Source organism: Paenarthrobacter sp. R1 (assembly GCF_030264015.1).
Classification (GTDB): Bacteria; Actinomycetota; Actinomycetes; order Actinomycetales; family Micrococcaceae; genus Arthrobacter; species Arthrobacter ureafaciens.
Genome location: NZ_CP127115.1, coordinates 3,765,426 through 3,823,096, shown reverse-complemented (window position 1 = coordinate 3,823,096; position 57,671 = coordinate 3,765,426). Strand labels below are relative to the sequence as shown.

General features: G+C 65.8%; 45 protein-coding genes (2 of these 45 cut by a window edge). 30 read left to right on the top strand and 15 right to left on the bottom strand.

The window, feature by feature from the left end; all coding sequences use genetic code 11:
- Window positions 1–1,159, top strand: the 3' portion of a protein-coding gene (locus QN084_RS18325) for an acetyl/propionyl/methylcrotonyl-CoA carboxylase subunit alpha (protein WP_062095806.1). 659 nt of this gene lie to the left of the window's left edge; only the last 1,159 of its 1,818 coding nucleotides appear in the window; its start codon lies beyond the left edge, outside the window; the stop codon is at window positions 1,157–1,159.
- A 69-nt stretch (window positions 1,160–1,228) separates the two neighbouring features.
- On the opposite strand, the gene QN084_RS18320 is transcribed toward QN084_RS18325, so the two are convergent.
- The gene (locus tag QN084_RS18320; RefSeq protein ID WP_021471410.1) at window positions 1,229–2,638 is read right to left on the bottom strand and encodes an MFS transporter; all 1,410 of its coding nucleotides are present in this window, start codon (window positions 2,636–2,638) and stop codon (window positions 1,229–1,231) included.
- A gap of 292 nt (window positions 2,639–2,930) precedes the next feature.
- On the opposite strand from QN084_RS18320, the gene QN084_RS18315 reads away from it, so the two are divergent.
- The 3 genes from QN084_RS18315 to QN084_RS18305 are packed head-to-tail and all read left to right on the top strand — an operon-like array spanning window position 2,931 to window position 8,104.
- Window positions 2,931–4,340 carry an MFS transporter gene (locus QN084_RS18315; protein WP_021471411.1) on the top strand — a complete coding sequence of 470 codons (1,410 nt, stop codon included), beginning with the start codon at window positions 2,931–2,933 and terminating at the stop codon, window positions 4,338–4,340.
- Window positions 4,341–6,542 carry a molybdopterin oxidoreductase family protein gene (locus QN084_RS18310; protein ID WP_021471412.1) on the top strand — a complete coding sequence of 734 codons (2,202 nt, stop codon included), beginning with the start codon at window positions 4,341–4,343 and terminating at the stop codon, window positions 6,540–6,542.
- Window positions 6,539–8,104 (top strand): FAD-dependent oxidoreductase, encoded by a 1,566-nt coding sequence (locus QN084_RS18305; RefSeq protein WP_069694763.1) that lies wholly within the window; start codon window positions 6,539–6,541, stop codon window positions 8,102–8,104. The genes QN084_RS18310 and QN084_RS18305 overlap by 4 nt, the downstream gene beginning before the upstream one ends.
- 17 nt (window positions 8,105–8,121) lie before the next feature.
- Here the strand turns inward: QN084_RS18305 and QN084_RS18300 are convergent, their stop codons facing one another.
- On the bottom strand, window positions 8,122–9,525 hold the full coding sequence (locus QN084_RS18300; RefSeq protein WP_031216200.1) for an NAD(P)H-quinone dehydrogenase: 1,404 nt from the start codon (window positions 9,523–9,525) through the stop codon (window positions 8,122–8,124).
- A 144-nt stretch (window positions 9,526–9,669) separates the two neighbouring features.
- Between QN084_RS18300 and QN084_RS18295 the strand changes: the two genes are divergently transcribed.
- The 5 genes from QN084_RS18295 (at window position 9,670) to QN084_RS18275 (ending at window position 16,145) form a co-directional block, all read left to right on the top strand.
- Window positions 9,670–10,470, top strand: coding sequence for a purine-nucleoside phosphorylase (locus QN084_RS18295; RefSeq protein ID WP_021471415.1), 801 nt, complete (start codon window positions 9,670–9,672; stop codon window positions 10,468–10,470).
- Between the two features lie 270 nt (window positions 10,471–10,740).
- Complete coding sequence (locus tag QN084_RS18290; protein WP_139126740.1) at window positions 10,741–10,935, top strand: hypothetical protein; 195 nt, start codon at window positions 10,741–10,743, stop codon at window positions 10,933–10,935.
- Window positions 10,932–12,533 carry a glycoside hydrolase family 68 protein gene (locus tag QN084_RS18285; RefSeq protein ID WP_062095802.1) on the top strand — a complete coding sequence of 534 codons (1,602 nt, stop codon included), beginning with the start codon at window positions 10,932–10,934 and terminating at the stop codon, window positions 12,531–12,533. The genes QN084_RS18290 and QN084_RS18285 overlap by 4 nt, the downstream gene beginning before the upstream one ends.
- 102 nt (window positions 12,534–12,635) lie before the next feature.
- Window positions 12,636–14,261, top strand: a complete 1,626-nt coding sequence (locus QN084_RS18280; RefSeq protein ID WP_083261814.1) for a glycoside hydrolase family 32 protein — start codon at window positions 12,636–12,638, stop codon at window positions 14,259–14,261.
- A gap of 102 nt (window positions 14,262–14,363) precedes the next feature.
- Window positions 14,364–16,145, top strand: a complete 1,782-nt coding sequence (locus QN084_RS18275) for a phospho-sugar mutase (RefSeq protein ID WP_069694761.1) — start codon at window positions 14,364–14,366, stop codon at window positions 16,143–16,145.
- Here QN084_RS18275 and nirD read toward each other — a convergent pair.
- Window positions 16,142–16,504: a nitrite reductase small subunit NirD gene (gene nirD, locus QN084_RS18270; RefSeq protein ID WP_069694760.1), complete on the bottom strand. Its 363-nt coding sequence runs from the start codon at window positions 16,502–16,504 to the stop codon at window positions 16,142–16,144. The genes QN084_RS18275 and nirD overlap by 4 nt on opposite strands.
- Window positions 16,505–16,786: 282 nt before the next feature.
- On the opposite strand from nirD, the gene nirB reads away from it, so the two are divergent.
- The 6 genes from nirB to QN084_RS18240 all read left to right on the top strand — a co-directional run bounded on the left by nirB (window position 16,787) and on the right by QN084_RS18240 (window position 24,137).
- Window positions 16,787–19,411 (top strand): nitrite reductase large subunit NirB, encoded by a 2,625-nt coding sequence (nirB, locus tag QN084_RS18265; protein WP_069694759.1) that lies wholly within the window; start codon window positions 16,787–16,789, stop codon window positions 19,409–19,411.
- Between the two features lie 9 nt (window positions 19,412–19,420).
- Window positions 19,421–20,455 carry a uroporphyrinogen-III C-methyltransferase gene (cobA, locus tag QN084_RS18260; protein WP_021471422.1) on the top strand — a complete coding sequence of 345 codons (1,035 nt, stop codon included), beginning with the start codon at window positions 19,421–19,423 and terminating at the stop codon, window positions 20,453–20,455.
- 10 nt (window positions 20,456–20,465) lie between these two features.
- Complete coding sequence (locus QN084_RS18255; protein ID WP_021471423.1) at window positions 20,466–21,617, top strand: uroporphyrinogen-III synthase; 1,152 nt, start codon at window positions 20,466–20,468, stop codon at window positions 21,615–21,617.
- Between the two features lie 89 nt (window positions 21,618–21,706).
- Complete coding sequence (locus QN084_RS18250) at window positions 21,707–22,084, top strand: ArsR/SmtB family transcription factor (protein ID WP_021471424.1); 378 nt, start codon at window positions 21,707–21,709, stop codon at window positions 22,082–22,084.
- Window positions 22,081–23,787, top strand: a complete 1,707-nt coding sequence (locus QN084_RS18245; protein ID WP_021471425.1) for a SulP family inorganic anion transporter — start codon at window positions 22,081–22,083, stop codon at window positions 23,785–23,787. Before QN084_RS18250 ends, QN084_RS18245 begins: the two co-directional genes overlap by 4 nt.
- Window positions 23,784–24,137 carry a zinc ribbon domain-containing protein YjdM gene (locus QN084_RS18240; protein WP_062095788.1) on the top strand — a complete coding sequence of 118 codons (354 nt, stop codon included), beginning with the start codon at window positions 23,784–23,786 and terminating at the stop codon, window positions 24,135–24,137. The genes QN084_RS18245 and QN084_RS18240 overlap by 4 nt, the downstream gene beginning before the upstream one ends.
- Before the next feature lie 4 nt (window positions 24,138–24,141).
- Here QN084_RS18240 and QN084_RS18235 read toward each other — a convergent pair whose 3' ends face one another.
- Window positions 24,142–25,590: a sugar porter family MFS transporter gene (locus QN084_RS18235; protein ID WP_069694758.1), complete on the bottom strand. Its 1,449-nt coding sequence runs from the start codon at window positions 25,588–25,590 to the stop codon at window positions 24,142–24,144.
- A gap of 138 nt (window positions 25,591–25,728) precedes the next feature.
- Between QN084_RS18235 and QN084_RS18230 the strand changes: the two genes are divergently transcribed.
- Window positions 25,729–26,736 carry a LacI family DNA-binding transcriptional regulator gene (locus tag QN084_RS18230; RefSeq protein WP_069694757.1) on the top strand — a complete coding sequence of 336 codons (1,008 nt, stop codon included), beginning with the start codon at window positions 25,729–25,731 and terminating at the stop codon, window positions 26,734–26,736.
- 93 nt (window positions 26,737–26,829) lie between these two features.
- Here QN084_RS18230 and QN084_RS18225 read toward each other — a convergent pair whose 3' ends face one another.
- Complete coding sequence (locus QN084_RS18225; protein WP_069694756.1) at window positions 26,830–27,606, bottom strand: SDR family oxidoreductase; 777 nt, start codon at window positions 27,604–27,606, stop codon at window positions 26,830–26,832.
- 190 nt (window positions 27,607–27,796) lie between these two features.
- Here QN084_RS18225 and QN084_RS18220 point away from each other — a divergent pair, with 190 nt between their 5' ends.
- From QN084_RS18220 to QN084_RS18175, 10 genes are all read left to right on the top strand, one after another.
- The gene (locus QN084_RS18220; RefSeq protein ID WP_069694755.1) at window positions 27,797–30,418 is read left to right on the top strand and encodes a GMC oxidoreductase; all 2,622 of its coding nucleotides are present in this window, start codon (window positions 27,797–27,799) and stop codon (window positions 30,416–30,418) included.
- Between the two features lie 7 nt (window positions 30,419–30,425).
- Entirely contained in the window at window positions 30,426–32,429 is a 2,004-nt protein-coding gene (locus tag QN084_RS18215) for a hypothetical protein (protein WP_069694754.1), read from the top strand.
- Window positions 32,426–33,481, top strand: coding sequence for an alpha/beta hydrolase (locus tag QN084_RS18210; RefSeq protein WP_069694753.1), 1,056 nt, complete (start codon window positions 32,426–32,428; stop codon window positions 33,479–33,481). Before QN084_RS18215 ends, QN084_RS18210 begins: the two co-directional genes overlap by 4 nt.
- Window positions 33,478–34,443 (top strand): acetoacetate decarboxylase family protein, encoded by a 966-nt coding sequence (locus QN084_RS18205; RefSeq protein WP_083261815.1) that lies wholly within the window; start codon window positions 33,478–33,480, stop codon window positions 34,441–34,443. Before QN084_RS18210 ends, QN084_RS18205 begins: the two co-directional genes overlap by 4 nt.
- Window positions 34,440–34,922: a DUF1772 domain-containing protein gene (locus QN084_RS18200; RefSeq protein ID WP_062095778.1), complete on the top strand. Its 483-nt coding sequence runs from the start codon at window positions 34,440–34,442 to the stop codon at window positions 34,920–34,922. The genes QN084_RS18205 and QN084_RS18200 overlap by 4 nt, the downstream gene beginning before the upstream one ends.
- A complete protein-coding gene (locus QN084_RS18195; RefSeq protein ID WP_021471435.1) occupies window positions 34,919–35,374 on the top strand; it encodes a hypothetical protein in 456 nt (151 codons plus the stop codon). Before QN084_RS18200 ends, QN084_RS18195 begins: the two co-directional genes overlap by 4 nt.
- Window positions 35,371–36,717: a patatin-like phospholipase family protein gene (locus QN084_RS18190; RefSeq protein ID WP_069694752.1), complete on the top strand. Its 1,347-nt coding sequence runs from the start codon at window positions 35,371–35,373 to the stop codon at window positions 36,715–36,717. The genes QN084_RS18195 and QN084_RS18190 overlap by 4 nt, the downstream gene beginning before the upstream one ends.
- A 179-nt stretch (window positions 36,718–36,896) precedes the next feature.
- Window positions 36,897–37,772: an FAD-dependent oxidoreductase gene (locus tag QN084_RS18185; RefSeq protein ID WP_021471438.1), complete on the top strand. Its 876-nt coding sequence runs from the start codon at window positions 36,897–36,899 to the stop codon at window positions 37,770–37,772.
- A gap of 125 nt (window positions 37,773–37,897) precedes the next feature.
- Window positions 37,898–38,578, top strand: coding sequence for a deoxyribose-phosphate aldolase (gene deoC, locus QN084_RS18180; RefSeq protein WP_021471439.1), 681 nt, complete (start codon window positions 37,898–37,900; stop codon window positions 38,576–38,578).
- Window positions 38,579–38,631: 53 nt separating this feature from the next.
- Window positions 38,632–38,853 carry a hypothetical protein gene (locus QN084_RS18175; protein ID WP_021471440.1) on the top strand — a complete coding sequence of 74 codons (222 nt, stop codon included), beginning with the start codon at window positions 38,632–38,634 and terminating at the stop codon, window positions 38,851–38,853.
- A gap of 98 nt (window positions 38,854–38,951) precedes the next feature.
- On the opposite strand, the gene QN084_RS18170 is transcribed toward QN084_RS18175, so the two are convergent.
- The 7 genes from QN084_RS18170 to mfd form a co-directional block, all read right to left on the bottom strand.
- Window positions 38,952–39,767, bottom strand: coding sequence for a PIG-L deacetylase family protein (locus tag QN084_RS18170; RefSeq protein ID WP_241650943.1), 816 nt, complete (start codon window positions 39,765–39,767; stop codon window positions 38,952–38,954).
- On the bottom strand, window positions 39,768–40,907 hold the full coding sequence (locus QN084_RS18165) for a glycosyltransferase family 4 protein (protein WP_062095774.1): 1,140 nt from the start codon (window positions 40,905–40,907) through the stop codon (window positions 39,768–39,770). It lies immediately after the preceding gene.
- A 2-nt stretch (window positions 40,908–40,909) separates the two neighbouring features.
- The gene (locus QN084_RS18160) at window positions 40,910–43,993 is read right to left on the bottom strand and encodes an oligosaccharide flippase family protein (protein WP_069694751.1); all 3,084 of its coding nucleotides are present in this window, start codon (window positions 43,991–43,993) and stop codon (window positions 40,910–40,912) included.
- Entirely contained in the window at window positions 43,983–45,428 is a 1,446-nt protein-coding gene (locus tag QN084_RS18155) for a glycosyltransferase family 4 protein (protein WP_062095766.1), read from the bottom strand. The genes QN084_RS18160 and QN084_RS18155 overlap by 11 nt, the downstream gene beginning before the upstream one ends.
- On the bottom strand, window positions 45,425–46,219 hold the full coding sequence (locus QN084_RS18150; protein ID WP_021471445.1) for a glycosyltransferase: 795 nt from the start codon (window positions 46,217–46,219) through the stop codon (window positions 45,425–45,427). The genes QN084_RS18155 and QN084_RS18150 overlap by 4 nt, the downstream gene beginning before the upstream one ends.
- Window positions 46,220–46,344: 125 nt before the next feature.
- Window positions 46,345–47,154: a metal-dependent hydrolase gene (locus QN084_RS18145; RefSeq protein WP_082694444.1), complete on the bottom strand. Its 810-nt coding sequence runs from the start codon at window positions 47,152–47,154 to the stop codon at window positions 46,345–46,347.
- A gap of 5 nt (window positions 47,155–47,159) precedes the next feature.
- Window positions 47,160–50,783: a transcription-repair coupling factor gene (gene mfd / locus QN084_RS18140; protein ID WP_069694750.1), complete on the bottom strand. Its 3,624-nt coding sequence runs from the start codon at window positions 50,781–50,783 to the stop codon at window positions 47,160–47,162.
- 41 nt (window positions 50,784–50,824) lie between these two features.
- On the opposite strand from mfd, the gene QN084_RS18135 reads away from it, so the two are divergent.
- The 4 genes from QN084_RS18135 to nhaA all read left to right on the top strand — a co-directional run bounded on the left by QN084_RS18135 (window position 50,825) and on the right by nhaA (window position 54,682).
- Window positions 50,825–52,462: an SDR family oxidoreductase gene (locus QN084_RS18135; RefSeq protein WP_031216215.1), complete on the top strand. Its 1,638-nt coding sequence runs from the start codon at window positions 50,825–50,827 to the stop codon at window positions 52,460–52,462.
- Between the two features lie 50 nt (window positions 52,463–52,512).
- Window positions 52,513–53,010: a DUF2505 domain-containing protein gene (locus QN084_RS18130; RefSeq protein WP_021471449.1), complete on the top strand. Its 498-nt coding sequence runs from the start codon at window positions 52,513–52,515 to the stop codon at window positions 53,008–53,010.
- A 1-nt stretch (window position 53,011) separates the two neighbouring features.
- On the top strand, window positions 53,012–53,233 hold the full coding sequence (locus QN084_RS18125) for an SCO4848 family membrane protein (RefSeq protein WP_021471450.1): 222 nt from the start codon (window positions 53,012–53,014) through the stop codon (window positions 53,231–53,233).
- 156 nt (window positions 53,234–53,389) lie between these two features.
- Window positions 53,390–54,682 (top strand): Na+/H+ antiporter NhaA, encoded by a 1,293-nt coding sequence (gene nhaA / locus QN084_RS18120; RefSeq protein ID WP_259362907.1) that lies wholly within the window; start codon window positions 53,390–53,392, stop codon window positions 54,680–54,682.
- Here the strand turns inward: nhaA and sufU are convergent.
- The 3 genes from sufU to QN084_RS18105 form a co-directional block, all read right to left on the bottom strand.
- Window positions 54,679–55,134 (bottom strand): Fe-S cluster assembly sulfur transfer protein SufU, encoded by a 456-nt coding sequence (gene sufU / locus QN084_RS18115; RefSeq protein WP_062095758.1) that lies wholly within the window; start codon window positions 55,132–55,134, stop codon window positions 54,679–54,681. The genes nhaA and sufU overlap by 4 nt on opposite strands.
- A gap of 37 nt (window positions 55,135–55,171) precedes the next feature.
- Window positions 55,172–56,497 carry a cysteine desulfurase gene (locus QN084_RS18110; protein ID WP_069694749.1) on the bottom strand — a complete coding sequence of 442 codons (1,326 nt, stop codon included), beginning with the start codon at window positions 56,495–56,497 and terminating at the stop codon, window positions 55,172–55,174.
- Window positions 56,498–56,576: 79 nt separating this feature from the next.
- Window positions 56,577–57,671: the end of an ATP-binding protein gene (locus QN084_RS18105; protein WP_069694748.1), read on the bottom strand. It continues 1,329 nt past the right edge of the window; only the last 1,095 of its 2,424 coding nucleotides appear in the window; the start codon falls outside the window, past its right edge; its stop codon occupies window positions 56,577–56,579.

Here is a 57,671-nt window from a genome sequence, read left to right as displayed (position 1 = left end):
CGAAACCCAGTGCCTGGCCGATGCCTACGGCAACGTTGTTGTGGTCTCCACCCGCGACTGCTCCCTGCAGCGCCGCAACCAGAAGCTCGTGGAAGAGGCCCCGGCTCCGTATCTCACCGAAGAGCAGAACAAGCGCCTTTACGAATCCTCCAAGGCCATCCTGAAGGAAGCCCATTACCTGGGCGCCGGCACCTGCGAGTTCCTGGTGGGCCAGGACGGCACCATCTCCTTCCTCGAGGTGAACACCCGCCTCCAGGTTGAGCACTGCGTCTCCGAGGAAGTCACGGGCATCGACCTGGTCCGTGAGCAGTTCCGCATCGCCCGCGGCGAAGCCCTCGGTTACGAGGACCCCGAAGTCCGCGGCCACTCCTTCGAGTTCCGCATCACCGGCGAGGACCCGGGCCGCAACTTCATGCCCGCGCCCGGCACCATCAGCACGTTGAAGAACCCCACCGGCCCCGGCATCCGCGTGGATTCGGGCGTGGAAGAGGGTGATGTCATCAGCGGCAACTTCGACTCGATGCTGTCCAAGCTCATCGTCACCGGTTCCAGCCGCGAACAGGCACTCCAGCGCTCCCGCCGCGCCCTGGAGGAGATGGTGGTGGACGGCATTCCCACCGTCATTCCTTTCGACCTCGCGGTTGTGACCGACCCCGACTTCGCCCCGGCAGAAGGACCCTTCAAGGTCCACACCCGCTGGATCGAGACCGAGTTCGTCAACAACATTCCGGCGTGGCAGCCCACCGGCACGGATGCGGAAACCTCCGACGCCGGTGATCGCCAGCGCGTCGTCGTCGAGGTCGGCGGCAAGCGCCTTGAGGTCGTCCTGCCTTCGGGCCTCGGCGCCGGTATGGCCGCTGCTTCCGGAGCCGGAACCAAAACCAAGGCCGGCAAGTCGAAAAAGCGTTCACGCTCCGCCGGCGCTTCCGCCGCGGTAGCCGGCGGCACCGCGCTGACCTCCCCCATGCAGGGAACGATCGTCAAGATCGCCGCTGCCGAGGGCGACGTCGTGGCCGAGGGAGACCTGATCGTGGTCCTCGAAGCCATGAAGATGGAACAGCCCCTCACCGCCCACAAGGCCGGAACTGTCCGCGGCCTGACGGCTTCGGCGGGCGAGACCGTTTCAGCGGGTGCCGTCATCGCCACCATCGAGGACTAACGGCACGTACCCCATCACGACGCCGGCCCCGCACCAAACGGTGCGGGGCCGGCGTCGTTATTGGGCTGCTTAGGCGACGTTGTTTTCGTAGTCCGTGTCCCGCGTTTCCTTAGACAGGAAGAGCGCGATGAGGGTGAGGACGGACATGATGCTCAGGTAGACACCTACCCAGAACGTGCTGCCATCGCCGAGTTCCCAGAGCCACACGGCAATGAACGGGGCCACGGCCGCACCCAGGATGCTGGAGACGTTGTAGCTGACTGCCGAGCCCGTGTAACGGACGTTGGTGGGGAACAGTTCCGGCAGGAGCGCACCCATAGGTCCGAAGGTCAGGCCCATCAGGGTGAAGCCAATGATCAACAGTCCCATGGTTCCCACGAACCCTCCGCTGAAGAGCGGAACGAAGAGCAGGCCGAAGAGGAGGATGCCGGCCGTCACGGCCATGAGCATCTTGCGGCGGCCGAACTTTTCGGCGAGCGGTCCTGCCACGAGGGTGAAGATGCCGAAGAACACGACGCCGGCAATCAGCATCCACAGGAAGTCGTTGCGGGTGTAGCCGAGGCCCGGAATGAATGCCGCGGCTGCGGCTTCGGTCATGGGCTTGCCGGCCTTCTCCGCAGCCGCCTGGGCGCCTTCGAGGGTGGGCTTGGTGCCATAGGTAAGCGTGAACGTGGTCATCAGGTAGAAGAGCACGTAGGTGGCCAACATGATGAACGTGCCAAGGATCAGTTCGCGCCAGCTGCTCTTGAAAACGCGGCCGATGGGCAGCTTGGCCACCTCGTTGGACTCCACCACCTTGGTGAAAGCGGGAGTTTCAATGAGCTTGAGCCGGACGTAGAGTCCGATGATCACCATGACGGCGCTGAGCAGGAACGGCACGCGCCAGCCCCATGCCGCAAAGGCCTCCGGGGACAGGGTGTAGCTGAACACCAGGAAGATGACGTTGGCCAGGATGAAGCCGATGGGGGCTCCCAGCTGGGGGAAGGTGCCGTAGATGGCGCGCTTGTTGGCGGGTGCGTTCTCGGTGGCCAGCAGGGCGGCGCCGCTCCACTCTCCGCCCAGCGCAAGGCCTTGCGCGAAGCGCATGACCACCAGCAGCGCCGGAGCCAGGATGGTCCACCCGGGGACTTCGGCGGTGGGGAGGCAACCGATCAGGAACGTGGCGATGCCCATGGTGAGCAGGGACGCCACGAGTGTTCCCTTGCGGCCGAACTTGTCACCGAAGTGGCCGAACACGATGGAGCCGAGGGGACGCGCTACGAAGGCCACGCCAAAGACGGCAAAGGAGCTCAGGAGCTGAGTGGTGGCATTCAGGTTCGGGAAGAACAGGCTGGGGAAGACCAGCACTGCGGCTGTGGCGTAGACGTAGAAGTCGTAGAACTCGATGGTCGTGCCGATGAGGCTGGCAACGATCACCCGTCCCCGCGAGTTCACCGGTGCAGTGGACCCGCTTCCCTGGGATGTAGCGGTGGAAGACATGTAAATGCAGCTTTCGTTCACGCCGGCCACGCACCAGGCGGGCTGCCGGCGAAGGCGTATTTGAGGGTTCAATAATAGTTCCCGCAGTCCATCGACTGGACAATCACGTCCGCCATTCGGACAGGCTGGAAAATCTCACCCTGTGGGCCGCGCCACAACCTCACCATCGTCTCACGCATCCGTGATGCCGCAGATAGGGAAATGTCACAGCACGTTTACAAAGGGCGACGGTCCGCGAAATGCGCGAAACCTACCTTGGAAGCACAACGTCCCCCACCAAGGAGGCACTCCCGTGACTGTTGACCGCACCGCAGAACTGGCACCCCACCAGTCCACTGCGACCACCACCCCCGCCCTTGAACACCGCCCCGGCCGCTGGATCGCCAACTGGGATGCCGAGAACAAGGAGCAGTGGGAGGCCGCAGGCCGGTCCATCGCCAAGCGCAACCTGTACTGGTCCATCTTCGCCGAATTCCTCGGCTTTGTTGTCTGGCAGCTCTGGTCGATCGTGGTCGTCCAGCTTCCCGCCGCCGGCTTCGCTTTCGACACCAACCAGATCTTCTGGCTCATCTCCATCCCCAGCCTGGTAGGAGCCACCCTCCGCATCCCCTACACGTTCATGGTTCCCAAGTTCGGCGGACGGAACTGGACCATCGTTTCAGCCCTGCTCCTCCTCATCCCCGCCTCGGGCCTGGCCATGTGCGTCTCCAACCCGGAAACGCCGTTCGGAGTCATGCTCCTCGTGGCAGCCCTCGCAGGCTTCGGTGGCGGCAACTTCGCCAGCTCGATGGCGAACATCACCTTCTTCTACCCCGCCCGCGAGAAGGGCTGGGCGCTGGGCCTGAACGCCGCCGGCGGAAACCTGGGTGCCGCCGTCGCGCAGTTGGTTGTTCCCATCGCCGTCACGGTACTGGCCGCCGGAACCGTCAACCTCCCCATGGCCGGCCTCATCTGGATCCCGCTGATCCTGGTCGCGGCGTTCGGTGCATGGAAGTACATGGACAACCTCACCAGCGCCAAGGGGGACATCGCCGGATCCGTTGCGGCGCTGAAGGAACCGCATCTGTGGATCATGGCGTTCCTCTACATCGGCACCTTCGGTTCGTTCATCGGCTTCGCAGGCGTCTTCCCCAAGCTCATCAAGGACTACTTCCCGGAGTTTTCCTCCATCCACGTCGGAGCGGTGGCGCTCTCCCTGGCGTTCCTCGGCCCGCTGGTCGGTTCCCTGGCCCGTCCCTACGGCGGCCGGATGGCCGACCGGATGGGTGGAGCCCGGATGAGCATCACGGCCTTCGCATCCATGGCCGTCATCACGCTCACCATGATCTGGACGCTGCCGCTGAAGAACTTCTGGCTCTTCCTGGGCCTGTTCCTCCTGCTCTTCGTCTCCAGCGGTTTCGGAAACGGTGCCACCTACCGGATGATCCCGGTCATCTTCGCGACCTCCAGCCGGGCCGCCCGCTCCGGCGCCGGCAGCGCTGAAACCGCCCGGCTCGCGGCCTCGTCCCTGGGCCTGATCTCCGCGATCGGCGCCTACGGCGGATTCGTGATCCCCCAGGTGCTCAATGCCTCCAACACCGCCTCCGGTTCCTACACCCCGGCTTTCTACGGATTCGTCGCAGCGTACGTCCTGATGCTCACCGTGTGCTGGGCCTGCTACATCCGTCCCGCCCGGAAGCGCAACATGATCGGACACATCTAGATGCCCAACGGCGCCGATACCCACTGCCCCTACTGCGCGCTCCAGTGCGCCATGACGCTGACTCCTGCCCCGGACCACGGGGCGGGGGCAGCGCCCGCACCCGCCGCAGAGCCTGCCAAGCCCACCGCGCCCCTTGACGTTTCCGGACGCGACTTTCCCACCAACCGTGGGGGGCTGTGCCGCAAAGGCTGGACGTCGGCGTCGTTGTTGAACCACAACGGCAGGGTCACGGAACCGCTGCTGAAAGGGTCCGACGGCGTCCACCAGCCCATCTCCTGGGAGCAGGCCCTGGCGCTGATCGTGGCTGCCGTGAAGGATACGCAGCGGCAGTACGGGAACGACGCCGTAGGAGTCTTCGGCGGGGGCGGCCTCACCAACGAGAAGGCCTACATGCTGGGCAAGTTCGCCCGGCTGGCCCTCCGCACCTCACGGATCGACTACAACGGCCGGTTCTGCATGTCCTCCGCAGCGGCTGCCGGGAACCGCGCCTTCGGCGTAGACCGGGGGCTGCCGTTCCCGGTGGCCGACCTTGATTCCGCGTCGGTCATCCTGATGCTCGGCTCCAACGTCGCCGAAACCATGCCTCCGTTCGTCCAGCACCTCCAGGGCGCACGCGACGCGGGCGGCCTGATTGTGGTGGACCCCCGCCGCTCGGCGACTGCCGCGTTCACGTCCGACGGCGGCGGCCTCCATTTGCAGCCGACGCCCGGTACCGATTTGGCCCTCCTTTTGGGCATCAGCCACGTGGTGGTCCATGAAGGCCTGGTGGATTCGGCCTTTGTGGAGGAGAAGACCTCCGGCTACGCCTCCGTGGTGCGCAGCTTGAACGCTTTCTGGCCGGAGCGCGTCCAAACGATCACCGGAGTTCCGGCCAACCTCATCCGCGAAACCGCCCGGCGGCTGGCACAGGGCGCACGTGCCGGGGGCAGCTACATCCTCAGCGGCCGGGGCGTGGAACAGCACGTCGACGGTACTGACACCGCCACGGCCGCCATCAACCTCAGCCTGCTGTTGGGCCTGCCCGGCTCGGCCCGCAGCGGCTACGGCACCCTCACCGGGCAGGGCAACGGCCAGGGGGGCCGGGAACACGGCCAGAAGGCAGACCAGCTCCCCGGCTACCGCAAAATCACCGACCCCGCCGCCCGCGCCCACGTCGCCCGGGTGTGGGGCATCGATGAGTCGCTGATCCCCGGACCCGGCCTGCCCGCCGTCGAACTTCTTAAATCGCTGGGAAAGCCCGACGGCGTCCGGTGCCTTTTTGTGCATGGCGCCAACGTGGTGGTTTCGGCGCCGGACACCAATGCCGTCACTGCCGGGCTGCGTGCCCTCGACTTCCTGGTAGTGTGCGATTTCTTCATGTCGGAGACGGCTTTGGAAGCCGATCTGGTGCTTCCCGTGACCCAGTGGGCGGAAGAAGAAGGCACCCTGACCAACCTCGAGGGGCGGGTCATCCGGCGCCGGCGCGCGCTGACCCCTCCCCCGGGCGTCCGCAGCGAGCTGTGGCTCATGGCAAGGCTCGCGGAATTGCTTCAGGCTCCTTCAACGTTCAGCGACGACCCCGGGACGGTGTTTAGCGAACTCCGCCAGGCCTCTGCCGGCGGGCTGGCCGACTACTCCGGGATCGACTACGCCATGCTGGACCGCGGCGAGGCTGCGTACTGGCCCTACCCCGTGGGCAGCAATGGCACGCCCCGGCTGTTCACCGACGGTTTTGCCCATGCGGATGGCCGGGCCGTGATGGTCCCGGTAACTCCGTCCAAACGGGCCGTTCGCTCGTTTGCTGATGACTCGCTGGCCCTGGCAACCGGCCGCCTCCTGGAGCACTACCAGTCCGGCGCCCAGACCCGCCGCGTTGCGGAGCTGTTGGCCGCCCAACCCCAGGTCCGGCTGCTGATCCATCCTGCTACGGCTGCTTCACGCGGGATCACCGACGGCGACTACGCCACCGTGACCAACGAGCGCGGCGAAGTGCTGTGCCGCGCCGAACTGAGCAACGCCGTGCGGCCCGACACCGTGTTCCTGCCGTTCCACTTCCCCGGCCAGGAGAACGCCAACCGGCTCACGGAGGCCGCGACCGACCCCATCTCCGGCATGCCGGAATTCAAGACCAGCCGGGTATGGGTCCGGCGGGCAGCGTCCACCCCGGTTCCCGCGGTCCTTGCGGATGCGGGACTGCCCTTGCACTCCAAGGAGGCTTCATGAGCGAGCGCATTGTTGTTGTTGGATTCGGCCCCGTGGCCGCGAGGTTGGTGGAAGAACTGGTTCCTGCCGTCCGCTCCGGCCTGGTGCAACTGCTGGTTGTTGGGCAGGAGGCCGAAGCTGCCTACAACCGCGTGATGGTGGCTGAACTGGGCGTGGGGCGTACTTCGGTGGAGGCACTGGCAATGGCCGACGCCGCGGAGCTGGAGGCTGCCGGGGTTCAGGTCCGCCTGGGCACCAAGGTCCGCCGGATCGACCGGGCCCGGCAGCACGTCGTGCTGTCGGACGGCTCCGCCGAACACTATGACCGGTTGATCTTCGCGACAGGATCACGGCCCGTCATCCCCAACCTGACGGGCTTGAACCCGGATCCTGCCGGGCCGGTGCTGCCCCCGGGCGTGATCACCCTCCGGGACCTCAATGACGCCGCCGTCCTGCGCGAAGCTGTAGCCGGACGCAAGCGGGTGGTAGTCCTCGGCGGCGGCGTGCTCGGCCTGGAGACGGCCCTCGCTGCCTCGGAAGAAGGGGCGCAGGCCACGGTGGTGCACAACGGCCCCTTCCCCCTGGGCCGCAGCATCGACCGCGGCAGCGGATCGGTCCTGACCAACAGCCTGCGGGCCAGCGGCGTCCGCATGGCCGGCAATGCCCGCTCCACCGCAGTGGAAACGTCTGGTCCTGACGGTTCGTTCTCAGCCTTGCTCCTGGACGACGGCTCCGCGATCGACGGCGACCTCCTGGTTTTGTCCTGCGGCGTCCGTCCGCGCATCGGGCTGGCCGAGGGCTGCGGCCTTCCGGTCGGCACGGGAATCCTGGTTGACCACCACCTGCGCACGTATCACGAACCCCACATGTTCGCCATCGGCGACTGCGCGGAAGTGCGCTGCCCTGATGCTTCCTGCGTTGAGTGCCGGACAGCCGGCGGTCCTTCCGGCCTGGTGGGACCGGGGTGGCGCCAGGCCGAGTGGTTGGCCGACTACCTGCTGGTCCTGGCACGCGACGGCCAGGAGGCAGCCGATGCCCTTGAACCGCTCGCCATCGAGAAGCCGGGTGTTATTGTCCTGAAAGCCCGGGGCATCAACCTGGCCCTGGCCGGAGACAACCAGGCCGATCCCTGGGATGACGAACTCCTCGAAGCCGGGGCCGTGGCGGGACGCGCCCGCCGGCAAGTTTCCCAGTGGGCGGATCCCGAACACGGACGCTACGTCAAGATGACCACCCGCGGCGGAGTGCTGGAAGGGCTCGTCGCCGTCGGAATGCCCCGGACCGCGGCCGAGCTGGTGGTGCTTTTCGAGCGTGCCTCGGAACTCCCGGCGGACCGCTCGCTGCTGCTGCGCCTGGATGGACCTGACCAGCTGGACGCCGGGGCCACCACCAGCAACGACCCCCAACGCACGGTGTGCCGGTGTGCAGGAGTAAGCGCAGCCAGCATCGGGGATTCCGTGGAGGACGGGTGCTCCACCGTGGCCGAGGTTTCCAAGGCCACCCGTGCCGGAACCGGATGCGGCGGCTGCCACGATGACATCAAGGGACTCATCGAGAAGCACTTCCAGGCGGCGGCTGCCTGAGCCTGGCCCGCCGCCGGCTACATGTGTACGTGCAGGCGCCGGGCGGCTTCCGAGATGGATCCGGTCAGCGACGGGTACACCGTGAAAGTGCTGGCGACGTCGTCCACGTGGAGCTTCTGCGCCACGGCCACGGAGATCGGGAAAATCAGCTCGGAGGCGTTCGGCCCCACCACGACGCCGCCAATGACAGTGCCGGAACCCTTGCGGGCGATGATCTTGACGAAGCCATCCTTGGTGTTGCGCATCTTGGCACGTGCATTGCTCAGCAGGGACAACATCACAACATCGCCCTGGTACTTGCCGGACGCAAGATCCGCCTCGGACACACCCACGGAGGCGATCTCCGGGGACGTGAAGATGTTGGAAGCCACCTGGTTGAGTTTGAGGGGCTTCACGCCGTCACCCATGAAGTGGGCAATGGCGATCCTGCCCTGCATTGCGGCGACGGAAGCCAAAGCGAAAACACCCGTGCAGTCGCCGGCAGCGTAGATATTGGGGGCGGTGGTGCGGGAAACACCGTCAACCTTGATATGCCCGGACTCCGTCACGGCCACGCCGGCTTCTTCCAGACCGATCCCTGCGGTGTTTGGAATGGAACCAACACACACCAGGCAGTGGGAGCCTGTCACTTCCGATCCGTCACCCAAGGTGACCTTCACGCCGTCGTCCGTCCGCTCAACCGCGTTGGCGCGGGAACGGGACAGAACGCGCACGCCGCGACGTTCAAAAACACCTTCAAGGAGCTTGGCGGCATCGGTGTCCTCGCCCGGGAGGACCTGGTCGCGGCTGGAGATCAGCGTGACTTTGGAACCCAGGCCGTTGTAGGCAGACGCGAACTCGGCGCCCGTGACACCGGAACCCACCACGATCAGTTCCTCGGGGAGTTCGTCCAGGTTGTAGATCTGCGCCCAGTTCAGGATGCGCTCGCCGTCGGGCTTTGCCGTTGGAAGTTCGCGGGGGTGGGCGCCGACGGCCAGGAGGATGGCGTCTGCGTCGATAGTGCGCGTGCCCTCAAGGGTGAGGACCTCAATGGTGTTGTTGTCCAGCAGCTTTCCGGATCCGATGACGATGTCAACGCCCAGGCGCTCGAGGCCTGCGCGGATGTCGTTGGACTGGCCCCGCGCAAGGTTGAGGACGCGGTCATTGATGTGTTTGAGGTCTGCATGGGGCTTGGACGCGGAATCGTCAAACTTGACGCCCAGCTCATCGGCTTCGCTGACGCGCGTCATCAGGTCTGCGGTGGCGATGAGGGTCTTGGAGGGCACGACGTCGGTCAGCACCGCGGAGCCGCCGAGGCCGGCCCGCTCGATGATGGTGACTTTCGCACCGAGGGAGGCAGCCACCATGGCAGCTTCGTATCCGCCGGGACCACCTCCCAGGATCGCGATTCGGGGGGAACTGAAATCAACTTGGGTGGTCACAATTCCCAATTCTCGCGTATCCATGCCCATGCTGCCAGTCAGCCCTGCCTCACCCTCCATGGCAGCCCCGGATGAGGCCGGACGCGTCCCTACCGGTTTGGCGCGCGCGCAAGGTAGCTTGTACCAGTGAGTAACACTGAGCTGATGAACACAGACCCCTTCGAAGCCGCCAAAGCCGCCGCCGACTACATCGCGTCCGAGACCGGCGTCGAGTCCCACGACGTCGCCCTGGTTTTGGGCTCCGGTTGGGCTGAGGCCGCCAACCTGATCGGCGAGACCACCGCCACGTTGAATGCCTCGGAGGTTCCGGGCTTCCACAAGCCCGCTGTGGTTGGCCATGTGGGCACCATCCGTTCGGTCCTCACCACCGAGGGCAAGCGCGCACTGGTCCTGGGCGCGCGGACGCACTATTACGAGGGCCGGGGCGTCCGTTCCGTCGTCCACGGCGTTCGGACAGCAGCAGCCGCGGGGTGCAAGACACTGGTCCTCACCAATGGTTGCGGGGGACTCAATGAGGACTGGAAGCCCGGCACACCCGTATTGATCAGCGACCACATCAACCTCACCGCCACATCTCCCCTGGAGGGCGCCACCTTCGTGGACCTCACTGACCTCTACTCCGCACGGCTCCGCGACCTGGCCCGTGAAGTGGACCCCTCCCTGCAGGAAGGCGTCTACGCACAGTTCACCGGACCGCACTACGAGACACCGGCCGAGGTCCAGTACGCCAAGCGAATCGGCGCCGACCTCGTGGGCATGTCCACGGCCTTGGAAGCCATCGCGGGACGGCACGCCGGCATGGAGGTCTTCGGCATCTCACTGGTGACCAACCTCGCCGCGGGCATCAGCCCCGTGCCCCTGAGCCACGCCGAAGTCCTGGAAGCGGGCGAAGCGGCAGGCAAGCGGATCTCGACCTTGCTGGCGGGAATCATCGCGAAGCTGTAGCGGACGACCAACAAATCTGCAGTACGCACCCAACTAGGTCGCAATAGTGCGCGTTTAGAACGTTCAAAACCCGCACTACTGCGACCTAGTTGGGTGATGGGGGTCAGGAGAGTCCCGGAATAAATCTGCTTTAAGACGCAACATTTGATTCCCCGCCTTCATCCGTGGCACGCGCGCGTGTTGGCAATGTAAGCGCTTGCACTACCAAGGCCACCGCCGCCTTTGGGAGGGAGAAACAGGCTTTGCACTCGCGCCTCACACGTGTTTAGCGTGGAGACAGTTCCGGTAAGTCGACGTGCCGGGACAACTCCGGCGGTCACCGAATCCGGCCCGCCGCACCTCGAAACGATGGCGTCCCTCGATGACGCCACCAGCGGATCGACGGACGCCTCGGCTGAGGACTCCCTCATCAAGGGAATCCTTGCCTCCACGAAGTCCAACACTCCGCGAGAAGAGCAAGCATGAACACGCACCCAAGCCCGTTACGGCCGCGCCGCCGTTTGCGAAAGGCAGCCGCCGTCGCAGCGGCGGCAAGCGTTGCCGCCAGCATCCTGCTGGTAACGCCTGCCGCACAGGCCAACCTCCCTGCCGATCCGCCGTCGAGCACCATGCCGGCATCCACCCCCGGCTTCCCGCTGCCGACCGTCCACACGCAGCAGGCCTACGATCCGGCAGCCGACTTTACGTCCAAGTGGACCCGCGCCGACGCCAAGCAGATCATGGCGCAGAGCAACCCCAACGTTGCTCCGGGACAGAATTCCATGAGCCCCAACGTCACCATGCCGGAAATCCCCAAGGACTTCCCCGCCATGAACGACGACGTGTGGGTCTGGGACACCTGGTCCCTGACTGACGAGAATGCCAACCAGATCAGCTACAAGGGCTGGGACGTCATCTTCTCTCTGGTCGCTGACCGCCACGCCGGTTACGGTTTCGACCAGCGCCACTGGAACGCACGGATCGGTTACTTCTTCCGCAAGACCAACGCCGACCCCGCCAAGGACAAGTGGAACTACGGCGGACACCTGTTCCTGGACAACACGTCCATCGGCAACACGGAATGGTCGGGCTCCACGCGCCTGATGCAGGGCAACAAGATCAACGTCTTCTACACGGCCACCACCTTCTACGATGTGGCTGAGCGGAACGCCGGCGGCGGCGGAATTGCTCCCGACGCCGTCATCGCCAAGGCCCTGGGGAACATCCACGCCACCAAGGACGGCGTGACGTTCGACGGTTTCCAGCACACAAAGCTGCTTGAGCCGGATGGAAAGCTATACCAGAACAAAGCCCAGAACCCGGGGTTCGCCTTCCGTGATCCGTACACCTTCGCCGACCCGGCACACCCCGGCAAGACCTTCATGGTGTTCGAAGGCAACACCGGCGGAAACCGCGGCGCGTACAAGTGCAAGCAGGAAGACCTCGGCTACCGCCCGGGCGATCCCCACGCAGAAACCGTGGACCAGGTGAACAGCACCACCGGCGCCTGGTACCAGACCGCGAACGTGGGACTGGCTGTGGCGGACAACAAGGACCTCACCAAGTGGAGCTTCCTGCCGCCGATCCTGTCCGCCAACTGCGTCAACGACCAGACTGAGCGCCCGCAGATCTACATCCAGAACGAGAACGGCAAGAACAAGTACTACCTGTTCACCATCAGCCACCAGTTCACCTACGCGGACGGCATGCGGGGCCCCGATGGCGTCTACGGCTTCGTCGGCGACGGCGTCCGCTCCGACTACCAGCCGGTCAACAACAGCGGTTTGGCTTTGGGTTCCCCCACGGACCTGAACATGCCCGCGAACGCGCCCGAGGGTCCGGACCCGCGCCAGAACGGCCGGCAGTTCCAGGCGTACTCGCACTACGTCCAGCCCGGCGGCCTGGTGCAGTCGTTCATCGACAACGTGGACGGCGTCCGCGGCGGCTCCCTGTCCCCCACCGTGAAGATGAACTTCAAGGCCGGCGTGACACAGGTGGACCGCAGCTTCGGCAAGAACGGCCTCGGCCCGTTCGGCTACCTGCCCACCAACAAGCGCGTGGGCGGCGAAGGCCTCTACAAGTAACACCGGCCACCGGCCGGCAAGACCGGCCCTGAGCCACGGCTAGTGTGCCCGGACCATCACCTCCGGGCACACCAGCCACCCCCCAACCCCAGGATCTTCCCCATGACTTCTCCCAGCCATCACCTGTCCCGCCGCGACCTGCTGGCGGCAAGCGCCGCCGTCGTGGTGTCCTTCGCGGCCGCCTCCTGCACGCCTCCGCGCGGCAGTGAAAGCCCGACGCCGGCCCCGGCCTCCCGAGGTCCCAGGCCGTCCGCTTCGGATCCGTGGCGCCCGGCGGTCCACCTGACAGCCGAAAAGAATTGGCTTAACGACCCCAACGGCCTGGTGTACCACGACGGCACCTACCACGCCTTCTACCAGTACAACCCGCGCGGAAACTCGTGGGGCAACATGTCCTGGGGCCACTCCACCAGCAAGGACCTGGTGCACTGGGAACAGCAGCCCGTGGCCATGGAGGCCAGCGTGGACGAGGAAATCTTCTCCGGCTGCATCGTGGTGGATACCAACAACGCCTCCGGCCTTGGCTCCGCACAGAACCCGCCCCTGGTGGCCCTCTACACCAGCGCCTACGGCAAGAACGGGGCGCTTCCCCAAGGAGCGCAGGCGCAGTCGGCCGCGTACAGCACCGACGGCGGAACCACCTGGCAAAAGCACCGCGGCAATCCCGTGTTGAACCTCGAGCCCACCAACAATAACTTCCGCGATCCCAAAGTCACCTGGTACGAGCCCGGCCGCTACTGGGTCATGACCACCGTGGTGGCCGACGCGCAGGTCGTCAAACTGTTCAAGTCCACCGACCTCCTGCACTGGGACTTCCTGAGCGACTTCTCCGGCGTCGGAGCACAGGGCGGGCTGTGGGAAGTGCCCGAACTCCTTCAGATGAGCGTCGAAGGCTCCACGGCCAGGAAGTGGGTCATGCTGCTCAGCATCAACCCCGGCGGCATTGCCGGAGGATCGGGCATGCAGTACTTCGTCGGCGAATTCGACGGCACACGGTTTATGGCCGAGGACGCCGCTGCGCCGGATGCTCCTTTGCAGGAATCGCAATGGCTGGACTACGGCGCCGACTACTACGCCGCGAACTCCGTTTCCGGAGCTCCCGGCGGCAAGCCGGTGCTGCTTGGCTGGATGGGCAATTGGGACTACGCCCAGCACGTCCCCACCACACCGTGGCGCGGTGCCATGGCGATCCCGCGTGAGTTGACCTTGGTGCGCGGTGAAGAACGGTTCGAACTGCGCTCCGGCATCGCCGCTGCAGCGCGGGAGGTCCTGGAGCGCGGTGAGGAAACGAGCAAGGACCTCACCGTGTCCTCCGGAAGTGAAGATCTTGGGACGGACTTCGCCGCGCGAACCCAGCTGATCGACCTCGAACTGGACCTCGGCACGGCCAGGGAAGCGGGGATCCTGCTCCGGCACTCCCCCGACGCCCAAGACGGCCTTCGGATCTCGTATGAGAAGGACTCCGGCACCCTCAAGGTGGACCGCTCAAACGCCGGAACCAGCAACTTCTCCGAGAAGTTCAGCCCCTATCACCAGGTGACGGGACGCCCTGCGGACGGGAAGGTGCGGCTGCGGATCCTCCTGGATACGTCCTCCGTGGAGGTCTTCGCCCAGGACGGCCAGGCCGTGGTCACCGATACCTTCTTCCCGGATTGGGACCACGTTGGCGCCTCCGTCTTCAGCATGGAGGGCGAGACCGCGTTCGCGGTGCGGTCGCGGGCTCTCTAGTGTGCGCTGAGGGGTGGGATCCCGGCATTTACGACTCCCCGTAATGCCGGGATCTCACCCCTCGTTGCCTGTCAGGGCCGGATTGAGGATAGTTTTGTGCTTATGACCTCGAGCGATGCCGCACTTGAACAGCTGATCCGCGACGCCCGCCAGTGGGCTAACGAGGACCCGGATCCAGCCACATCCGCGACGCTCCACGACCTGCTCACCCTTGCCTCCGAAGGTGACGCGGTGGCGGCACAAGAGCTCGGAGACAGCTTCAGCGGCACACTGCAGTTCGGCACGGCCGGCCTCCGTGCAGCGCTGGGGCCAGGACCGAACCGCATGAACCGGGTGGTGGTGCGCCGTGCCGCCGCAGGGTTGGCGGCTTTCCTGGTTGACGCGGTTGGTGCGGCTTCGCCGGGAACCCGGCCGCGCGCCGTCGTCGGTTTCGATGCCCGCCACAACTCCGACATCTTCGCCCGGGAAACGGCAGCCATCTTCGCTGCCGCCGGCATAGAAGCGTTCCTCATGCCGGCAGCGCTCCCGACGCCGATCCTCGCCTATGCGGTCCGCGCCCTGGATTGCGACGGCGGCGTGATGGTCACAGCCAGCCACAACCCTCCGCAGGACAACGGCTACAAGGTGTACCTGGGACGGCATGCAGTGCCGGAAAGCGGCCGGGGAGCACAGATCGTCGCGCCTTACGACGCTGAAATCGCGGCGAAAATCGATGCCGTGGGTCCGCTGTCCTCGATTGTCCTGGCCGGGGACGGCTGGACGGTACTGCCGGAATCGATCGCTGCGGACTACGAAGCCGCCGTCGCCGGGCTGGTGGACAGGGAGCACTTCCCGGCCCGCGACCTCAAGATCGTCCTGACTCCCATGCATGGCGTGGGTGGTGATACTGCCGTTTCGGTCCTCAAGGCAGCAGGCTTCGATGACGTCACGCTCGTGGCAGAGCAGGCCCGCCCCGACCCCGACTTCCCCACTGTCGCGTTCCCCAACCCTGAGGAACCTGGCGCGTTGGACCTGGCGCTGGCTGCCGCCGAAGAGCTGGGCGCGGACATCGTGCTGGCCAACGACCCCGACGCCGACCGTGCCGCGGTAGCCGCGCTGGACCCTGCCACCGAGGCTTGGCGCATGCTGCGCGGCGATGAGGTGGGCGCCCTCCTGGGAGCGCACACGGTGGCCCGGCTTGCCGCAAAGGCCGGCGAGGCAGGCAAGACCGGCGAGACCGCAAAGGCCGGCGACGATGGAGTCGAGGGAGTCTTCGCCAACTCGATCGTTTCCTCCAGGCTGCTCTCCCGCATCGCCGCCACCGCCGGCTACGCCCACCAGGAAACACTGACCGGTTTCAAGTGGATCTCGCGTGTTCCGGGCCTGCTTTACGGGTACGAGGAAGCGCTCGGCTACTGCGTTGCGCCGGACCTGGTCCGGGACAAGGACGGAATCTCCGCGGCAGTGTTGATCGCGGAGATGGCCGCCGCTGCCAAGGCTGAAGGCAAGACCGTTTTTGACACCCTCGATGAGTTGTACCTTGTGCACGGCCTGCATGCGAGCGACCAGTTGAGCATCCGCGTGGCAGACCTCGGTTTGCTGGATGCCATGATGAACCGCTTGCGGGTCAACCCGCCTGAAGCGTTCGGGGGTTCCGCCGTCGAGGTCTTTACGGACCTTGCCGAAGGCAGCGAAGCCCTGCCGCCCACGGACGGCCTGCTGTACCTGACGCGGGACCAGAGCCGCGTGATCATCCGGCCCAGCGGCACGGAGCCAAAGCTGAAGTGTTACCTGGAGGTCATCCAGGCTGTGGAGTCGGCGGCGGAACTTCCTGCTGCCCGCCAGGCAGCGCGGACATCCCTGGATAACGTCCTCAGGGATGTCCGCGAAGCGCTGGGACTCTAGAGTTCAACCTCGATGTAACCGTCAACGACGCGCGTGGCGAAGGTTGCCAGTTTCAGTTCCGGGTTGGTGAAGCACTCGCCGGTTTCGAGGTCGTAGACCTCCTTGTGCAGCGGCGAGGCAATGGTGGGCCGGCTGCCCCGGGAACCGATGATGCCGCGTGCCATGACGTTGGCGAACGTGGCGGGGTCCTGCTGCACGACGGCGTAGACCTCACCGGGCGCCGTACGGAACAGCGCTACCTGGCGGCCGTCGATCAGTGCTGCCTCGCCCCACGCCGGCTCAAGCTCATCCAGCGGGCACACGCGGTGCCATGTGCCGGTGGTGGCCAGGTCCTCTGCACGGTCAAGAATTACGGTCATGTCAACCCCTCTCACAGTGTCCGGGTGCTGGCACTTTCCACCGTCACTCCCCCGGACCGGGCCACGCCTGCGGCCACCCTCCAAAGCTAGGACGCCACTGTTTCAGCTGGAGTCCCGCATTGTGTCCGATGGGTAAAAGAGACCTCACACCCTGCGAAATGCGTTCGTGATGCAGAAGTTAAGATCACGAAACAAAAGGGAAACTGAAGTGAAACTGCCCGTCCCTAGGCTGAATTCACAAGTTGCGGAGATCCGTCTGCGACATTTGCGAAAGGCCCACCAGTGACCGGACACACTTCAAGCACAGAGAACCCGCGCCGCATCGTCGTTGTCGGAGGCGGCCCTGCAGCCCACCGCTTTGCCGATGCCATGTACAACCGCGGTCTCGAAGGCTGGCAGGTTACCGTCCTCACCGAGGAAGCCCACCTCCCCTACGACCGCGTGGCGTTGAGCAAGGCACTGACCGAGACCGGCGTGGACCTTACCTTGGGCGAGGCGTCCATGTGGGACCACCCGGCCCTGACGCTCAAGACCGGCGAGCGCGCCGTCAAGATCGACGCTGAAGCCAAGAGCGTCCTCACCGCGTCGGGCAACAAATACGAATATGACGAACTGGTGGTCGCTTCCGGCTCGGACGCAGCGCGGCTCCCCATCCCCGGCGCTGAGCACACCCACGTTTACCGCACCCTCGAGGACGTCTGGGCCATCAACAAGGCCATCGCGGACCTGGGCGCCAAGCTCGGCCGCAGGGTCAACGCCGTGACGATCGGCGGCGGCCTGTTGGGACTGGAATCCGCTGCCGGCACCGAGCAGCTGGGCGCCAACCCGATCGTCATCAACGGTTCCCCCTGGCTCATGAACACCCAGCTGGACGAAGGCGCCGGCCAGGCCCTCGGCAGGTTGATCGAGGCCAAGGGCTTTGAAGTCCACGGCGGCGTGTTCCCGTCCGAGGTACTGACCGACGACGGCCAGGTCACCGGGGTGCTGATGGCGGACGGCCGCACCATCCCTGCCGACCTGGTGATCGTGGCAATCGGCGTGAAGCCCCGCGACGACCTTTTCCGCGCAGCCGAAGGCGAAGAGCAGCTCTTCAGCCTGGGCCAGCGCGGCGGCGTGGTCATCAACGACTTCTGCGCCACCGAAGTGGACAACATCTGGGCCATCGGCGAGGTAGCGAACTTCGGCGGCATGTGCCTTGGCCTGGTAGCCCCGGCCAACACCATGGCGGAGATCGTGGCTGACCGGCTGCACGGCGGCGAGGCAACGTTCCCGGGCTTCGACACGGCCACCAAGCTCAAGCTCTCCGGCGTGGATGTGGCCAGCTTCGGTGATGCCTTCGCCAAGACCGAGCATGCCTTGGAAATCGTCTACGCCGATCCCGCCCGCGGCGTCTACCAGAAGATCGTGACCACCGATGATGCCAAGACCCTCCTGGGCGGCATCTTCGTGGGCGACGCCTCCCCGTACATGAGCCTGCGCCCCTTGCTCGGCCGGGAACTGCCCGCCGAGCCCGGCGCCTACTTGAGCGCAGCCGGCGGCGGCGAAGCTCCCGAGACCGAGCTGCCGGATGATGCGATCCTGTGCTCCTGCAACAACGTGGCCGCAGGTTCCATCCGTGACGCCATCAATGGCTGCGGCAGCTGCGAAGGGAATGCCCCCGTCCAGGAACTGGGCGGCTTGAAGGGCTGCACCCGCGCCGGTACCCAGTGCGGTTCCTGCGTGCCGATGCTCAAGAAACTCCTGGAAGGTGAACTGAAGAAGTCCGGCATTGAGGTCTCCAAGGCCTTGTGTGAGCACATCAGCCTTTCCCGCCAGGAACTGTTCGAAACCATCCGTGTCCTGGAGCTGACCTCCTTCGAGGACATCATGGCCAAGTACGGCACGGGTGAAGGCTGCGATATCTGCAAGCCGACCATCGCCTCCATCCTGGCCAGCCAGCACTCCGCCTACGTGCTCGATGCCGGCCGCGGCACTCTGCAGGACACCAATGACCGGGCCTTGGCCAACATGCAGAAGGACGGCACGTACTCGGTGGTTCCGCGCATCGCCGGCGGCGAGATCACCCCCAAGGGCCTCGGCGTCATCGCTGCTGTTGCCGAGAAGTACGGCCTGTACACGAAGATCACCGGCGGACAGCGCATCGACATGTTCGGTGCACGCCTGGAGCAGCTTCCCGATATCTGGAAGGAACTGGTGGACGCCGGCTTCGAGTCCGGCCAGGCGTACGGCAAGAGCCTGCGCACGGTGAAGTCCTGCGTCGGTTCCACCTGGTGCCGCTTCGGCGTGCAGGACTCCGTGCAGATGGCCATCGCGCTGGAACTGCGTTACCGCGGCCTCCGGAGCCCGCACAAGCTGAAGATGGGCGTCTCCGGCTGCGCCCGCGAATGCGCCGAGGCCCGGGGCAAGGACGTTGGCGTGATCGCCACCGCCGACGGCTGGAACCTGTATGTGGGCGGCAACGGCGGTGCCACCCCTGCCCACGCCCAGTTGCTGGCCAAGGACCTGGACGACGACACACTCATCAAGTACATCGACCGCTACCTCATGTACTACATCCGCACTGCGGACCGCCTCCAGCGCACCGCCCGGTGGCAGGAAGAGCTCGACGGCGGGCTGAAGCACGTTGAAGACGTGGTGGTTCACGATTCCCTTGGCATCGCCGCGGAGCTTGAGGCAGCCATGGCCAAGCACATCGACACCTACGAGGACGAATGGGCCGAGACCCTGAAGGATCCGGAGCGCCTCCGCCGTTTCCGTTCCTTCGTCAACGCCCCCAACCAGAAGGACGACTCCATCGCGTTCGTTCCCGAGCGCGGCCAGATCCGTCCGGCAACCCACGAGGAAAAGGGCGCCGTACTCATCGCCTCCACCATCCCGGTCCGCAGCACTGCCGGCGCAGAGAACTAGGGGAATTCCATGCAGCTCACCATCGACCTCACCGGCCGGGACGTCCTGGTCACCGGCTCGGACGTGACCGCCCGCCAGGCAGTGCGCCGCTACGAGCAGGCAGGTGCCACCGTGTACCGGCTCAGCGCTCCGGCCGGCGCGGCATCCGACGGTCCCCTCCCCGAGCGTCCGTTCCTGGTGGCAGCAGTGGACGACGGCGACGACGGCTGGCTTCCGCTGCTGGAACGCTGCCGCGAGGCCGGCATCCCGGTGGCACACGAACCGGCCGCCGGTCCGGAGGGCCACGTCACCCTGGTCGGCGGCGGACCCGGCGCGCTGGATCTGTTGACCGTGGGCGCCGTCGCCGCCCTGCGCGATGCCGACGTCGTGTTCTACGACCGGCTGGCCCCTTACCAGGAACTGGCCGCTTTGACCTCTGCCGAGTTGGTGGACGTTGGAAAGCAGCCCGGGCACCACAAGGTGACGCAGCGTGACATCGAGAAGCTTATGGTGGAAGCGGCCCTGCTGGGCCGGAACGTGGTCCGGCTCAAGGGCGGCGACCCGTACGTGTTCGGCCGTGGCGGGGAAGAAGTGGCCGCATGCGTTGCCGCGGGCGTTCCGGTGCGGGTGATTTCCGGTGTCACCAGCGCCATCTCCGTCCCCGCGGCCGCCGGAATTCCGGTGACCCACAGGGAAGTAAGCCACATGTTCACCGTCGTCTCCGGCCATGCGCCGCTCACTGAGAAGGAGCACCTGCACCTGGCCGGGCTGGGCGGCACCATTGTGGTCCTCATGGGGATCGGCACCCTGCCCCAGCTCGCGGCAGGCCTTCGCCGTGCCGGCATGGAACCGGACATGCCCATGGCCGTTGTGGAGCGCGGGTACCGCCCCGGACAGCGCACTACCATCGCTGATCTGGGTACCATCGAAACGGCAGCTACGGGCTGCAGCAACCCGGCCGTGCTGGTCATCGGCGAGGTAGTCAGGGTTGCCGAGGCCAACCGTAGCCATGCCGATGCGTCCGCTGAACTGAGCCGCCTGGCGGCTTCGCTCCTTGAAGCCTGAAGGTAATTCCATGACTGTTGCACACGCCCTCGACCCCGTGACCCCGTCGGCAGAACCGTCCGAGGCTACGGATTCGCCCCTGGACGGGTTTCGCATCGGCGTCACCTCGCACCGCCGCTCACGGGACCTCATCGAAGCCTTGGAACGCCGCGGCGCCAGCGTGCTCCACGCCCCGGCGTTGAAGATAGCCCCCGTCCAGGAAGACCTGGTGCTCATCGAGGATACGCGCACCATCATCGAGGCGCGTCCGGACATCTGCATCGCGACCACCGCGTACGGCATGCGCCGCTGGTGCGAGGCCGCTGACTCGTTCGGCATCGGCGAGCAGCTCCTGGAAACTCTTGCGGCGTGCCGGATGTTCGTTCGGGGACCGAAAGCCCGCGGCGCCGTCCGCGCGGCCGGTCTTGCCGACGTCGGAATCAGCAGTGACGAAACCACCGCAACGTTGGTGGACATGCTCCTGGCCGAGGGTGTCCGCGGCAAGACCGTGGCGGTGCAGCTGCACGGCTACACGGATGTGCGGCAGCTGGAGCGGCTGCGCATGTCCGGCGCCACGGTCCTCACCGTCACCCCGTACCGGTGGGTCAAGCCCGACGGCGAGGACAAGCTGCCGCGCCTGATCGAGGCCGTGGTGGGCGGGAACCTTGACGTCCTCACCTTCACCAGCGCCCCTGCGGTGGATGCGATGTGGAGCACGGCCCACGAGATGGGCCTGTACCGCCAGCTGATCGAGGCCCTGAAGGGACCGGTAACCGTGGCGGCAGTGGGTCCCGTGACCGCCCAGCCGCTCGTCGACGCCGGACTGTCGCCCCTGATCCCGGACCGCTACCGCATGGGTGCCTTGATCCGGTTGGTGACCGAGCATCTGTCCCTGAACCACGTCCGCCGCCTGGAAACGAAGAGTGCCACGATCGAGCTGCGGGGCCGCTGCCTGCGCATCAACGGCGAAGTGGTGGAGCTTGCCCCCGCCCCGCTCTTGCTGCTCCGCGCCCTTCTGGGTGCCGGCGGGGCCGTGCTCTCGCGTGAGGCGTTATCGGACCTCCTGGACCTCCGTGGTTCCGTCCACGCGCTGGACATGACAGTGAGCCGGCTGCGCTCGTCCCTTCCGGACCCCAAGCTCGTTGAAACGGTCGTGAAGCGCGGGTACCGGCTGCGCGCCTAGGTTCCGGGCTCATCCTTCTACCCGTCCCCGCGTACGCTTGCTACACTAATTGATGAATTCATCAATTAGTCAATCAGTGTGTATTGGAGATGAGCCTCGTGGCCTATTCGGATGCCCGGGCACCGCTGTATGAGGTCAAAGCCAACTTGTTCAAGGGCTTGGCGCACCCGGTGCGCATCCGGGTCCTTGAATTGCTGGCCGAAGCGCCCGAGGTATCCGTAACGGACCTGTTGTCCGCCACCGGCCTGGAGGCCTCCCATTTGTCGCAGCACCTCTCGGTCTTGCGGCGGTATCAGCTGGTGGTGTCCGAACGGCGCGCTTTGCAGATGTTCTACTCCCTGGCCTACCCGCAGGTGGCCGAGTTGTTGACGGTGGCCAGATCCTTGCTCGGAGAGATCCTGCGCACCACGCGGGACAACCTGGAATCCTCCGATGCTGCAGAGGCATTTCCGGGCGGCACGCCGTGAAAACCGTCCACGCCGGCTTGGCTGCCGCCCGGGCGTTATTGCCGGGCCGGGGCGATTATTCCGGGCTGCGTGCGTCCTGGCGTTCTGACCTTGTGGCCGGCCTGACAGTAGGAATCGTGGCATTGCCGTTGGCGTTGGCCTTCGGCGTCAGTTCAGGCGCCGGAGCGGCCAGTGGTTTGATTACGGCAGTGGTTGCCGGCCTGGTAGCGGCGGTGTTTGGCGGTTCGCATGTCCAGGTTTCGGGCCCCACCGGGGCGATGGTTGTTGTCCTCGCCCCGGTGATAGCCGCCCACGGACTGGGCGCCCTGGCCGCCGTTTCAGTGCTGGCCGGATTGATTGTCCTGGCTGCAGGGGCGTTGAAACTGGGCCGCGTGGTGACGTTCCTTCCCTGGCCCGTGATCGAGGGCTTCACGGTGGGCATTGCGGCCATTATCTTCCTCCAGCAAGTCCCTGCTGCCCTGGCAACTGACGGAGGGGACTCCACCAATGCCGTGCTGGCCGCAGTGCACGCGGCAGGTGCCGTGAACGCCGCCGGAGCCGGATGGGTTTCGACCGGCGCGTCCCTGGGGATCGTGGCCGTAGTGGCGGCAGTCATGGTGCTGGCCCCGAAAATCCATCCCCGCTTGCCCGGGTCCTTGGTGGCGATCGTGCTTGCCAGCGTTATTGCCGAGGTTTTCGCGCTTCCGGTGGCCAGGATTGGCGCACTGCCCACCAGCTTGCCGGCCCCGGCGCTTCCCGTGCTGAACATGGAGATCCTGTCCGCCTTGGTTGGTCCGGCGGCAACCATCGCTGCGCTTGCGGCCATCGAATCCTTGCTCTCGGCGAGGGTCGCGTCCTCGATCTCCGATACCGGCGCCTACGATGCCGACCGGGAATTGTTCGGCCAGGGCCTTGCCTCGATCGCGTCCGGGTTCTTTGGCGGCATGCCTGCCACCGGTGCCATCGCGCGGACCGCCGTGAATATCCGTTCCGGAGGCCGGACCAGGGCGGCAGCCATTACCCACGCCCTGGTGCTGTTGGCCGTCGTATATCTGGCAACCAGCGTGGTGTCCCGCATCCCCTTGGCAGCGTTGGCCGGGGTCCTCATGGTGACGGCGGCCCGGATGGTCTCGCTGCCGACGCTGCGGGCGGTGATCGGCTCCACGCGGGCTGACACGATCGTCTTCTTCGTCACCGCCGTCATCACGGTCTCGTTCGACCTGATCGAGGCTGTGGAAATCGGCATCGTCGTTGCCGCCTTCTTCGCCTTGCGTTCCCTGGTGCGCTCCTCCGGTGTCCACCGGGAAGAAATCCCCGGCCCTATCATGGACGGCGATGAACACATTGCACTGTTCCGCCTTGACGGTGCCTTGTTTTTCGGCGCCGCCGAACGCGTGCTCGAACGCGTCACCGACATCCGGAACGTCGACGTCGTCATCCTCCGGATGTCCCAGTTGCAGATCCTGGACGCGACCGGGGCCCGCGTCATCACTGACATCATCCAGGCTTTGGAGCGGCGCGGGATCACCGTCCTGATCAAAGGCATCCAGGACAGGCACCTGCATTTGGCCACGAAGGTTGGCGTGATTGAGTCCCTTCGCCACCATAAACACCTGTTCAGCGACCTTCCAGCCGCCGTCGAACACGCACGCAGCCACGTCAGCCGGGCCGCTGCAGCACGAACGGCTCAAACAGCCACCGAGAGAAAGAAAACCGAACCATGAGTGAATCCCTGCCCCCGTGCCCTGAGTGTTCCAGCGAGTACACCTACCAAATGGGCGAGTTGCTTGTCTGCCCCGAATGCGCCCACGAATGGGAGCCCCAGAGCGAAGACCCCGACGCCGGTGCCGCGGAGAGGCTGATCAAGGACGCGGTTGGAAACGTCCTCAACGACGGCGACACCGTGACCGTCATCAAGGACCTGAAGGTCAAGGGCAGCCCGACCTCCATCAAAGTGGGCACCAAGGTGCGCAACATCCGCTTGGTGGATGGCGTGGGCGATCACGACATCGACTGCAAGGTGGACGGCTTCGGTCCGATGCAGCTGAAGTCGAGCGTCGTGAAGAAAGCCTGACCGGCTACTTCTTGTGCACCAGGTAGATGGCGCCCGTGGTGACATCTTCCTCAAGTGCTTCAAGCGTGCGGCCGCGGGTTTCCGGAACCTGCGTGTAGATGAAGATGAGGGCCGCGATGCCCACCACGCCGAACAGGAAGAACGTTCCCGTGATGCCTACTCCGGCCACGAGCGTGGGGAAGAACAGGCCCAGGAGCGCGTTGGCGATCCAGAGGCAGAACACCGAAAGTCCGATCGCGAAGCCACGGACATGCAGCGGGAAGATCTCGGACAGCATCACCCACACCGCGATGTTGAGGAAGGTCTGCATCGAACCGACGAACGCCACCACCAGGAAGAGGATCACGAACGGCCGCGCCTCGTTGCCGACCGGCAGGACGATCGACGCTATGCCAATCAGGAAGTGGCAGATGGTGGTGAGCGTGAAACCGAGCAACAGCGTGGTGCGGCGGTTGATGCGCTGCATCAACGTCAGGGCGATGACACCACCGACGACGGCGATCACGCCGGGCGCGATGTTGGCGATCAGTGCGGCGCTGGAGTCGAAGCCGGCTTCCACGAGCACGGACTGTCCGTAGTACATGATCGAGTTGATACCGGTCAGCTGCTGTGCGACGCCCAGGCCGATGCCTACCAGGATGATGCGCAGGATCCACTTGTCCTTCAATGCCGCCCATGAAGTGGCCTTCGAAGCCTTCTCTTCATCGGCCAGGTGCTTGACGTCGGCCATCTCGGCCTCGGCGCGGTCTTCGGAGCGGATGGTCTTCAGGACGGCAAGGGCCTCGGCGGACCGGCCCTTGGAGATGAGCCAGCGGGGCGATTCGGGCATCCGCAGCATGCCGAAGAACAAGGCAATGGCCGGCAGGGCGGCAACGGCGAGCATAATGCGCCACACCCCGCCGAATTCGCCCCAGATGTTGCCGATGATGGCGTTGACCACGAACGCGGCGAGCTGGCCGATGACGATCATGAGCTCGTTGCGGCCGGCCAGGGACCCGCGGATCTCGTACGGTGCCAGCTCGGCGAGGAACACGGGAACCACAGTGGACGCGCCGCCAACGGCGAGGCCAAGGATGATGCGGCCCAGGACCATGAATTCGAAGCTCGGAGCAAAGACGCACGCCAGCGTTCCGAGGAAGAAAAGGATGGCCAGCAGGATGATGGTCTTCCTGCGGCCCCAGCCGTCGGAAAGCCTTCCGCCCGCCACCGCTCCTGCGGCCGCGCCGAAGAGCAGCGAGCTGGTGACGATTCCTTCCGTCAGCGGCGTCAGGGAAAGGTCCACCGTCATTGGCCGGAGGGCGCCGTTGATCACGCCGGTGTCGTAACCGAACAGAAGGCCGCCGAACGTGGCGACCAGGGCTACCAGGCCCAACCGCTTACGGTGTGGGCCGTTCGTCAGCGGAGGCAACACCGCATTATGCGCACTCTCCCGCTGCGTTTGCGTAGCAGACATCAGGACTCCTTTGTCAGTGTGTTGCGGGTCATACCCACCCGCTCTGGAACAAGACTAACGCGCGAAAGGCCTAAATGTAAGGTCAAACTAACAAATGACTTTAATTGTTCGGTTTTGTGTCCATGGCAGGATGAAGCCATGGCTTCCGACCGTCCTCCACGTCCGGCCACGCAAAGCGATGTCGCACGCGAGGTTGGGGTATCCCGCACGCTCGTTTCATTTGCCTTCCGCGGCGCGCCCGGAGTGAGCGATGAAACCAAGCAGGCCATCTTCGCCGCCGCCAAACGTCTGGGGTACCGGCCCAACGCAGTGGCCGCCGACCTCGCGCGCAAACACCGCTCCGCCGTCGGGCTTTACCTCCTGGACATCCGCAATGAAATCTACGCCGATATCCTCAGCGGCGTCCGCACAGCGCTCTCCCAGGAGCCCAACCGGCTGATCCTCAGCGTCTCGCGCTCCGTTGACGGCGAGGACCGCGGTGCCGTGGAGTCGTTGATCGAAGCCCGGGTGGGAATCATCATCGCCGCCACACTGCTGGATCCGGACGAGGCCGTCCACGAAATGGCCGCCTCGGTGCCGCTGGTCAGCGTTACCCGCCCGGTGGCCGGCGTGGACAGTGTCTACTCCGATGACTCCTTCGGTGCACGCGCCGCGGTGGAGCATCTGTTGACGCTGGGACACACACGGATAGCCCACTTGGCGGGCCCCGCCCATGACGGGCACGTGGTTCGCCGCCGATCCTATGAGCAGGCAATGCGCCGGGCCGGCCTCGTGCCGCAAACACTGTGCGCGGACGATTTCACGCAGGAATCCGGGCACCGGGCCGCAGCACGCCTCTTGGGGCAGGCCGACCGGCCCACCGCGATTTTCTGCCACAACGACCAACTGGCACTCGGTACCCGGGAAGCTGCCTATGCCATGGGCCTGTCGATCCCCCGGGATTTGTCCCTCATTGGCTATGACAATTCACGGACCGCGGGGCTGCACGGCATCGACCTGACCTCCGTGGACCTCCACGCCGCCCGGCTCGGGGAAGCCGCAGGCCAGATTGCCCTGGAACGCCTCCGCAACCCCGAGGCACCGGCTGCCGACCGCCGTTTCACTCCCCGCCTGGTGGTACGGAGCTCGACGGCGCGTCCCGCGTGAGCCTCGCCGACTTCGCCGACGTCGCTGGAACAGTGCCCGGTCGCAGGGAAGCCTACGGCGAACGGGCAGCGTTCCCGCGAATCCGACGGCGGATCAGGAGACGTTGAACCCACCGTTGCTGTGCAGCACCTGCCCGTTGATCCACAAGCCAGCATCAGAGAAAAGGAACCGCACCAACGCCGCAGTGTCCGCGGGCGTGCCGAGGCGCCCGGCCGGGGTGGCCGCCGTCGTCCAGGAGCGGACAGACTCGTCCATCCAGCCGGTATCAATGGGGCCGGGATTGATGACGTTGGCCCGGACGCCGAGCCCGGAAAGCTCGACGGCGGCTGCCGTCACGATCCGGTCCAGCGCGCCTTTGCTCGCCCCGTACGGCAGGTTGTTGACGGTGTGGTCGCTGGTGAGCGCCACGATCCTGCCTCCTACCTCGCCCGGAGGGACGGCGGGCAGTTGCTCCGCGAGCGCCTTGATAAGGAGCCATGTGGCACGCGCGTTCACGGCGAAGTGGCGGTCCCAGCTCTCTACGGACGTCGTGAGGATGCTGCTGTCCACGGACTCGCAATGGGACATCACCAGGCCGCTCACCTGTCCAAGCGACCGCCCTGCCGCGATCAGTTCGGCGGGGAACCCGGGATCGCTGAGATCGCCGGGAACAAGTACGACGCCGGCGCCACGTTCGCGGCATTCGGCAGCTATCGCCTCGGCATCGTCCGGGGACGCTTCGAGGCCGAGCCGGTCGTCGTAAGGCTTCCAGTGGTTGATGACCAGGTTCCAGCCGTCCATGGCAAGCCCTGTGGCCAAGGCAGCTCCGATGGACCGCCTTCTTCCAACTCCGGTGATGACGGCGACCTTTGCAGGATTGTCGAGGCTCATGATCCGACCCTACGTCCCTTGCGGGCTTTGTTCCGCCAACGGGACCGGTGCACAGGCAGAAAAACCGGGTTACTCCACAGCATGGACAGATACCCGGACCGGTGGGAACATAAGGGCCATAATCCGCGGAGGCATCACCCGGGGCACGTTCGGGTAACTCCAGGTCAGCTCTCGTTTGAGGGGAACGGCCATGGTTCGGCTGGGGAACACGAACACTGGGAACCCGGGTCCACAGCCCGCCGGCGATACACCACGGCGGGGTGCCCCACCGGAAACGGTGGACGCAGTAGTGGTCGGGTCCGGTTTCGGCGGTTCCGTGGCAGCCCTTCGCCTGGCCGAGGCCGGACAATCCGTGGTGCTCATGGAACGCGGCAAGCCCTACCCGCCGGGCAGCTTCGCGCGTTCGCCGTCGGAGATGGGCCGGAACTTCTGGGATCCGGACCGCGGCCTTTACGGCCTGTTCGACGCATGGACCTTCCGCGGCACGGAGGGGCTGGTATCCAGCGGGCTCGGCGGCGGCTCCCTGATTTACGCCAACGTGCTGCTGCGCAAGGACGAGAAGTGGTTCGTCAACGAATCCCCCATTCCGGGCGGCGGCTACGAAAACTGGCCGTTCACGCGGGCGGACCTTGATCCTTACTACAAGCTCGCCGAGGACATGCTCCGCCCCGTGCCCTACCCCTACAACGACACCCTCAAGACACTCGCCATGGAAAAGACGGCGGCCAACCTCGGGTTGTCCATCAGCAGGCCTCCCATCGCCGTCACCTTCGCCACCGGACCCAACGAGGAACCCCGGACCAACCGGCCGCTTCGCCTCCCGGAGTACGGAAGCATCCACGGCCCGGACACCGTCCGGACCACGTGCACCCTCAGCGGCGAGTGCGACATCGGCTGCAACTCCGGCGCCAAGAACACGTTGGACCACAACTACCTGTCGGCCGCGGCCGCGAAGGGCGCCGACGTCCGGACGTTCCACGACGTTCGGGGCATCAGGCCCTTGAACGGCGGAGGCTATGAAGTCCGCTATGTCATCCACCACCCGGACAACCAGGGAGGGCTGCTGGACGAACACATCATCCACTGCCGCAGGCTCCTGCTTGGTGCCGGCACGTTCGGCAGCAACTTCCTGCTCCTCCGCAACCGGGGTTCGCTGCCGGCCCTCAGCGACGCCCTGGGCACCCGGTTCAGCGGCAACGGCGACCTCCTGACGTTCGTTATGGGCGCGAAGACGCCCGGGGAAAACGGCATGCCTCCGGGCGTCCGCACCCTCACCGGCAGCCGGGGTCCGGTCATCACCACTGCGATCCGGGTGCCGGACAGCAATGACGACGACGGCGACGGCCGCGGTTACTACGTGGAAGACGCCGGGTATCCGGCATTCATCAACTGGCTCATGGAAACCGCGCAGCTTCGCACCACCGTCAAGCGCACGGCCAAAGTTGCCGCGCGATTGCTCACGGACCGGCTCTTTGACGCAGGGCGGTCCAACGTGTCGGCCGACCTGGCTGCTGCCCTCGGCGATGGAAGGTTGTCCTCGAGTTCGGTCCCGCTGCTGGGCATGGGCCGGGACGTTCCCGACGGCGTGCTGACGCTCCGGGACGGACGGCTCGCAGTGTCCTGGACCATGTCCACGTCTAAGGAGTACTTCGGCCGGGTGCGGGCCACGATGTCCGCCATTGCCGGGGACCTGGACGGGGACTTCGTGGACAACCCGCTCTGGTGGGCCAAACGGGTCATCACCGTCCATCCCATCGGCGGGGCCCCCGCGGGCAGGCACCCCGGAGAGGGCGTGTGCGATTCGTACGGGGAGGTCTTCGGCTACCCTGGCCTGTTCGTCGTGGACGGCGCCGCGATGCCCGGGCCCGTGGGCGCCAACCCGTCACTGACCATTGCCGCCTTCGCCGAGAGGGCGTGCGCCCGGATCGTGAACGCCCCGGCCCATCGGGGGATCGTGCCCAACGCGACCGTCGGGCAGGAGGCCGCGGGCGCCGTCGTCGACGTCGATGCGCTGGCTCCACGCGCCCTGGCGCCGGACGCTACCAAGGGCAAGGGCGCGCGCCAGGAGCAACCGGCGGGCGCCGCCACTGCCCGGACGCGTAGCCGTAGGCTGACGCCGGGCGCAGCCAGTGCCGGGCTTTCCACGTCCGTGAGTTTCACCGAGCAGATGCACGGCTGGTTCAGCCCCGGCGTAACAGACCCGGAGAAAGGCCGGAGCCTGGGCCGGGACCGCAACCGCAGGATCATGTTCGAGCTAACCATTACCGCCGAGGACATGGACGCCTTCGTGGCCGATCCAAGCCATCCGGCAAAAGCGGAGGGGTACGTGCTTGCCGATTACTTCGGCGGCCGGATGCCGGTGGAAAAGGGCTGGTTCAACCTGTTCGTCGAGGATGGATCCACCGATGGGCGTCCGGCCCGCCGCATGCTGTACCGGCTGTGGCTGCGGGATCCCGGCGGTACGCCTTTCACCTTCACCGGGTACAAGCAGATCCACAACGAGGCCGGCTTCGATCTCTGGCCGGACACCACCATCCTCTATGCCACGATCCTCCGTGGCCACGTACCACCAGCGGACGGCACACAGGAGGCACCGGAACCCTCCGGTGCGGGCATCCTGTATATCCGCCCCCTGGACTTCGCCAAACAGCTCACCACGTTCCGGGCGGAAGGCCCCGCACCTGCCGCAGGCCTGGCAGCGTTCATGAAGCTCTTCGGGGGCGAGCTCTGGCGGGTGTACGGCCACGGGATCAGGCGGGTGCCCTTCCCTTTCCGGGGCCAAACCGGCCCCTCGAAGCGGCCAGGACGATGACCCCGCGATGAAAAGCCGGGAGCTCGCGAAGCACCGGGCGCTGCTGGGATTCACCCCGCAGCCGGCTGTTCGCTGGCTCTCCCCCATGTCCCTGGCGCGGACGGCATTGAAAGTCATGGCCGCCACCGTGTTCGCGGACTTCGGCGACAAACGCGAGCTCGAAGGCAGCTTCCCGGACGATCCGCTGCGCCTGGACAAGCTTCCCGTGCCGGGGCAACCGGCCCAGCCGCCTGTCACCAGCCGGGCTATGCCGACCCCCGGGATGGGCGCCGGCACCCCCACTGAGGGCCCGCGTTCCACGCCCGGTGAGCTCTGGCTCGACTTCACTGCCGACCTCGGCGACGGCTTCGACGCCACCTACACTGTGGCCTCGCTCCTGGCACAGGAATCACTCAGGGTGGACGGCCACGAGCTTCCCCGCGGCCGGGTGCTGGTGCTGGGCGGCGACGAGGTGTACCCCGTGGCATCCCCGTCAGCCTATGAGAACCGCATGGTGGGGCCGTACCGCACCGCGTTCCCGGCCTCGCGGTCCCCGGCGGGCACCCCTAACGGCGGCAACCCTACCCCGGGAGAAAGCGCGCAGATCCCTGTGATGCTCGCGCTCCCCGGCAACCACGACTGGTACGACGGCCTGACCTCGTTCATCCGGACGTTCACCCGGCAACGGAACATCGGCGCGTGGCGGACCATCCAAAGCCGAAGCTACTTCGCCGTCCGGCTGACAGGGGAAGGGCCCGGCCCCGGCCGTAAGGGCACCCCCGGCTGGTGGCTGCTGGGCCTGGACAGCCAGTTGGGCCAGTACATCGATGAGCCCCAGCTGGACTACTTCTACCGCAATGTCACCCTCCAACTGCAGCCCGGGGACGCGATCATCCTGTGCGTTGCCGCCCCCGTCTGGGTGGACGCCGACGCTGACCGCACCGGGGAAAAGCCGAACGAGTTCCGCCAGGCCGACTTCTTCGAACAGGACTACCTGCGGCGACGGTTCAACCCGGAGACGGGCTTGTTCGAACCCACCGGGGCCAGTGTCCGCTTGTGGCTCACGGGGGACCTCCACCACTACTCCCGCTACGAAGAAACCAACCCCGAGCCAAACACCCCCAACACCGGTGCCGCCATGACCCAGATGATCACGTGCGGCCTCGGCGGCGCCTACCTTTCGGACGCCCACTGGCTCCCGAAGGAGCTGCTCCTCCCCGCACCGGCAGGGGCAGGAGAAACCTCCGGCGCCAACCCTCCACCTGCCGTTCGCCGCTTCACCCGCGCCCCCACCATCTACCCCGACCAATCCGAGTCCCACCTCCTGGGCCCGCGGCTGGCCAACCCGTTCTCGCCGTCGTGGCTTCCCGTACGCAACCCCGGCTTCGGCGTTTCCATGGGAGCCGTACACGTCGTGGCCGCACTCACCGTCTGGACCGTGTTCAGCGCGTTCCAAGGTGAGCCCTTCGTGGACGCCCTGCGCGGGGCATCCACCGGAAACCTGCCCCTGACCATCACCGTGCTGGTCCTCGCCATGCCGGTCCTCCTGCTCGTGGTCTCCGTGCTGGCACGGGCACTGGGAATTGCCACAGCCGGCATCGTCGTTTTTGCCCGCGGCACGCTGTACCAACTGTCCGCGCTCGCGGTGAGTGCCGCCGTCGTGATCCTCATCCCGTGGCCGCGCCACTGGCCGGACATCCTGGTGGTGCTCGTGGCGCTTGCCCTGGTGCACGGCGGCGGGTGGGTGCTGGGGAGTGAGGCGTTCGCGCTGTTCATCCTGGCCACGCCCAGCGGCGAAGTGGACTCGTGGAAGATGTCCGGGCAGTCGATCGAGGACCACAAGGGCTTCCTCCGCATCCACCTGGGGACCGACGGCAACCTCACCGTCTACCCGCTGGTGGTGGACACCATCTGCCGCGACTGGCGACTGGCAGGCAACGACGGCGCGCGGCTGGTTCCGGAGTCCGGCTTGCCGGCCGTGCGGCTTCTTGAAGAACCGATCACCATCGCACGGAAGGGAACCACGCCATGACCATCACCCGCGCCGCGCACCGGACCGAGGTGATCCCGTTCCGCGCCCGGGACAACACTCCCCTGAGCCTGGTCCACGTCACGTCACCGGCCGAACCCGCCAAGGGCCCTGTGCTGCTGGTCCATGGTTCCGGCGTCAGGGCCGAACTTTTCCGGCCGCCCATCCGCACCACCATCGTTGACGTGCTCCTGGAGGACGGCTGGGATGTTTGGATGCTGAACTGGCGCGCCTCGATCGACCTGGAGCCGCTGTCCTGGACGCTCGCTGACGCCGCAGTCAATGACCACCCGGCCGCCGTCGAGTACGTGCTCCGGGAGACCGGCGCCGACACCATAAAGGCAGTGATCCACTGCCAGGGCTCCACGTCCTTCACGATGTCCGCGGTTGCCGGCTTGCTGCCGCAAGTGGACACGATTGTCTCCAACGCGGTCTCGCTGCACCCTGTGGTCCCCGCCTTCTCGCGCTTGAAGATCGACTACCTCACGCCCGTGGTGAAACTCTTCACCCCGTATCTTTCACCGGCATGGGGCTACAAGTCGCAGGGCTACTTCACCCGGGCCATCCGCGGCCTGGTCAAGGCCACGCACCACGAGTGCGACAACACCGTGTGCAAGATGGTCAGCTTCACCTACGGCAGCGGACGCCCGGCCCTGTGGGCCCATGAAAACCTCGACGACGCAACGCACCAGTGGCTCAGCGGCGAGTTCGCTGAAGTGCCGGTGACGTTCTTCGAGGAGATGGGCCGCAGCATCCGTGCAGGGCACATGGTGGCGGCAGGCAACCATCCTGAACTGCCGAAGGACTACGTGGCCGAGGCCCCGCAGACGGATGCACGGTTCGCGTTCATCGCCGGACTGGACAACCTGTGCTTCCTGCCCGAGAGCCAGCAGCGCAGCTACGAGTTCTTCCGAAAGCACCGCCCGGGCAAGGACTCCCTGCACCTCATCCCCGGCTACGGGCACTTGGACGTCTTCTTCGGCGAACACGCCTGGCAGGACACTTTCCCCATCATCATCGACGAGCTGAACGGACACCAGGAGCTCAAGCCATGAAAACCCTCACCGAGCTGATCACCCCACTGCTCAAGGTCATGCCCTCTCCCGTACCGCGCCGCCAGCAGCGGTTGCGTGGCCAACACGCCCTGGCGGACGGCATCAAGTACGTCATGCCCGTCAACTCCGACGATTCACCGGTGCTCATGGCGGCTTTCCCCATCAACAAGAAGGCTGCAACCGCCATCCTTCCCGGACCTGAGCTGCGGCCCTTCAGCCTGGGCGGCAAGGGCTTGCTGGTGGTCACGGTGGTCAATTACCGGTCCACGGACATCGGCAAGTACATCGAGTATTCGCTGGCCATCGCCATTACCCACGGTCTGGGACCTGCGCCACCGCTGCTTCCCTTGCTCTTCCAGAAGACGTTCAAGCTTGGCCAGTTCGTGGTGGACCTCCCCGTCAGCACCGAAATCTCCGTCAAGGGCGGCAAGGGCATCTGGGGCATGCCCAAGCACCAGGCGAACCTTGACTTCGTGGTGACCGATTCCACGGTCTCCGCCCAGTACGACAAGGACGGCAAGCTCGGTTGCTACATCGAGATCGACCGCCCGGATCCGCTGGGCATCCCGCTGAAACTCGCAGCGTCCAACTACTGCGCGTTCCGGAACATGCTCTGGAAATCGGACATCTACTTTGAAGCCACGGGAGACATTGCTTTCGGGGCACAGGCCAAGGCGCGCCTCATCCTTGGCGACGCGCCCGGCGTCGCACCTTTGAAGAACCTGGAGCCGGAAGCGAAACCGATCTTCACCGCCTGGCTGCCCACGGCCCACGGCGTACTGGACGACCACTATGAGGCCTGGTTCCTGACGGCGCCCACCGAGGCCGGCGCTGCGGGCCTGCGGGGCGGAGAGATGCTGGACAGCGTGGTGAACCTCGGGCAGGGCCAGGAGTGGCTGGAGCCGCCTGACCGCAGCCGGGTGCCGGGGGCCGCGGCCAACACCCCGGGCGGTACCCCATGAACTGGCTGCTGCTCATCAACGCCCTGTACTTTCTGTTCGGCGCCACCATGTACGTGGGCACCATGTGGGTCCTCAAGTTCTTCCTCTACCCCACGTGGCGTTCACTCGCGCGGGACAACGTGGACATGCACTTCGGGATTCCCACCCGTGCCGCCACCAAGTTCTTCACCGTGGTTGTGCCCGTCATGTTCATTTCCGGCGGCATCCTCGTCTGGTCCGAGTGGGGCACCATCCGGGTTGTTCCGGCCATCATCTGCCTGCTTGGCATCATCGTGTTGACCTGGGTGGGACAGGGAATCATCATTCCCATCAACGTCCGGATCCGCGGCGGCGACTTCAAGGACGACGCCGAACTGCGCTCGCTCCTCAAACGGTGGATGATGCTCAATGACATTCGTTTCTACGTCTCCACGCTGACGTGGGCTGCCATGGTGTGGCTCCTCGTTGACCGGGGCCGGCTGCTGGAGTCGTTCGGGTGAGCGCCCACGCTGAGTCCCGCAAGCCACACCCGCCGGGGACCGTGGCCTGGGCAACGGCCGATCCCCTCCGGGCCGTGCTGGCCCTCATCGCGATCATCACGGTGGTGACGGGCGTGGTGGAAGTGCCCTTCGGAGGCCCCCTGCTGCAGTTGCTCGGCGCGGACTCGACTCCGGAAACCCGGCAGCTCTTTGGCACGGTGGGCATGTTCATGGTGGTAGTGGGCGGGCTTCTCCTTCACACCCTGCTCAACACAGTGCCCTCTCCCGAGGTGGTCCTGTGGTCCGGCGTGCAGAAGACCGGGGCCTTCGGAGCCGTAGGGATCGGGGTCCTCAACGGCGTCTTCTCGCCCCTGGCCCTGCTGGTTGCCTTCTTCGACCTCGCGACGGCGGTGCTCCTCTTCATCTACTGGCGGCGGCTCGGTGCCGCGGCCCCGGCGGGACTCACGCCATGAAGCGGTCCTTGGTATTGGCGGGCGGCGGGATGCGCGTTGCATGGCAGGCCGGAGTGGTCAGGGCACTGGCCGAGGAAGGGATCGATTTCCATCACGTGGATGGAACGTCCGGGGGTATCCTCACTGCCGGGATGCTGCTCTCCGGCGTATCTCCGGAGGACATGTGCCGGCGGTGGCTGGACGTTGACGTCAAGGACTTCGGCTCCGCACTGCCCGTGGGCGACTACCTCAAGGGTCCGTGGTCGCTGCCCGCCATCGGCGACGCCGACGGCATCCTCAACAAAGTGTTCCCTGCCCTGGGCGTCGACGCCGATGCCGTGCGCCGGCACGCAACTGCGCCGGACGCCGTCGAGGGTTCCTTCAACGTTGTGGAATTCACCGAGAAGCGGTGCCACGCAATCGATGCCAAGGACATCGACGCCGAACTGATGGCTGCGGGCATGTCCCTGCCCATCTTCCTCACTCCCCTGCGCCGCGACGGCAGGATCTGGACCGACGCCGTCTGGGTCCGGGACGCAAACGTCGCCGAGGCACTCCGGCGGGGCGCCGATGAAGTGTGGCTCATCTGGTGCATCGGCAACTCCCCGTATTGGGGTGACGGTCCGCTGGAACAGTACGTCCACATGATCGAAATGAGTGCCATGGGCGCGCTGCTGGCGGACTTCGAGGCGGCCGCGGCGACGGGCCGGCACTTCGTGCTGCACGTCATCAAACCCGAACACCCGCTTCCCCTGGATCCCGAGTTCTACCTGAACCGGGTGGACGCCGGGACGTTGATCGGCATGGGGTACCGCGACGCCCGCAGCTACCTCGATTCCCTGCAACCGGAGGGCGTGGCCAAGGACGCCGGCTGTACTGCCATGACGGAACCGCCCCCCGGAGTCCGCTTCAACGACACCCTGCGGGGAGACATCGGCGGCAGCCCACTGACGTTCCGGGCCACCGTGGTACTCCCTACCGCTGCCGTCGCAGGGCCGCCCCGATTCACCGGCTACGTCGACCATGCGGGGGTTGGCGGCCGTGTGTTCGTGGCAGACGGGCGGGTGGAGTCCGACGGCGACCAGGTGACCTACCGCGGAAAGGTCCGGCTGGGCGGTTCCTGGCAGGAACTGAGCGTGGCCCGGACCCTCCACGACGACCCCGGGCCGGACGCCTGGATGGACTCGCGCCGCGCAGAACTGGCCCTCGGGGATACGCGCACCGACGTGCGGATGACGTTGGCGGACGCGGCCGGACTCCTGGCCTCCGTTGAACCGGTAGGCGCCCACGGCTTTATTGACCGGGCCGGGGCCGCCGCGGGATTCGCCGCAAACGGACTCCGGGAACTGCTCCACCGCTACTGACCTGCAGCTTTGGTCACATCGCCCCCGCAAGCGAGAGTGTGATCCAGCTTATTACCGGCTGGTAAACGCCGCGCTACAAACGCGCCTCCAATGGCAACAGCGGGGAAACACCCCCGAAAAACCCGGCTCCTAGGCTGATGTACACAAGCACCAGGCAGGTCACAGCGAAAGGGCCCACCATGTCCTCCTCTTCCCGGCACATCGTCATCGCAGGCGCAGGTCCGGCCGCCCAGGCTTTGGTTCGGCGGCTGGCGGGCAAAGGACCCCGACCGCAAGGCCAACGCCTCTTCGACGGCACCATCACGGTCCTGAGCAACCGTGATGAATGCCCGCAGGAACTCCTTGAACTGGCCGGACTCCCCCGCGTGTCCGTCCGCTTCGGCCAGGCGGCAAGCTACATCGATGCTGAAGCCAAGGCAGTCACCACCGTGGACGGCATGGAGTTCGCCTACGACCAACTGGTCATCGCCACCGGCTCAGCTCCCTTGCTGCCGCCAGTCACGGGCGCCTACTGCGGCCTGAGCTACTCCACCATCGACGATGCCGGCCCCATCGGGGAAGCCATCAAGGACGCCACGCGCGTGGTCGGTCACCGGCCTTTGGGGATATTGGTAGGCACCGGACCCGCTGCCGGACAAGCCGAGGCGGTCCTCCGGGCCCGCGGAGTCCGTCCCGTCCGCACCACGCTGCGCCCGGCCGCCGTCGTACCTTCCCTGGCCGGTTCCCCGCTGCCGGCCGCCGGCATCCTGTTCGAGGACGGCAGCAGCATGAACGGCGACCTCGTGGTCCTTGCCGAAGACCGGATCGCCCGCACCGAACTCGCCCTGACGGCGGGCCTCCGGATAGCCTCCGACGGCGGCATCGCAGTCGGGCGCGACCTCGCCACCTCGGTTCCCGGCATTTGGGCGATCGGCGACGCAGCTTCCTGCGACGGCCTGCGGCTGGGGCTGCTCCTGTCGGCCGAATCCTCCGCAATGCTGTGTGCCGCGGGGATTCTTTCAGGTGCCCCGGCGGCCGCTTTCGGGAACGCGGAGGACACCCGGGAAGCAGCGTGAACAACCACTTGATCGGGCCGTGCAACCTCCGATCGGGCCACGGCACTTATGGCAAGATGGTCCTTTGACGGGCAGTGACAACCCTGCGGCCACCGGGCCGGCCACGCCCGGCACGGAAGGATCCCATGAGCACTGAAGCCGGCATTGCCTCCTACATCGACCACACGCTGCTGAAGCCCGAGGCCAGCGAGGCGGACGTCCTGAAGGTGTGCGCTGAGGCCGTCGAGTACAAATTCAAGTCCGTCTGCGTCAACCCGGTCTGGGTCAAGACCGTCAAGAACGCCCTCAAGGGTTCGGGAGTGCTGACATGCTCCGTGGTGGGCTTCCCGCTCGGTGCCACGCCCAGCGACGTCAAAGCGTTCGAAGCCCGCGGCGCGGTGCTGGACGGAGCGGACGAGGTGGACATGGTGATCAACATTGCCGCCGCGCGTGCCAATGACAAAGGCGCCCTGGTGGAAGACATCGCCAAGGTTGCCGAGGCCGTCCACGGAGGCGAAGCCATCCTGAAGGTCATTATTGAAACTTCCTTGCTGAGCGACGAGCAGAAGGTCATTGCCTGCGAGGCTGCCGTGGAGGCGGGCGCCGACTTCGTCAAGACGTCCACCGGTTTCAACGGCGGAGGCGCCACCGCAGAGGACGTCGCCCTGATGCGCAAGGCCGTGGGCCCGGATCTCGGCGTCAAGGCCTCGGGCGGAGTGCGCTCCCTGGCCGACGCACAGGCTATGATAGCTGCTGGTGCAACACGTATCGGAGCGAGCTCCGGGATTGCCATCGTCAAGGGTGAACAGGGTTCATCCGACTACTAAGGCTTCCGGAAGCCGCCACGGAATTTGAGCCCTGCGGGGCCGAGGAGGAATGAATGTCCAAGAACACTGCCCCGATTGAAAAAGAGAACAACCTGGGCACCAGCATTGTCCTGTTCCTGGTGATCATCGTCCTGTTCCTCGGCGCAATCTACTCGCTGTCCTTCCTGACGCTGGACAACCCGTGGCCGATGGCCGTGTGCCTGGGTCTCTTCGCCCTCGCGTTCTGGATCCCGCAGACCATCCTCGGCCGTTCGGACTCGGCAGGCGAAAACTAAACTTCGTACAACGGCAAGACGTACAACGGCAAGGCCCGGGCGGATTCGCCCGGGCTTTGCTGTTTCAGAATCCTTGCTGTTTCAGCGGCCCCACGGGATCAGTCCGCAGCGAAATACGTTTCCCCTTTGACGGGAATCACGCCGCTCGGGAACAGGGCATCTGCCTGGGTGGCATATTCCCGTATGCGCGAAAGCTTGGAGGCAGCGCCGGCCTCCCACGTCCAGGATCGGTAGCCCTGCCGCTCCAGCAAGGCCGCATCCGGTGGTGTTGCCACGTTATAAGGGAAGTCCGAGTACAGGACGACGTTGTCCGGGTGCCCTGCTGCCGCCTCCCGCGTGATCAGATGGTCAACGTGCCGTCCCACTCCCACCGGACAAAAAAGCAATTCAGCCTGGGTGCTGGCCATGAGCCCGGCAACTTTGTCCCTCAGTTTCCCAATGAGCGCTTGGTCGCCCGGCGCCACTCTTCCCAAAGCGATATCGAACCGGTAGGTCGGGTAGCGGTGCGTCAGTTCAGGAGGCAGCTTGCTCCAGACCTTGTCCACGAGCCCCTGCTTAAGGAACGGCCTGCGATGGCGGAGTGGTTCGCGCTTCCGGAAGAGGGCATCCACCTCTCCCAGGTGCAGGTACTGGACACCCATGGCAGCCAGCACGGCCCTGTCCTCGGCCTTGCGGGCTTCAAAGAGCTCCCCGGCGTCGGTGATGCAGCACTGGCTCAGGAACGATCGTGCCGCGCGAGTGTGCGGCGGGGAACCCTCCTCCGTGAACACGGTGGCCACCACGATGGTGCGCTTTTGCGCTTGGGCCTCGAGCAGCGCACCGCAGGAGAGCACTGCATCATCAAGATGGGGCGACAGCACAAGCCAAGGCGCGTTTCCTGCCATGGAGCGTTCAACCCGTTTTTGCTGTGTCATCTAATCCCTTTCAGCGGCACTGTCCTGCCGACCGGTTGTTGCGGAAAGTGCCTCCAAGGCGGCATGGTAAGCCTCGGCCTGGCGGTCCGCGAGCGCATCCCAGTTGTAGCCGGCCGCGAACTTCCGTCCTTCCTCAGCCACGGCTTCCAAGCCGGGTTGTGCGTACCGGCGCGTTATCTCGTCTGCGAACGCGCCGACGTCGAACGGCTCGACCAGCCACCCCACCCCTGGCGGGACGATCTCCCGCAGGCACGGGATGTCGAAGGCAATCACCGGCGTGCCCGTCGCCAGGGCATCGATGGCCACGAGTCCAAAGGTCTCGTGCCGCGAAGGCACCAACACCAGGCGCGCCTCGCTGAAAGCGCGGAACTTCTCCTCCCCGGAGAGCCACCCGAGCAACTGCACGCGCTCTGAGAGACCGGCGTCGCGGATGAGCGCACGCAGCTTTGCTTCGTCCGGGCCCGTGCCGGCAACGAGGAGCATCCCGTCCACGTCCGCGCAGCACTTGGCCCAGGCCGCCATCAGCAGGTCCAAACCTTTGTGGCCGAGTTCCAGGCGCCCGACGAAGAGGACATTTTGGCCCTTGTGGGGCGTTGCTTTCCACGCCGCAGGATCCACGCCGTTTCCGATCACGTCCACATGGATGGCCGGATTCAGTGCAGCAAGGTTGTCTGCGATTCCGCGGGACACTGCAATGAGCCTCCGGTGCTTGCGAACGCCCCACCTTTCCACCCAGTGCAGGGGCAGTTTGTATTGCCGTGCTTTGTCCCTGGCATGCAGCCATTGGACAACGCCGATAGTGGGAAGTTTGGTCCAGAGCGGCGCAGCCATGGTGGAGAAGGGTGCGAAAAAATCCTCCACCACCAGATCGGCCGCCACCCGGCGCCGCCGCACTTCGAAGGGCAACCGCAGCACGTACGCCACCAGCCTGGTGAGCCTGGTGCCACCACTGCCAAGGCCGATGGGCACATAGCGGACGCCGTCCTGGACCCGTTCCTGCCACCCGGGATACCGGGTGGTCAGCACAGTAACGTCGAATCCCCGGGCGGCAAGGCGCCGGTTGATTTCATGGGTCCTGACGGATCCGCCGCCTGCCCCGGGCATGCGGGGGTCCTCGAACCCCAGATGCAAAACTCTCATGATTACCTTTCTGTCCCGTAGCTCTTGGAGGGCACCCCTACGTTGGCAGCGGCTGCTGCCTGACGTTTGGCCGGATCCACGTACCAGACGGTGGTTTCGCCGTTGGTGGGGCCGGCCGTGGTGACCATGGGCGTTGCGTGTTCCTCCAACCAGGCGAGCATGGCGGGATTGGCGTATCCGTAGCCCTGCCTCGTTGGTTTCGATTGGGTGAGGACATAGCTCACGCCGTTCTGTTCCATCAACGGCGCATCCGGCCAGATGCCAAAACGGGGATCGTGCATGTAGGCGAAGTGCCCCGTGCTGTTGGTGACGCTGATCCGCGCGTCGACTGGGAGGTTGGCCTGGATCCACTCATCGGCGCGGACAAATCCGTTGTCCTGGGTCAGGGCGGTCCGCAGTCCCAGCGCCACCGTGAGCACCACGTGGATCACCGCGATCACGGCCAGCGCCTTGCGGGTGCCCGGAAACCTCTCCCTGAGCTCCACCACGAACAGGACGGCGCACAGTGCGCCAACCACCATGACGCCGTACCCGTACTGTTCCTCAAAGGTGCCGAACAAAGCGCTGTAGGTACCCGCGGCGCCAAGTGCCAGGCCCGCCAGCCCCATCAGCCGCCGTCCGGCGTGGATGCTGAAGCACAGCAGCAATCCAGCAACGGGGCACAACACCAGGAGGAGATAGCTGGTACCGAATTGCCCTACCTGCTCCACCAGCCGGGAGACAATGCTCGGTGACCCCTCCGCGGTGAACCCGGTGGACTTCTCCACCCCGGACATGCGCACAACTCCATGGCTCTTGGCCCACTGCCACGCAGGGAAGTGTCCATGGACAGTCACCACCAGCAGGTAGACGGCGTAGGGAACAATGCCGAAGCCAGTGACCACAAGCCCTTGACGCCATGGGAGCGTCTTCTTCCACGCCAGGGCCGCAAGCACGGTAGCGATAGTGCAAATGAGGAAGAAGTCCTTGCACACGACCGAGTACCCCAGCAGTAAGCCGGCCCCTGCCAACCTCGCACAGGAACGCAGACGGCCTTCCCCCTCCCGGCTGCCCACCAGGAGCACCATCCCGGCCAGCGCCGGCACCATGGCCGAGGTCTCCAGGAAAGCATGGCTGTTGTTGCGAAGGATAAACGGCTCGAAGGACAAAATCACCGCAGTCAGCCACGCGGCGGCCAAGCCGGCCAGTTTGCGGATCAGCAGGTAGCCCAAACCCACAGTGACGGCTCCCAGGACAGCGTTGAGCCAGCGAAGCTGGAGGGTCATCGGGATGATGTCTCCGGACAGGCCGAACACCTTGAGAACGCCGGCTTCGAGCAGGAAGTAGCCTGGAGGGTGCAGGAAGAACGGACCGTCAGGCAACGTCGGAAATTCTCCCGCGCCCACCGATTCGCCGAGCCTGACGTACAGCATTTCGTCAACCCAGAGTTCAAAGCCCCGCTCCAGGCCGAGGGCGCGCACGCCGAATCCTGCCGCGGTCACCAGCACGAACGAGGCGGCCGCGTTGGAGGAGAGGCGGGCTCCGATGCGGGCCAGCCGGCCAGGCGAAAGTGTCTGCGGCTTGGACCTCCGGCCCACGAGCTTGGACCTCCGGCCCACGAGCTTGGACCGCCGGCCTGTGGCCCGCCGCCGTCGCAATATCCGGAGGTCGTTGCGCGTGGGGAGAAGTCCCCGTTGATGGGCAAGGACTCCTGTTCCGCCGACGCCGGCCAGCAACAACCACACAACGGGTTGCAGCCGGGCGGCCACACCGAGGACCACCAGAAGGGCCAGGACGCCCGCCGCCCACGCGACGCCGGACCGCTTCGAACCGGAGGAGGCATGGACGGCCAGAACCGGCCGGGCAATGACAGCCAGCGCCAAAGCCGCAGCCACGGCACCTGCGCCACAACCAATGGCCATGCCCCGCACGCCATCAAACTCCCAGCCGGCCCACAAGCCACCCAGCACCAGGACGGAGGCAATGGCGAGGCCCAGTTGGCAGCGGCGGTAGGCGCGCAGGGCCAGGAGGACCGTGGTGAGGACCATCAGGACCGCATAGCCCAGGCCGGCCGCAGCCAGCCACGGCAGGAGCCCCAGGGATCCGTGGTATTTCTGCGGAACAATGAGCCCTGACATCATCGGTGGCGCCGTGGCAATGACGGCAAAAGCCACCGTCCCGAGCTGCCCGAAGGAGACAAAAGCTTCTGCAAGGACCTTGCGGACATTTGCTCCCGGACTGCGAAGCAAGGGAAAGGCAACCAGCGCGGTCCCCGCGGCCACATAAACAGGTCCTTTTGCGATGGTGGCCAACGCTTGGAAGCCTGCCGCTTCCGCGGAGCCGCCGCCCAGGAAACCGACCACGACGACGTCGATGCCCACCAGGACGGACACGACGCACAGGACCGAGGCGATGTCGCTGGTTTCAGCCCAGCGCCACTTCTCCCGAAGCACTCCCGGACGCCACGTCAGATCCCGGTAGAAGGACCGCGGCACGGCAAACTGCACCAGGGAGCCCACCGCAAATCCAGCCACTGCTCCCCCCGCGCCCCAGGCAAGGGCGATGACCACCAGGCTGAAGAGCAGCCGAACAAACACCTCGACGATGGTGGTCAGGGAATACCACGGAAATCTCAGCTCGCCCTGAAGCCAGCCGGCATGCGCCGTGACGACGAAGATCCCCAAGGAGCCCAACGCCACAGCTGCCGCCAGGTCCGGACCTGCGAAAACGAGCGCCAACCCGCCTGTGAGCAGCGCCGAAGCCGCGCCCGCCGCCCACGAAACGAAAACCGCGAAGGCTATCCCGTCCCTGCGCTCCTCCGAACCCGCAGGATGGACCGCCACGATGTGGGACAGCGGCAACGGAACCAACGCCGAGGCCACAATTCCCACGATGCCCATGAGCATCGCGGCTGCGGCGAAGTGCGTGTAGTCGGTGGTCTCAAGCATGTTGGCCATGAGGAGCGTGCAGACGTAGCTCACTACCCCCACCAGTCCCGCCGAGACCGCCAGGATGCCGCTGTTCTCCGCTACTTTGCTTGCCTGGCCGGCTTTGGCACGGCTTCGGTTTGCCGGCGCGCTGCCGGAGCGTGTCCCGCTATAGGTCATGAACAGCGTCGGCAGGAGTGAACCCGTTGCCCGGTCCGGCGAGGAGGCTGCTCCTCCCTGCCGGCCGCACCTCCGCGGCAATCACACCCACGCTTTTCAAGGCAGCGAACGCCTCGAATTCATCGCGCCCTTTGATGAGCACTTCCACGTCGCCCTCGGTCTCCCGCACTTCATCCGTGGGCCTGAGGACGCTCCGTATGCTTCCGAGATCCACTCCCGCGGGAAGTTCGAAGCGTGCCACGGTGGACATGTCCGAAACGCTGGCATAGCCATCAACGCCCCGGCGGCGCAGGGTCTCCTCCAGCAGGACTCCGGCCAGCAATTCCGAGGAGCGGTCCCAGGTGAAGCACCGGGCCCACTCCTGGCACTGGGCAGATATGGCTTCGGCGATGTCCGCATCAGCCAAAGCCTCCAACGCGGAAACCATGGCAGCGCCAAGTTCCGTGGGTGTGTCCACGAACCAGCCCGTCCGCCCACCCACCACTGAGTCCCGGATTCCCGGGACCTGCAATGCCAGGCAGGGGACGCCCCACGCTGCGGCCTCCACTACCGAGCATCCCCAACCTTCGGAAGCGGAGGTCGATGTTGTGAGCCAGGCGCGGTTCAAGAGATCGTCGCGGACTTCGTTGGGCTGGTATCCGTGAAACGTCACTGCGTGGTCCAGTCCGAGGTCCATGGCCAACTGCTGCAAACGGGGCTTCTCCGGACCGTCTCCCACGATTTCCAGGCGCAGATTCGGAATACTCCGTGCCGCAACCGCGAACTGCCCCAGCAACAAGTCCAGCCGCTTGTGGGGAACCAACCGGCTGACGACGCCAATGGTTGGTTCCGGATCCCTGGGCCCCGGCCTTGCGGGCACGTCGATGGTGCCGTTCGGGACCACATGCACGGGACCGGTGAAGCCAAGCTTGCGCAGCTCCAGCCGCGTGGACACCGACACTGCCGCAATGGCCCTCTGACCGTAGACCGCCTTCGCACCGCTGTTCTCCAAGAAGCGGCCAAGGGCTGCCAGCGGAGGAGCGAACCTCGTGGCGAACTGCTCCTGATGGACGTGGTGGATCAGTTGGACGATCGGGGTATCAGCCGGTACGAACAACGGAGAGAAGAAGGGGATTCCGTTCTGGCAGTCAACAATTGCATCGAACGTTTCGCCTGACCTCAGAAGCTTGAGTGCTGACCGGGCATAGATGGCCAGGGGCCCGCCGGCACGCAGGACCCGGACGCCGTCGATGACGTCAGCTGCGGCCTGTCCGGTATCCCGGCCGGTGAACCAGGTGACCTTGATTCCGTGCTCAACCCACCTCCGGGAAATCTCGTGCATGTATTGCTCTGCCCCGCCGGCCTGTGAGTGCAACACGTCGCGCCAGTTGAGGACCAGCACGTGTTTTCCAGCGAGCCGCGCGACGGCGGTTTCGTGCGTCAGTACCGCGGTCACGGCGTTGACTTTGGGAGCTGGAAGACGGCGGCGAAACTGGCTACACCGTCATGGAGGGGCCGGAAGGACGACGATGCGCCATCCGTCCATGCGACCGGCAGTTCAACAATCGGTGCGTCCTGGAGTTGAAGCCTGAGAAGCAGCTCGACGTCGAAGGCGAAGCCTGTTGCCCGGCACTGCACCATGGCAGCGGTGAGCGCATCACGTTCGAAGAACTTGAAGCCGCACTGTGTGTCCGCGATGCCCTTGACCTTTGTCCTGGTCAACGCCCTGAACGCCCTGCCGCCAAGGCGCCGGCCCAACTGTTGGGGCCGGACAAGAGTGGCGCCGGGCGCATGCCGCGACGCGATCACGGCTGCGGCTCCATGCTGCAGGTGGGACATGGCAGCAGCCAGGGTCTCCACGGGAGTGGCCATGTCGGCGTCGAAGAAACCAGTGAACCGCGAGGTCCCGCTCAGGAGCCCCCGACGGACGGCAGCGCCCTTGCCACGGCGGGCACAGCCGATCACCGAGATCGGCACCGGGCTTCCCGCTTCCCTGGACAGTTTCCGGACCACCGGCCCCGTTTCGTCCACGCTGGCGTTGTCCACCACCACAATCCGCGAAGACCACGGCTGCGCGGCGAGGAAGTCGGCTGTCTGTCGCAGCGTGCCGGGCATCCTCGAAGCCTCGTTGTACGCCGGAATAATTACCTCAAGGTCAACGTGTGAGCGCCGCAACGATTGGGTGCGTCGCTGTGCCTCACTTTCCTTGCTGCCTGAATGGATGCCGTGCGAACGGAACAAATCCATGTGAACCTCCAAGTTCCCCAAACCAAAGTCTTACCGGGGCAAAGGCGCCCGTTTGGATGTGGAGGGAGGCCATGAGTCATGACGCGAATTTGATGGACGTTTCAAGCAATGGACCAACAGGGAGCTCAAGGAAGCTGCAGTGCACCGCCCAAAGCAGCCACCATTCCGGGCCAGTGCTGCCGGGCAAGGGTCCAGGCGGAGACGGCCATTCCCACCATGGCGTAGCCGCTCACCGGGATCAGCACCAGCCACTCGCGACGGGATCCCGCGCGGCCGAGCAAGGGCAGGGAAAACGCGCCGTTCGGCCGCCAGATCCCCTTGATGGCCGACTTGCGGAGGAACTTAGGCGGCTTGATGACGATGGGCCATAAGAGGGGCACACCGCCCACAGTGATCATGTCCCCCACGATGTGGACCACCACGCCCGTCAGCATGGACAAAGGAAGCCAACCCCACTGGTCCGGAGCGAACCACGTCACCAATCCGGCCATGACAAGGGCGAAGATCCAGTTGGTGATCCAGCCGGACTTGGGAAACAGCTTCAGGGCCTTGGCCGCGAGGTTGATCATGAACATGCACAGGAGTCCTGCGCCCACGGACAACTTCCCCACCGGCGTGACCATCTGGAACTGGGCGGCCATTGCGGCCAGCACCACGAAGGCGGAGGCTCCCAGCAGCGAGTGCGTCCCCTGGCGGTGCCCGCCGCTGGCCTTCTCGATGCCCACGGCGATCACGTTGGAGACCGGGGGCAGCGAGTTTGCAATGGTGCTGTGCCGGTGGTCCCAGTCGCACACGAGTGCTGTTCCCGCCGTCGCCATGGCCCCGATGAGGATGCCGGTGGAATCCAGCGGATACCAGCCCAGTGCGTACGGCCCGGTCGAGGCAATAGCGATCCACGCCGCGGCTCCCGACGCGGCGTGGTGTCCTCCCATCATTGAAGTCAGCCGGCTTTCACGGGTACATCGGCGAAGATCGCCTCGATGACGTTGTTGGCCCACTCCAGGATTTCGGCGTCCTGCAGGTCGCGTCCGCCGATCCGGGCGGTCTTGGGTTTGGGGATCAACACGGCATCCAGCGCAGGCTTCACCTGGGAACCGGGGTACATGCGGTTCAGGCGCATGACCTTGGATTCGGGCAGTTGCGCCGGCGAGAATCGGATGAAGTTTCCCTGGAGCGCGACGTCGGACAGGCCGGCTTCGCGGGCCCCCACACGGAAGCGCGCCACGGCGATCAGGTTTTGCACGGGCAGCGGGGGCTCGCCGTACCGGTCCACGAGTTCGGCCAGGACTTCCTCGATGGCCTCGTTGGTGACGGCGGCCGCCAACTTGCGGTAGGCCTCCAGGCGAAGCCGCTCTCCGGGCACGTAGTCATGCGGCAAGTGCGCATTGACGGGAAGCTCGATCTTCATCTCCGCAGCCTTCTCCTCCGCGTCTCCGCGGTACTCGGCCACGGCTTCACCCACCAGGCGGATGTAGAGGTCGAAGCCCACGCCCTGGATGTGGCCGGACTGCTCGCCGCCCAGGAGGTTGCCGGCACCGCGGATTTCGAGGTCCTTCATGGCCAGCTGCATGCCGGCGCCCAGCTCGTTGTGGGCAGCCACGGCCTTGAGGCGCTCCAACGCCACCTCGCCCAACGGCTTTTCCGAGGGGTACAGGAAGTAGGCGTAGGCGCGTTCGCGGCCACGGCCCACCCGGCCACGGAGCTGGTGCAGCTGGGACAGGCCATACTTGTCCGCGCCGTCCACAATCAGGGTATTGGCGTTGGAAATGTCCAGGCCGGTCTCAATGATGGTGGTACACACCAGCACGTCGAAGCGTTTCTCCCAGAAGTCCACAATGATCTTTTCCAGGCGGCTTTCGGACATTTGCCCGTGGGCCACTTCCACGCGGGCCTCAGGAACCAGTTCTCGGATCTGTGCCGCAACACGCTCAATGGAAGAGACGCGGTTGTGCACGAAGAACACCTGTCCTTCACGCATGAGCTCGCGGCGGATAGCTGCCGAGGTCTGCTTGTCCGTGTACGGGCCAACATACGTGAGCACCGGGTGGCGTTCCTCCGGCGGGGTGGCCAAGGTGGAGGTCTCCCGGATGCCTGTCAGGGACATCTCCAGGGTACGCGGAATCGGCGTGGCGCTCATGGCCAGGACGTCCACATTGGTGCGCATCTTCTTCAGCGCTTCCTTGTGCTCCACGCCAAACCGCTGCTCTTCGTCGACGATCACCAGGCCGAGGTCCTTGAACTCGAAATCCTTGGACAGCAGCCGGTGGGTTCCAATCACGACGTCCACGGAACCGTTCTTGACGCCCTCGGCGGTTTCCTTGGCCTCCTTCGAGGTCTGGAAACGGGACAGGGGCTTAACGCGCAGGGGGAACCCGCTGAAGCGTTCCGTGAAAGTTTCATAATGCTGTTGTGCCAGGAGCGTGGTCGGCACCAGGACGGCCACCTGCTTCCCGTCCTGGACGGCCTTGAACGCGGCCCGGACTGCGATTTCGGTCTTTCCGTAGCCAACATCGCCGGACACCAGGCGGTCCATGGGAATCTCGCGTTCCATGTCCGCTTTGACCTCATTGATGGTGGTCAGCTGGTCCGGTGTTTCCACATACGGGAAGGCTTCTTCAAGCTCGCGCTGCCACGGGGTGTCCGGGGCGAAGGCGTGCCCCCGGCTGGCCATGCGCGCCGAGTAAAGGCGGATCAGCTCCCCGGCGATCTCCTTCACGGCCTTGCGCGCCTTGGACTTGGTGCTGGCCCAGTCGGCGCCGCCCATCTTGCTCAGGGCCGGAGCGTCGCCGCCTACATAGCGGGTCACCTGGTCCAGCTGGTCGGTGGGAACGAACAACCGGTCCCCCGGAGCCCCGCGCTTGGAGGGGGCATACTCCAGGACCAAATACTCCCGAAGGCCCGAATCGGAGGCCGACGTACCGGCAACCTTGCGCTGGATCAACTCAACGAACTTGCCGATTCCGTGCTGCTCATGGACCACGAAGTCGCCGGCATGCAGTTGCAGCGGGTCCACGGCATTGCGCCGCTTGGACGGCATGCGCCGCATGTCCTTCGTGGAACTTGCCGACGCCCGTCCCAGCAAATCGGCTTCCGTGAGGAGGCCCAGTTTGAGCCCGTCCAGCACAAAACCGCGTCCGACGGCGGCACAGGTCACCTCGATGATTCCGGGCTGCGGTTCCTTGTCCAGGGAGTCCACCCGGCTGCACGGAATCTCGGCGTCGTGGAACAGTTCGGCCAGGCGCTGGGCCGGACCCGGACCGTCCGTCACCACCACGATCCGCCACTGGTCGCGGACGCGGGAGCCGATGAACTCCAGCATTTCAGCCACGTCACCTTGGTATCCGCGCGGTTCGCGGGCGTGCAGGTTGAGGACGTCGATGTCCAGGACCAGGTCCTCGTCGGAGGCAAGGGAAGTGATGGACCACCAGGAAACGTCGTGTTCCAGTGCTGCGGTACGCGTGTCGGTGAGGGATCGGAAGCTTGCAGCATGCAGGTCCGTGGACGCCCGGGACAACAAGTCCAAAGGCGCGGCGCCGCCGTCGGACGCCGTCGACCAGGCAGCCTCCAGGAATTCCTCGTTGGTGGCCGCGAGGTCGTGGGCCCGGGTACGGACCTTCTCCGGCTCAATGACTACCGTCATGGAGCCTGCGGGCAGCTGGTCCACCAAAGGAACCATGGCGTCCACCAGCACGGGCGCCAGGGATTCCATGCCCTCCACGGCAATGCCGCCGGCGATCTTCTCCAGCATGTCGGCCGCGGCCGGCATGTCCGCCTTCAGTTTGGCCGCGCGGGACATGACCGCGGGGGTGATGAGGATTTCGCGGCACGGCGGGGCGTGGAGTTCCGTGGGGTGGTGGATGCCCGGGGCGGACAACGACCGCTGGTCGGCCACGGCGAACCAGCGCATCTGGTCGATTTCATCGCCGAAGAACTCCACGCGGATGGGGTGGTCTTCCGTGGGAGGGAAGACGTCCAGGATGCCGCCGCGCACCGCAAATTCACCGCGATGGGTCACCATGTCCACCCGGGCGTAGGCCGCGTCGGACAGCGCCCTCACCACGTCGGTGAAGGAGCGCTCCTGCCCTACCTTCAAGGTGACGGGGACGAGGTCGCCCAAGCCGGCCACAATCGGCTGGACCACGGCGCGAACGGGTGCCACCACCACCCGGAGCGGGGCCGCCGTCGAACTTTCCGGGTGGGCGAGCCTGCGCAGGACCGACAGGCGGCGTCCCACCGTGTCAGAGCGGGGCGAGAGGCGTTCGTGCGGGAGGGTTTCCCAGCTGGGGAAAGTGGCAACGGAGTCGGCGGGCAGGTAGGAGGCGAGCGCGGCGGTGAGGTCCTCGGCCTCGCGCCCGGTGGCTGTCACGGCCAGTACCACCGGATCACCGGCGGCACCGGTGGCCAGGGCGTCGGCCATTTCGGCGAGCAGGACGGACCGCATGCCGGTGGGCGCGCTGATTTGATAGTCGGTGCTTCGGGACTCGAAAGGCCGCCCAGCCTCTGTTCGAACGCGCGCAAAAGTCTTGTCTTCCGCCAGTGCGCGGCGCAGGCCGTTGAGGCTCATGGCTGAAACTCCTAGGGTGGGTCCAAGGGCAGGCAACACAAATGCCCGGAAATTCGAATGAATGCCGGGTTGATTCCAGCCTACCCCTCCCTCCAGCCCCAGGAGTTCCTTTGCAGCCAGCGCCTGAACAGCAACCGCTTGAAAGCCAGCCTGATCCGCAACCTTCCCGCAAGACCGTCCTGGTAACGGGCGCCACCGGCTACATCGGCGGCCGCCTGGTTCCGCGGTTGCTCGAGGCCGGCCACCGGGTGAAAGTGCTGGTCCGCTCCCCGCAGAAGATCGCTGACGTCCCGTGGCACGGCGACGTGGACATCATCCAGGATTCGCTGGACAACCAGGACACCGCAGCGAAGGCCATGGAAGGCGTGGACGTGCTGTATTACCTGGTCCATTCCATGGCATCGGGCGGCGGCTACGAGGCGAAGGAAGAAGCGATGGCCCGCCTGGTGGCAGCTGCCGCGTCAGCCGCCAAGGTATCCAGGATCGTCTACCTCGGCGGGCTCCATCCTGACAATGCGCTGCTTTCAACCCACATGCGTTCCAGGGAGAAGGTGGGCCGGGTGTTCCTGGAGTCCGGGGTTGATTCCATCGTGTTCCAAGCGGGCGTGGTGATCGGCTCGGGCTCCGCGTCCTTCGAAATGATCCGTCATTTGGCTGACACGCTTCCCGTCATGCCGGCGCCCAGTTGGGTTAATAACCGGATCGAGGCGATCGCGGTCCGGGACGTGCTCCACTACCTTGTTGCCGCTGCCACCCTTCCGGACAAGCTCAACCGAACCTTCGACATCGGTTCCCGCGACGTCCTGAAGTACAAGGACATGATGAACCAGTACGCCGTGGAGCGTGGCCTCCCCCGGCGGCTGGTCATTGCCCTGCCGGTTCCCGCACCGAAACTGGCCGGGCTATGGGTTGCCCTGGTGACACCGATTCCGCTGTCCATGTCCTTCCCCCTGGTGCAGTCACTGCAGCACGACGCTGTGTCGCGGGAGCACGACGTCGACCGTTACATTCCCCTGCCCGACGGCGGCCTGACCCCGTACCGCCGTGCTGTTGCCCTGGCGCTGGGCAAGGAACGCGACGGGCAGGTGGAGACCACGTGGGCCAACGCCGGCGTGGACTCCGATCCCCTCCCGAGCGACCCCGACTGGGCCGGGTACAAGGTGTACGTGGACGAACGGAAGTTCCACAGTCCCGCCCGGCCGGAGCATGTGTGGACCATCATCGAAGGCATCGGCGGCAAGAACGGCTGGTACTCGTTGCCGTTGGCCTGGCGTATCCGCGGCTGGATGGACAAACTGCAGGGCGGGGCCGGCCTGCTGCGCGGGCGGCGCCATCCTAAAACTCTCAATAGTGGCGAGGTGGTGGATTGGTGGCGGGTGGAGGCCATTGACCGTGGCCACCTGCTGCGCCTGCGGGCGGAGATGCGGGCGCCCGGGCGCGCGTGGCTGGAGTTGGCGGTAGAGCCCGACGGCGACGGCAGCCTGTATCGCCAGCGCGCCATTTTCTTCCCGCGCGGCTTGGCAGGACGGTTGTATTGGCTGGGCGTTTACCCGTTCCACGGGGTGATCTTCCCGTCCATGGCGCGGAACATTTCCGCGGCTGCCACGGCCCTGCAGGAAGCATCCCGCGAGCAGGGTGCAGCCGGGGCCGGTTCGGGCGCGGCCAGCGACACCCCGTAGGATGTTGGGAGCTAAAAGAGCTTCAACACCACCACATCCACGGAGGACCCATGGCCCTGAGCGCATCCACCACCCTGCCGCATAGCGTTGACCGCGTCGCCGCTGTATTCGTCGACGAGGACTTCCTGCGTCACACGAGCGAACTGGTGGGCGGCTCCTTGGAATCGTTCACGATCGACGGTGACACCGCCGGCGCGTTCAGCACCACCACCGTCCGCACGCTGCCCACGACGCGACTGCCGGACATCGCCCGCAAGTTCGTCGGCGAGAGCCTCACGGTCACCCAGACCGAGCAGTGGGAGGCCCCGGCAGCTGACGGATCCCGCGCCAGCACCATCGCCTTGAAGGTGGCCGGTGCGCCCCTGGATGTCACCGCTGTCCAGCGCCTGGTGGCTGAAGGCGGCAGCACCCGGATCGAGCTGGAGGGCAACGTGAAGTCCTCGGTTCCGTTCCTCGGCGGCAAGATCGCCGACGCCGCGGAACCGATGGTCGGCAAGGCCCTGAACATCCAGTCCCAGCAGGCCCAGGCCTGGCTAGAAAGCCACTAGCGTGGAACTTCCCGCAATCCTGGCGGTTGTCCTGATCGTCGCGGGCGTTTGGTCACTGGTTGTGTGGCCGCAGTTCCTCAAACGCGTGATGAAGGATCCGCGTGCGCGGGACGCGTCGGGCAAGGCGACCCGGTTCCTGACCGTGCACGTGGTCCTGGTGACCATCTCCATGGTGCTGGGCCTCGCGACGGCGGCGATCGGCGTCGCGGTTTTGCTCCCCTAATTTCCCCCAACTGGGTCGCAGTTATGCGCGTTATGACGTCTCTAAACGCGCACTACTGCGACCCAGTTGGGTAGGATGGACGTTGGTGTGCCGGGAAGTCTGGTCGGCGGAGTCATTGTGATACCCCGAATACCCCGAACCGGACAAGGAGCCCCTGTGGCTGACCGCTCGCCCACGATCTTCACCCGCTCCACCTACCCCGAGTACCGCCGGATCCTCGCAATCCTTCGCGCGGAAACCGTGGGCGGAGCACTCCTCCTCATCGCCACAGTCACCGCACTGCTCTGGGCCAACTCCCCCGCAGCCGATGCCTACTTCGCCCTCCGGGACTTCACCATCGGCTACGAGCCCTGGCACCTGGAGCTCAGCCTCGGCCATTGGGCGTCCGATGGCTTGCTGGCCGTTTTCTTCTTCCTCGCCGGCCTTGAACTCAAAAGGGAATTCGTGGCTGGAGAGCTGCGTTCTCCCGCCAAAGCAGTTGTTCCCGTCGCCGCAGCCTTTGGCGGGGTGGTCATACCGGCACTGATCTACGTGCTGGTGAACCTGGGCTCTGCCGGGGAAACCCTCAAAGGCTGGGCCATTCCCACCGCCACGGACATCGCTTTCGCCCTGGCCGTGCTGGCTGTGATCAACACCCACCTTCCGGCAGCCCTGCGGACCTTCCTGTTGACGCTCGCCGTGGTGGACGACCTGATCGCCATCGGCATCATCGCCTTCTTCTACTCAACCGGGCTGCAACCGCTCATGCTGTTGGCCGCACTCGTCCCTTTGGCGCTGTTCACCTTCCTCGTCCAGAAGCGGGTCCGCAGCTGGTACCTGCTGCTCCCGCTGGCCTTCGCCACGTGGGGCTTCGTGCACGCCTCCGGTATTCACGCCACGGTTGCCGGGGTGATCCTCGGCTTCGCCGTGCCGGTGGCCGCGAGCGGAAAGAAAGGGGAACCGGCGGAGGGACTGGCCGAAAGCTTCGAACACCGCCTTCGTCCCTTCTCGGCAGGCTTCGCTGTCCCCGTGTTCGCTTTCTTCTCCGCGGGCGTTGCGTTGGGAGGCTTTGACGGGATGGCCGCCGCGCTGCAGGATCCTGTGGCAGTGGGAGTCATCGCGGCGCTGGTCATCGGCAAGGCAGTCGGCGTCTTCGGTACCACGTTCCTGGTCACCAAGACGACGCGGGCCAGCCTGGATCCCAGCATTTCATGGATCGACCTCTTCGGCCTGGCGCTCCTCGCCGGCATCGGCTTCACGGTGTCGCTGCTGATCGGCGAGCTGAGTTTTGGGTCCGGGTCCGCCCACAACGACCACGCCAAGGTGGCCATCCTGGCAGGTTCGCTGATCTCGGCACTGCTTGCCGCGATAGTGCTCAAGGCCCGCAACCGGCGCTACCGTCTGGTGGCGGCGGAAGAAGCACGGGATGACGACGGCGACGGCGTACCGGACGTCTTCGCCCGCGGCTAGGCTGTTGTGGCCTGGTTGAGGGCGTCCTCGGCCGCCACCCAGGAAATCATGGCGCACTTGACGCGGGCCGCGTAGCGGGACACGCCTTCAAAAGCTGCGGCGTCCCCAAGGATCTCCGGGTCCGCCTGGACCTTGCCCCGGGACCGGAGGACCTCGCGGAAGTTGTCGATGACCTCGTGCAACTCCTCCACGGACAGCCCTTCCGCCAGTTCGCTCAACACCGAGGCCGAGGCCATGGAGATGGAGCAGCCGGCACCGTCCCAGCTCACTTGCTGCACCGTGCCATCGGCTACGGCAAGGCGCAGGGTGACCTCGTCACCGCACACCGGATTGAGCTGGTGTGATTGCCCTGTTGCTGCGCCTTCGGGTGCGGCGGTCCGGGCCAGGCCGCTGCCGTGGCGCTGCTTGGAGTGGTCCAGGATGATCTGCTGGTACAACTGGTCGAGACTCATGGTGCTTGCCTGTTCGTCGAAGGTTGAAGGACCGGCGTCAGGCCTGGAAGTAGGCCCGCACGCCGGATACGGCATCGAGGAAAGCGTCGACGTCGTCGGTGGTGTTGTAGAGGTAGGTGCTGGCCCGCGTGGTGGCGGTGAGGCCGAGCCTGCGGTGCAGCGGCTGCGCGCAGTGGTGCCCCACGCGGACGGCGATGCCGCGGTCATCAAGGAACTGTCCGACGTCGTGCGCGTGCACGCCGGCGACGTCGAACGCGGCCAGGCCGATGCGTTCGGAACCGGAGGCCGGGCCCACCACCCTGATTCCGTGGATGGATTCCAGGCCCTTGACCAGCCGCTCGCCCAACTGGGCCTCCCACGCGTGGATGCGGTCGATGCCCGTTTCGGACAGGTAGTTCACGGCCGCAGCGAGGGCGACTGCCTGGGAAATCCGTTGGGTGCCGGCCTCGAAGCGCTGCGGTGCCGGCAAGTATTCTGCCCGGTCCATGGTGACCGTGGTGATCATGGAACCACCCGTCAGGAACGGCGGGAGCACATCCAGGAGCTCCTGCTTGCCGTAGAACACCCCCACGCCGGTGGGTGCCAGCATCTTGTGGCCTGAGAACACCGCAAAGTCAACGTCCAGGTCCTTGACGTTGATAGGCATGTGCGGCACGGACTGGCAGGCGTCGAGGACCACCAGCGAGCCGGCACGGCGGGCAAGGGCGACCAGTTCACGCACGGGGTTGATGGTGCCCAGGACGTTGGAGGCGTGCGTGAAGGCCAGCACGCGGGTCCGCTCCCCCACGATTTCCGCCGCGGCATCCAGCCGCAGCGTTCCTTCGTCAGTGACGGGGATGTACTTGAGGGTGGCACCGGTGCGGAATGCCAGCTCCTGCCACGGGATCAGGTTGGCGTGGTGCTCCATTTCCGTCACCACGATCTGGTCCCCCGGACCAATGGAGAGGTCCTTCAAGGCCGAACTACCGCGCCCCTGGGCGGCCCATAGCGCGGCGTTGGACAGCGCATAGCTGATGAGGTTCAGGCCTTCGGTGGCGTTGGAGGTCCAGACCGTCTCTTCGTAACGGGCACCGATGAAGTCCGCCACGGTCTGCCGTGCGTCCTCGAACGCCTCCGTGGCTTCGACGGCCAAATGGTGGGCGCCGCGGTGCACTGCCGCGTTGCGCTGTTCGTAGAATTCCTGCTCGGCTTCGATCACGCTCAACGGATTTTGCGAGGTTGCGCCGGAATCCAGGTAGATCAGTGGCTTGCCGTTGACCTGCTGGTTCAGGACAGGGAAGTCGTTCCGGATCCTCAACACCTCGGCGTTGTCCATGGCTTGCACGGACTGCTGCAGCGATGCGGGAGTTGATACGACGGTCAAGGGTGACTCCTTGGAAAGCCTTCAGGGACACTCAATTATCCCACGGGTGGCCTCAACCGTTGATGTGCTTTCGGGCACGTCAGCGCCCCGCCGGTCCCGGAAGCCAGCCAAGCGGGGGAACATTCCCGCTGTCGATCACCGCACGCAGCCGCTCCGCCATCAGCGACGACCGGCGGCTCGCTGCGCCGCGTGAGCGCGCTTCATACCTGTCCGCCGCTGCGGCGCAGCAGAGCACAGCATGGGCGAACTGCCTGTTCCCGGACAGGCTGCGGGCCGCGGCCTCCAGGGCCCTGGGCTCCCCGTCGCACCAGGCCTGCACAAAAGTCCGCATGGAGACCCCGCCCGCGCCCTCCAGGTTTTCGGCAAGCCCGCCAAGGCGGTTCAACAGCGGCAGATCGTCGACGACGGCGGAACCGGCCTTCAGCGCAAGGAGGGAGAGGGCCTCGGCCGCGATCATGGAGTTCCCCGCCTGGAATTTCCCTGCGAGGGCAAGCAGGGCACCTGGACCAGCCACGTAGTCCTGGGCCGCGGCGATGAAGAGTGCACAGTACTCACGCAACAACCCGGAGTCCGTGGCGGCTGCCCCCGGACCCGCTTCGGCCAAGGCCGCCTCGCTTTGGACGATGCTGGACTGTGCTTCCCGCCCGGCGCCGTCCTGTGCTTCACAGAATGCCAGCATGGCTGCGCCGAGAGCCACGACCAACGGCAGGCCGGCGTCGGCCATGTCGGCAACCACCGGTTCCAGCGTCCGGCGGGCAGCGCGGGGAAGTCCCTGGCTCAACTGTGCATAGCCCCGGGCAACCTCAAGACAGCCGGCCAGATGGGCGGGCATGGCATAGCTCGCCCGTGTGTGCAGCACCGTTTCCAAGAGCGCCCACGCGAGGTTGTGGCGCAGGCACATGGCGTGACGGAGCAGGACACCCGGCCGGAAGATTTCCGCATCCGGGTCTGCACCGATGGCCAGGACGGCCGCCGTCGACCTCGCCAGGGCGTCCGGGGCGTTTCCTGCCTTGAGCAACTGTCCGGACTCCCGGACGGCGTCGAGGATGGTCGTTGCCGGTTCGGAGACATCAGCAGCTGCCGGCACCGGGGCCGCGCCCATAAGGCTCAAGGCCGCCAGCCGGTTGGCCGCCGCGGACCTCACACCCGGCTGCCGATCCGCGGTGGCCAGTGC

Bases quoted from the DNA above. Each gene is read 5' to 3' on its own strand.
- QN084_RS18320 (WP_021471410.1), bottom strand. From the start codon at position 2,638: ATGTCTTCCACCGCTACATCCCAGGGAAGCGGGTCCACTGCACCGGTG.
- QN084_RS18310 (WP_021471412.1), top strand. From the start codon at position 4,341: ATGCCCAACGGCGCCGATACCCACTGCCCCTACTGCGCGCTCCAGTGC.
- QN084_RS18305 (WP_069694763.1), top strand. From the start codon at position 6,539: ATGAGCGAGCGCATTGTTGTTGTTGGATTCGGCCCCGTGGCCGCGAGG.
- QN084_RS18295 (WP_021471415.1), top strand. From the start codon at position 9,670: ATGAACACAGACCCCTTCGAAGCCGCCAAAGCCGCCGCCGACTACATC.
- QN084_RS18285 (WP_062095802.1), top strand. From the start codon at position 10,932: ATGAACACGCACCCAAGCCCGTTACGGCCGCGCCGCCGTTTGCGAAAG.
- QN084_RS18280 (WP_083261814.1), top strand. From the start codon at position 12,636: ATGACTTCTCCCAGCCATCACCTGTCCCGCCGCGACCTGCTGGCGGCA.
- QN084_RS18275 (WP_069694761.1), top strand. From the start codon at position 14,364: ATGACCTCGAGCGATGCCGCACTTGAACAGCTGATCCGCGACGCCCGC.
- nirD (WP_069694760.1), bottom strand. From the start codon at position 16,504: ATGACCGTAATTCTTGACCGTGCAGAGGACCTGGCCACCACCGGCACA.
- cobA (WP_021471422.1), top strand. From the start codon at position 19,421: ATGCAGCTCACCATCGACCTCACCGGCCGGGACGTCCTGGTCACCGGC.
- QN084_RS18255 (WP_021471423.1), top strand. From the start codon at position 20,466: ATGACTGTTGCACACGCCCTCGACCCCGTGACCCCGTCGGCAGAACCG.
- QN084_RS18250 (WP_021471424.1), top strand. From the start codon at position 21,707: ATGAGCCTCGTGGCCTATTCGGATGCCCGGGCACCGCTGTATGAGGTC.
- QN084_RS18240 (WP_062095788.1), top strand. From the start codon at position 23,784: ATGAGTGAATCCCTGCCCCCGTGCCCTGAGTGTTCCAGCGAGTACACC.
- QN084_RS18235 (WP_069694758.1), bottom strand. From the start codon at position 25,590: ATGTCTGCTACGCAAACGCAGCGGGAGAGTGCGCATAATGCGGTGTTG.
- QN084_RS18230 (WP_069694757.1), top strand. From the start codon at position 25,729: ATGGCTTCCGACCGTCCTCCACGTCCGGCCACGCAAAGCGATGTCGCA.
- QN084_RS18225 (WP_069694756.1), bottom strand. From the start codon at position 27,606: ATGAGCCTCGACAATCCTGCAAAGGTCGCCGTCATCACCGGAGTTGGA.
- QN084_RS18220 (WP_069694755.1), top strand. From the start codon at position 27,797: ATGGTTCGGCTGGGGAACACGAACACTGGGAACCCGGGTCCACAGCCC.
- QN084_RS18215 (WP_069694754.1), top strand. From the start codon at position 30,426: ATGAAAAGCCGGGAGCTCGCGAAGCACCGGGCGCTGCTGGGATTCACC.
- QN084_RS18210 (WP_069694753.1), top strand. From the start codon at position 32,426: ATGACCATCACCCGCGCCGCGCACCGGACCGAGGTGATCCCGTTCCGC.
- QN084_RS18205 (WP_083261815.1), top strand. From the start codon at position 33,478: ATGAAAACCCTCACCGAGCTGATCACCCCACTGCTCAAGGTCATGCCC.
- QN084_RS18200 (WP_062095778.1), top strand. From the start codon at position 34,440: ATGAACTGGCTGCTGCTCATCAACGCCCTGTACTTTCTGTTCGGCGCC.
- QN084_RS18190 (WP_069694752.1), top strand. From the start codon at position 35,371: ATGAAGCGGTCCTTGGTATTGGCGGGCGGCGGGATGCGCGTTGCATGG.
- QN084_RS18185 (WP_021471438.1), top strand. From the start codon at position 36,897: ATGTCCTCCTCTTCCCGGCACATCGTCATCGCAGGCGCAGGTCCGGCC.
- deoC (WP_021471439.1), top strand. From the start codon at position 37,898: ATGAGCACTGAAGCCGGCATTGCCTCCTACATCGACCACACGCTGCTG.
- QN084_RS18175 (WP_021471440.1), top strand. From the start codon at position 38,632: ATGTCCAAGAACACTGCCCCGATTGAAAAAGAGAACAACCTGGGCACC.
- QN084_RS18170 (WP_241650943.1), bottom strand. From the start codon at position 39,767: ATGACACAGCAAAAACGGGTTGAACGCTCCATGGCAGGAAACGCGCCT.
- QN084_RS18165 (WP_062095774.1), bottom strand. From the start codon at position 40,907: ATGAGAGTTTTGCATCTGGGGTTCGAGGACCCCCGCATGCCCGGGGCA.
- QN084_RS18160 (WP_069694751.1), bottom strand. From the start codon at position 43,993: ATGACCTATAGCGGGACACGCTCCGGCAGCGCGCCGGCAAACCGAAGC.
- QN084_RS18150 (WP_021471445.1), bottom strand. From the start codon at position 46,219: ATGGATTTGTTCCGTTCGCACGGCATCCATTCAGGCAGCAAGGAAAGT.
- QN084_RS18145 (WP_082694444.1), bottom strand. From the start codon at position 47,154: ATGATGGGAGGACACCACGCCGCGTCGGGAGCCGCGGCGTGGATCGCT.
- mfd (WP_069694750.1), bottom strand. From the start codon at position 50,783: ATGAGCCTCAACGGCCTGCGCCGCGCACTGGCGGAAGACAAGACTTTT.
- QN084_RS18135 (WP_031216215.1), top strand. From the start codon at position 50,825: ATGCCCGGAAATTCGAATGAATGCCGGGTTGATTCCAGCCTACCCCTC.
- QN084_RS18130 (WP_021471449.1), top strand. From the start codon at position 52,513: ATGGCCCTGAGCGCATCCACCACCCTGCCGCATAGCGTTGACCGCGTC.
- sufU (WP_062095758.1), bottom strand. From the start codon at position 55,134: ATGAGTCTCGACCAGTTGTACCAGCAGATCATCCTGGACCACTCCAAG.